The sequence below is a fragment of the Williamsia sp. genome (assembly GCF_016462415.1).
Classification (GTDB): Bacteria; Actinomycetota; Actinomycetes; order Mycobacteriales; family Mycobacteriaceae; genus Williamsia_A.
Map to the genome: position 1 here is coordinate 29,428 of NZ_JAEMTF010000007.1, position 56,279 is coordinate 85,706.

Annotated in this window: 57 protein-coding genes (1 of these 57 running past the window's edge); 31 read left to right on the plus strand and 26 right to left on the minus strand. The window is 68.3% G+C overall.

All coding sequences use genetic code 11. From position 1 onward, the window contains the following. The first annotated feature begins 162 nt into the window (after positions 1–162). Positions 163–339 (plus strand): DUF5302 domain-containing protein, encoded by a 177-nt coding sequence (locus tag JHC79_RS02985; protein ID WP_296388382.1) that lies wholly within the window; start codon positions 163–165, stop codon positions 337–339. 7 nt (positions 340–346) lie between these two features. On the opposite strand, the gene JHC79_RS02990 is transcribed toward JHC79_RS02985, so the two are convergent. After that, positions 347–2,029: an AMP-binding protein gene (locus tag JHC79_RS02990; RefSeq protein WP_296388383.1), complete on the minus strand. Its 1,683-nt coding sequence runs from the start codon at positions 2,027–2,029 to the stop codon at positions 347–349. A 97-nt stretch (positions 2,030–2,126) separates the two neighbouring features. Between JHC79_RS02990 and JHC79_RS02995 the strand changes: the two genes are divergently transcribed. Genes JHC79_RS02995 through mmsB form a run of 3 tightly spaced genes read left to right on the plus strand, consistent with a single transcriptional unit; the run spans position 2,127 to position 5,687 of the window. Continuing rightward, on the plus strand, positions 2,127–3,647 hold the full coding sequence (locus tag JHC79_RS02995) for a CoA-acylating methylmalonate-semialdehyde dehydrogenase (RefSeq protein ID WP_296388384.1): 1,521 nt from the start codon (positions 2,127–2,129) through the stop codon (positions 3,645–3,647). Positions 3,648–3,657: 10 nt separating this feature from the next. Continuing rightward, entirely contained in the window at positions 3,658–4,821 is a 1,164-nt protein-coding gene (locus JHC79_RS03000; RefSeq protein WP_296388385.1) for an acyl-CoA dehydrogenase family protein, read from the plus strand. Beyond that, positions 4,818–5,687, plus strand: a complete 870-nt coding sequence (gene mmsB, locus JHC79_RS03005; RefSeq protein WP_296388386.1) for a 3-hydroxyisobutyrate dehydrogenase — start codon at positions 4,818–4,820, stop codon at positions 5,685–5,687. Before JHC79_RS03000 ends, mmsB begins: the two co-directional genes overlap by 4 nt. A gap of 15 nt (positions 5,688–5,702) precedes the next feature. Here the strand turns inward: mmsB and JHC79_RS03010 are convergent, their stop codons facing one another. Both JHC79_RS03010 and JHC79_RS03015 read right to left on the minus strand, forming a co-directional pair. Beyond that, positions 5,703–6,206 (minus strand): MarR family transcriptional regulator, encoded by a 504-nt coding sequence (locus tag JHC79_RS03010; RefSeq protein ID WP_296388387.1) that lies wholly within the window; start codon positions 6,204–6,206, stop codon positions 5,703–5,705. A gap of 34 nt (positions 6,207–6,240) precedes the next feature. Then, positions 6,241–6,963: a uracil-DNA glycosylase gene (locus tag JHC79_RS03015; RefSeq protein WP_296388388.1), complete on the minus strand. Its 723-nt coding sequence runs from the start codon at positions 6,961–6,963 to the stop codon at positions 6,241–6,243. 22 nt (positions 6,964–6,985) lie between these two features. Between JHC79_RS03015 and JHC79_RS03020 the strand changes: the two genes are divergently transcribed. Continuing rightward, positions 6,986–7,711, plus strand: coding sequence for an AAC(3) family N-acetyltransferase (locus JHC79_RS03020; RefSeq protein WP_296388389.1), 726 nt, complete (start codon positions 6,986–6,988; stop codon positions 7,709–7,711). On the opposite strand, the gene JHC79_RS03025 is transcribed toward JHC79_RS03020, so the two are convergent. The 3 genes from JHC79_RS03025 to JHC79_RS03035 form a co-directional block, all read right to left on the minus strand. Then, complete coding sequence (locus tag JHC79_RS03025; protein WP_296388442.1) at positions 7,693–9,156, minus strand: HNH endonuclease signature motif containing protein; 1,464 nt, start codon at positions 9,154–9,156, stop codon at positions 7,693–7,695. The two genes, JHC79_RS03020 and JHC79_RS03025, sit on opposite strands and share 19 nt — an antisense overlap. Before the next feature lie 84 nt (positions 9,157–9,240). Continuing rightward, positions 9,241–11,412, minus strand: a complete 2,172-nt coding sequence (gene helR / locus JHC79_RS03030; RefSeq protein ID WP_296388390.1) for an RNA polymerase recycling motor ATPase HelR — start codon at positions 11,410–11,412, stop codon at positions 9,241–9,243. 122 nt (positions 11,413–11,534) lie between these two features. Continuing rightward, positions 11,535–12,680, minus strand: coding sequence for a citrate/2-methylcitrate synthase (locus JHC79_RS03035; RefSeq protein WP_296388391.1), 1,146 nt, complete (start codon positions 12,678–12,680; stop codon positions 11,535–11,537). A 67-nt stretch (positions 12,681–12,747) separates the two neighbouring features. Between JHC79_RS03035 and JHC79_RS03040 the strand changes: the two genes are divergently transcribed. The 3 genes from JHC79_RS03040 to JHC79_RS03050 are packed head-to-tail and all read left to right on the plus strand — an operon-like array spanning position 12,748 to position 15,968. Next, the gene (locus JHC79_RS03040; protein WP_296388392.1) at positions 12,748–13,989 is read left to right on the plus strand and encodes a citrate synthase; all 1,242 of its coding nucleotides are present in this window, start codon (positions 12,748–12,750) and stop codon (positions 13,987–13,989) included. 30 nt (positions 13,990–14,019) lie between these two features. Further along, positions 14,020–15,414 (plus strand): amino acid permease, encoded by a 1,395-nt coding sequence (locus JHC79_RS03045; RefSeq protein WP_296388393.1) that lies wholly within the window; start codon positions 14,020–14,022, stop codon positions 15,412–15,414. Next, the gene (locus tag JHC79_RS03050) at positions 15,411–15,968 is read left to right on the plus strand and encodes a hypothetical protein (RefSeq protein WP_296388394.1); all 558 of its coding nucleotides are present in this window, start codon (positions 15,411–15,413) and stop codon (positions 15,966–15,968) included. The genes JHC79_RS03045 and JHC79_RS03050 overlap by 4 nt, the downstream gene beginning before the upstream one ends. Positions 15,969–16,026: 58 nt before the next feature. Here the strand turns inward: JHC79_RS03050 and JHC79_RS03055 are convergent, their stop codons facing one another. The 5 genes from JHC79_RS03055 to JHC79_RS03075 form a co-directional block, all read right to left on the minus strand. Beyond that, positions 16,027–17,226 carry an endonuclease/exonuclease/phosphatase family protein gene (locus JHC79_RS03055; RefSeq protein WP_296388395.1) on the minus strand — a complete coding sequence of 400 codons (1,200 nt, stop codon included), beginning with the start codon at positions 17,224–17,226 and terminating at the stop codon, positions 16,027–16,029. Positions 17,227–17,287: 61 nt separating this feature from the next. Beyond that, positions 17,288–18,613, minus strand: coding sequence for a D-arabinono-1,4-lactone oxidase (locus JHC79_RS03060; RefSeq protein ID WP_296388396.1), 1,326 nt, complete (start codon positions 18,611–18,613; stop codon positions 17,288–17,290). Further along, positions 18,610–19,812 (minus strand): alanine racemase, encoded by a 1,203-nt coding sequence (locus JHC79_RS03065; RefSeq protein WP_296388397.1) that lies wholly within the window; start codon positions 19,810–19,812, stop codon positions 18,610–18,612. Before JHC79_RS03065 ends, JHC79_RS03060 begins: the two co-directional genes overlap by 4 nt. Beyond that, the gene (locus JHC79_RS03070; protein ID WP_296388398.1) at positions 19,809–21,068 is read right to left on the minus strand and encodes an MFS transporter; all 1,260 of its coding nucleotides are present in this window, start codon (positions 21,066–21,068) and stop codon (positions 19,809–19,811) included. The genes JHC79_RS03065 and JHC79_RS03070 overlap by 4 nt, the downstream gene beginning before the upstream one ends. Then, entirely contained in the window at positions 21,065–21,643 is a 579-nt protein-coding gene (locus tag JHC79_RS03075; RefSeq protein WP_296388399.1) for a TetR/AcrR family transcriptional regulator, read from the minus strand. The genes JHC79_RS03070 and JHC79_RS03075 overlap by 4 nt, the downstream gene beginning before the upstream one ends. Before the next feature lie 157 nt (positions 21,644–21,800). Here JHC79_RS03075 and JHC79_RS03080 point away from each other — a divergent pair, with 157 nt between their 5' ends. Genes JHC79_RS03080 through JHC79_RS03090 form a run of 3 tightly spaced genes read left to right on the plus strand, consistent with a single transcriptional unit; the run spans position 21,801 to position 23,366 of the window. Next, on the plus strand, positions 21,801–22,193 hold the full coding sequence (locus JHC79_RS03080; RefSeq protein WP_296388400.1) for a S4 domain-containing protein: 393 nt from the start codon (positions 21,801–21,803) through the stop codon (positions 22,191–22,193). 28 nt (positions 22,194–22,221) lie between these two features. Continuing rightward, on the plus strand, positions 22,222–22,809 hold the full coding sequence (locus tag JHC79_RS03085) for a DUF3558 domain-containing protein (RefSeq protein WP_296388401.1): 588 nt from the start codon (positions 22,222–22,224) through the stop codon (positions 22,807–22,809). Further along, the gene (locus JHC79_RS03090; protein WP_296388402.1) at positions 22,806–23,366 is read left to right on the plus strand and encodes a DUF3558 domain-containing protein; all 561 of its coding nucleotides are present in this window, start codon (positions 22,806–22,808) and stop codon (positions 23,364–23,366) included. The genes JHC79_RS03085 and JHC79_RS03090 overlap by 4 nt, the downstream gene beginning before the upstream one ends. 6 nt (positions 23,367–23,372) lie before the next feature. Here the strand turns inward: JHC79_RS03090 and JHC79_RS03095 are convergent, their stop codons facing one another. Continuing rightward, entirely contained in the window at positions 23,373–24,134 is a 762-nt protein-coding gene (locus JHC79_RS03095; RefSeq protein ID WP_296388443.1) for an acyl-ACP thioesterase domain-containing protein, read from the minus strand. 185 nt (positions 24,135–24,319) lie between these two features. On the opposite strand from JHC79_RS03095, the gene JHC79_RS03100 reads away from it, so the two are divergent. The 5 genes from JHC79_RS03100 to JHC79_RS03120 all read left to right on the plus strand — a co-directional run bounded on the left by JHC79_RS03100 (position 24,320) and on the right by JHC79_RS03120 (position 30,075). Next, positions 24,320–26,005: an FAD-dependent oxidoreductase gene (locus JHC79_RS03100; RefSeq protein WP_296388403.1), complete on the plus strand. Its 1,686-nt coding sequence runs from the start codon at positions 24,320–24,322 to the stop codon at positions 26,003–26,005. An 81-nt stretch (positions 26,006–26,086) separates the two neighbouring features. Continuing rightward, entirely contained in the window at positions 26,087–27,376 is a 1,290-nt protein-coding gene (locus JHC79_RS03105; RefSeq protein ID WP_296388404.1) for a glycosyltransferase family 4 protein, read from the plus strand. Next, positions 27,363–28,076, plus strand: coding sequence for a class I SAM-dependent methyltransferase (locus JHC79_RS03110; RefSeq protein WP_296388405.1), 714 nt, complete (start codon positions 27,363–27,365; stop codon positions 28,074–28,076). Before JHC79_RS03105 ends, JHC79_RS03110 begins: the two co-directional genes overlap by 14 nt. A 5-nt stretch (positions 28,077–28,081) precedes the next feature. Beyond that, entirely contained in the window at positions 28,082–29,173 is a 1,092-nt protein-coding gene (locus tag JHC79_RS03115; RefSeq protein WP_296388406.1) for a prenyltransferase, read from the plus strand. 53 nt (positions 29,174–29,226) lie between these two features. Next, complete coding sequence (locus tag JHC79_RS03120) at positions 29,227–30,075, plus strand: LLM class F420-dependent oxidoreductase (protein WP_296388407.1); 849 nt, start codon at positions 29,227–29,229, stop codon at positions 30,073–30,075. Positions 30,076–30,085: 10 nt separating this feature from the next. Here JHC79_RS03120 and fadD5 read toward each other — a convergent pair whose 3' ends face one another. The 3 genes from fadD5 to JHC79_RS03135 form a co-directional block, all read right to left on the minus strand. After that, positions 30,086–31,660, minus strand: coding sequence for a fatty-acid--CoA ligase FadD5 (gene fadD5 / locus JHC79_RS03125; RefSeq protein ID WP_296388408.1), 1,575 nt, complete (start codon positions 31,658–31,660; stop codon positions 30,086–30,088). A gap of 97 nt (positions 31,661–31,757) precedes the next feature. Next, positions 31,758–32,558, minus strand: a complete 801-nt coding sequence (locus JHC79_RS03130) for a type IV toxin-antitoxin system AbiEi family antitoxin domain-containing protein (RefSeq protein ID WP_296388409.1) — start codon at positions 32,556–32,558, stop codon at positions 31,758–31,760. 114 nt (positions 32,559–32,672) lie between these two features. After that, positions 32,673–33,314 (minus strand): class I SAM-dependent methyltransferase, encoded by a 642-nt coding sequence (locus JHC79_RS03135; RefSeq protein ID WP_296388410.1) that lies wholly within the window; start codon positions 33,312–33,314, stop codon positions 32,673–32,675. Between the two features lie 61 nt (positions 33,315–33,375). Here JHC79_RS03135 and JHC79_RS03140 point away from each other — a divergent pair, with 61 nt between their 5' ends. Beyond that, positions 33,376–34,347: an NADPH:quinone oxidoreductase family protein gene (locus JHC79_RS03140; RefSeq protein WP_296388411.1), complete on the plus strand. Its 972-nt coding sequence runs from the start codon at positions 33,376–33,378 to the stop codon at positions 34,345–34,347. A 34-nt stretch (positions 34,348–34,381) separates the two neighbouring features. Beyond that, the gene (locus tag JHC79_RS03145; protein ID WP_296388412.1) at positions 34,382–34,654 is read left to right on the plus strand and encodes a DUF2277 domain-containing protein; all 273 of its coding nucleotides are present in this window, start codon (positions 34,382–34,384) and stop codon (positions 34,652–34,654) included. Positions 34,655–34,660: 6 nt separating this feature from the next. On the opposite strand, the gene JHC79_RS03150 is transcribed toward JHC79_RS03145, so the two are convergent. From JHC79_RS03150 to JHC79_RS03180, 7 genes are read right to left on the minus strand one after another with little or no spacing between them, the layout of a single operon-like run. Then, on the minus strand, positions 34,661–35,224 hold the full coding sequence (locus tag JHC79_RS03150) for a cysteine hydrolase family protein (protein WP_296388413.1): 564 nt from the start codon (positions 35,222–35,224) through the stop codon (positions 34,661–34,663). 10 nt (positions 35,225–35,234) lie between these two features. Then, positions 35,235–36,482 carry a cytochrome P450 gene (locus JHC79_RS03155; protein WP_296388414.1) on the minus strand — a complete coding sequence of 416 codons (1,248 nt, stop codon included), beginning with the start codon at positions 36,480–36,482 and terminating at the stop codon, positions 35,235–35,237. Next, the gene (locus JHC79_RS03160; protein WP_296388415.1) at positions 36,479–37,117 is read right to left on the minus strand and encodes a PaaI family thioesterase; all 639 of its coding nucleotides are present in this window, start codon (positions 37,115–37,117) and stop codon (positions 36,479–36,481) included. Before JHC79_RS03160 ends, JHC79_RS03155 begins: the two co-directional genes overlap by 4 nt. After that, on the minus strand, positions 37,114–37,497 hold the full coding sequence (locus JHC79_RS03165; RefSeq protein ID WP_296388416.1) for a carboxymuconolactone decarboxylase family protein: 384 nt from the start codon (positions 37,495–37,497) through the stop codon (positions 37,114–37,116). Before JHC79_RS03165 ends, JHC79_RS03160 begins: the two co-directional genes overlap by 4 nt. Next, positions 37,494–38,480: an NAD(P)-dependent oxidoreductase gene (locus tag JHC79_RS03170; protein WP_366782189.1), complete on the minus strand. Its 987-nt coding sequence runs from the start codon at positions 38,478–38,480 to the stop codon at positions 37,494–37,496. The genes JHC79_RS03165 and JHC79_RS03170 overlap by 4 nt, the downstream gene beginning before the upstream one ends. Then, positions 38,396–39,124 (minus strand): SDR family oxidoreductase, encoded by a 729-nt coding sequence (locus JHC79_RS03175; protein WP_296388418.1) that lies wholly within the window; start codon positions 39,122–39,124, stop codon positions 38,396–38,398. Before JHC79_RS03175 ends, JHC79_RS03170 begins: the two co-directional genes overlap by 85 nt. 42 nt (positions 39,125–39,166) lie before the next feature. Further along, complete coding sequence (locus JHC79_RS03180) at positions 39,167–40,657, minus strand: aldehyde dehydrogenase (protein ID WP_296388419.1); 1,491 nt, start codon at positions 40,655–40,657, stop codon at positions 39,167–39,169. A gap of 64 nt (positions 40,658–40,721) precedes the next feature. Between JHC79_RS03180 and JHC79_RS03185 the strand changes: the two genes are divergently transcribed. The 9 genes from JHC79_RS03185 to JHC79_RS03225 are packed head-to-tail and all read left to right on the plus strand — an operon-like array spanning position 40,722 to position 49,245. Then, entirely contained in the window at positions 40,722–41,330 is a 609-nt protein-coding gene (locus JHC79_RS03185) for a TetR/AcrR family transcriptional regulator (protein WP_296388420.1), read from the plus strand. A gap of 23 nt (positions 41,331–41,353) precedes the next feature. Further along, on the plus strand, positions 41,354–42,565 hold the full coding sequence (locus JHC79_RS03190) for a cytochrome P450 (protein ID WP_296388444.1): 1,212 nt from the start codon (positions 41,354–41,356) through the stop codon (positions 42,563–42,565). Beyond that, entirely contained in the window at positions 42,566–43,366 is an 801-nt protein-coding gene (locus tag JHC79_RS03195) for an SDR family oxidoreductase (RefSeq protein ID WP_296388421.1), read from the plus strand. Then, positions 43,363–44,709 carry a cytochrome P450 gene (locus JHC79_RS03200; RefSeq protein WP_296388422.1) on the plus strand — a complete coding sequence of 449 codons (1,347 nt, stop codon included), beginning with the start codon at positions 43,363–43,365 and terminating at the stop codon, positions 44,707–44,709. Before JHC79_RS03195 ends, JHC79_RS03200 begins: the two co-directional genes overlap by 4 nt. Continuing rightward, positions 44,706–44,897: a ferredoxin gene (locus tag JHC79_RS03205; RefSeq protein ID WP_296388423.1), complete on the plus strand. Its 192-nt coding sequence runs from the start codon at positions 44,706–44,708 to the stop codon at positions 44,895–44,897. The genes JHC79_RS03200 and JHC79_RS03205 overlap by 4 nt, the downstream gene beginning before the upstream one ends. A 15-nt stretch (positions 44,898–44,912) precedes the next feature. Continuing rightward, positions 44,913–45,464: a nuclear transport factor 2 family protein gene (locus tag JHC79_RS03210; RefSeq protein ID WP_296388424.1), complete on the plus strand. Its 552-nt coding sequence runs from the start codon at positions 44,913–44,915 to the stop codon at positions 45,462–45,464. Positions 45,465–45,476: 12 nt separating this feature from the next. Next, positions 45,477–46,736: a hypothetical protein gene (locus JHC79_RS03215; RefSeq protein WP_296388425.1), complete on the plus strand. Its 1,260-nt coding sequence runs from the start codon at positions 45,477–45,479 to the stop codon at positions 46,734–46,736. A 17-nt stretch (positions 46,737–46,753) separates the two neighbouring features. Then, positions 46,754–48,367 carry an AMP-binding protein gene (locus JHC79_RS03220; RefSeq protein ID WP_296388426.1) on the plus strand — a complete coding sequence of 538 codons (1,614 nt, stop codon included), beginning with the start codon at positions 46,754–46,756 and terminating at the stop codon, positions 48,365–48,367. Then, entirely contained in the window at positions 48,364–49,245 is an 882-nt protein-coding gene (locus tag JHC79_RS03225) for an SDR family NAD(P)-dependent oxidoreductase (protein ID WP_296388427.1), read from the plus strand. The genes JHC79_RS03220 and JHC79_RS03225 overlap by 4 nt, the downstream gene beginning before the upstream one ends. 17 nt (positions 49,246–49,262) lie before the next feature. Here the strand turns inward: JHC79_RS03225 and JHC79_RS03230 are convergent, their stop codons facing one another. The 4 genes from JHC79_RS03230 to JHC79_RS03245 form a co-directional block, all read right to left on the minus strand. Further along, positions 49,263–50,135, minus strand: coding sequence for a DUF559 domain-containing protein (locus JHC79_RS03230; RefSeq protein WP_296388428.1), 873 nt, complete (start codon positions 50,133–50,135; stop codon positions 49,263–49,265). Positions 50,136–50,232: 97 nt separating this feature from the next. Next, entirely contained in the window at positions 50,233–51,399 is a 1,167-nt protein-coding gene (locus JHC79_RS03235) for a DUF6297 family protein (RefSeq protein WP_296388429.1), read from the minus strand. Then, entirely contained in the window at positions 51,396–52,007 is a 612-nt protein-coding gene (locus JHC79_RS03240; protein WP_296388430.1) for an ABC transporter ATP-binding protein, read from the minus strand. Before JHC79_RS03240 ends, JHC79_RS03235 begins: the two co-directional genes overlap by 4 nt. 65 nt (positions 52,008–52,072) lie before the next feature. After that, positions 52,073–52,444: a hypothetical protein gene (locus JHC79_RS03245; RefSeq protein ID WP_296388431.1), complete on the minus strand. Its 372-nt coding sequence runs from the start codon at positions 52,442–52,444 to the stop codon at positions 52,073–52,075. Between the two features lie 52 nt (positions 52,445–52,496). On the opposite strand from JHC79_RS03245, the gene JHC79_RS03250 reads away from it, so the two are divergent. The 4 genes from JHC79_RS03250 to JHC79_RS03265 form a co-directional block, all read left to right on the plus strand. Continuing rightward, positions 52,497–53,429, plus strand: coding sequence for a PaaI family thioesterase (locus tag JHC79_RS03250; RefSeq protein ID WP_296388432.1), 933 nt, complete (start codon positions 52,497–52,499; stop codon positions 53,427–53,429). 91 nt (positions 53,430–53,520) lie between these two features. Further along, positions 53,521–54,324, plus strand: a complete 804-nt coding sequence (locus tag JHC79_RS03255) for a TIGR03084 family metal-binding protein (protein ID WP_296388433.1) — start codon at positions 53,521–53,523, stop codon at positions 54,322–54,324. Continuing rightward, the gene (locus tag JHC79_RS03260; RefSeq protein WP_296388434.1) at positions 54,321–56,042 is read left to right on the plus strand and encodes an acyclic terpene utilization AtuA family protein; all 1,722 of its coding nucleotides are present in this window, start codon (positions 54,321–54,323) and stop codon (positions 56,040–56,042) included. Before JHC79_RS03255 ends, JHC79_RS03260 begins: the two co-directional genes overlap by 4 nt. Then, positions 56,043–56,279 carry the 5' end (the start) of an acyl-CoA dehydrogenase family protein gene (locus JHC79_RS03265; RefSeq protein WP_296388435.1) on the plus strand. It continues 924 nt past the right edge of the window, so the window shows 237 of its 1,161 coding nt (coding positions 1–237); its start codon is at positions 56,043–56,045; its stop codon lies beyond the right edge, outside the window.

The window sequence follows — 56,279 nt, forward strand, 5'->3', positions numbered from 1 at the left end:
CCCGCGATGATGTCCGGGTCGGTGACGACGGTGTCGGCGGGCAGGGCCGCGATCAGTCCGTCGAGGGTGAGGGTGTCGGCCATCACACCAGAGTAACCGCGGGTGCGATGTGCGCCAGGAAAAATGGGATGACACGGTCACGAGAAGGCCTACGATGAGCGCATGTCTCCCGAACCCGACGCCACCGAGTCCGATCAACGCAAGGCGTTCCGAGAGGCCCTGGAGCGCAAGAAGAAAGCGAATCATCTGAGCGAGGAGCACCTCGACGCCGGTTCGAAGGCCGCCGGGTCCCGCGGCAACAAGTCGCACCAGCAGCAGTTCCGACGCAAGAGCGTCTAGACACGTCTCACGCGCGCTGCGTCAGATCCTCCTCGCGGAACTCGACATCGTCGGCCGGCGCGTTGCGCAGTTCCACCCGCCGGATCTTGCCGCTGATGGTCTTCGGTAATTCCGCGAACGCGATCCGGCGCACGCGCTTGTATCCGGCGAGGTGTGTGCGGCTGTGGTCGAAGATCGCGCGTGCGGTCTCCGGTGACGCCTCCCAGCCGGGCGCCAGCACGATGTAGGCCTTCGGGACCGACAGGCGCAGCGCGTCCGGGGCCGGGACCACCGCGGCCTCGACCACCGCATCGTGTTCCAGCAGAACCGATTCCAGCTCGAACGGGCTGATCCGGTAGTCGCTGGACTTGAACACGTCGTCGGTACGGCCGACGTAGGTGATGTATCCCTCCTCGTCGCGGCTGCCCACGTCGCCGGAGTGGTAGTAGCCGCCCGCCATCGCCGCGGCGGTCTTCTCGGCGTCCCCGTGATAGCCGGTCATCAGGCCCAGGGGGCGGTGCGCGAGGTCGATGCAGATCTCACCCTCGGCGACGCCCGCCTCGCCGGTGGCCGGGTCGACCAGTTCGATGACATAGCCCGGACACGGTCGTCCCATCGAGCCGGATTTCAGTGGCTGGCCGGGTGAGTTCGCGATCTGCACGGTGGTCTCGGTCTGGCCGAAGCCGTCCCGGATGGTCACACCCCACTGCGCCCGCACGCGTTCGATCACCTCGGGGTTCAACGGTTCGCCTGCGCCGACCGCCACCCGCGGCGGGGTGGTCAGCGACCCCAGATCGCTCTGGATGAGCATGCGCCACACGGTCGGCGGGGCGCAGAAGCTCGTCACGCCGCACCGCTGCATCTGCGCCATCAGCGCCGCGGCGTCGAACCGGGTGTAGTTGTAGATGAACACGCACGCCTGCGCATTCCACGGAGCGAACACGTTCGACCACGCGTGCTTGGCCCACCCCGGCGACGAGACGTTGAGGTGGATGTCGCCGGGGCGCAGGCCGATCCAGTACATGGTCGACAGATGGCCCACCGGGTACGACGCGTGTGTGTGTTCGACCAGCTTCGGCTTCGAGGTGGTGCCGGAGGTGAAGTACAGCAGCAGGGTGTCGTCGGCGCGTGTGGTGTGTGAGGCGACGAAATCGGCATCAGCCCGGAGGGAATCGGCGTAGTCGATCCACCCCGACACCGGCCCGCCGACGGCGATCCGGGTGTGCGAGGCACCGACCGCGTCGAACGAGGCGGCCAACTCGCTGCGCGCGATCACGTGGGAGACGCCGCCACGCTCGATGCGATCGGCGATGTCGGCCTCGGCCAGCAGGGTGGTCGCCGGGATGACCACCGCCCCCAGCTTCATCGCCGCGAGCATCACCTCCCACAGCTCCACCTGGTTGGCCAGCATCAGCAGGATGCGATCTCCGGGCGCGATGCCGGTGTCCCGCAACCACCCGGCGACCTGATCGGACCGCGCACTCATCTCGGCGTAGCTGACCTGCGTCTCGCCGCCGTCCTCCTCGACGATCCACAGCGCCGGGCTGTTGTTGTCGGCCGCCACCACGTCGAACCAGTCCCGAGCCCAGTTCCACTCGTCGAGATCGGGCCACGTGAACTGCGCGACGGCGGCGTCGTAGTCGTCGGAATGGGTCAGCAACAGGTCCCGTGCGGCTCGGAACTGTGCGGTCGCCGTGTCTTCGCCGGTCATCGGATCCTCTTCGTGGTGGTCATCGGTGTGTGCAGAAGCTAGGATATGCAACTATAGCGTGACGGCCACCACTAATCGTCGAGTTTGGGGTACAGCAATGACCACAGAGATTCCGCACTTCGTCGACGGCGTGCGCCGTCCCGGGACGTCCGGCCGCAGCGCCGACGTGATGAACCCGAGCACCGGTGAGGTGCAGGCCACGGTGCCGTTGGCGTCGGTGGACGAGGTGAACGAGGTGGTCGCGTCGTCGGTCGCGGCGCAGCAGATCTGGGGCGCGTGGAACCCGCAGCGACGTGCGCGGGTGATGATGCGTTTCGTCGATCTGGTGAACCAGAACGCCGACGAGCTGGCCGAGCTGCTCTCGATCGAGCACGGCAAGACCGTCGCCGACGCGCGTGGCGACATCCAGCGTGGTGTCGAGGTCATCGAGTTCGCCATCGGGATCCCGCACCTGTTGAAGGGCGAGTTCACCGAGGGCGCGGGCACCGGTATCGACGTGCACTCGGTGCGCCAGCCGCTGGGCGTGGTCGCCGGCATCACCCCGTTCAACTTCCCGGCGATGATCCCGCTGTGGAAGGCGGGACCGGCGCTCGCGTGTGGCAACGCCTTCATCCTCAAGCCCAGTGAGCGCGATCCGTCGGTTCCGCTGCGACTGGCCGAGCTGTTCCTCGAAGCCGGGCTGCCCGCCGGGGTGTTCCAGGTGGTCCAGGGCGACAAGGTCGCCGTCGACGCGCTCCTCGAGCACCCGGACGTGCAGGCGCTGGGCTTCGTCGGATCGTCGGACATCGCGCAGTACATCTACGCCACCGCCGCCGCGCACGGCAAGCGTTCGCAGTGCTTCGGCGGCGCGAAGAACCACATGATCATCCTTCCCGACGCCGATCTCGACCAGGCCGTCGACGCGTTGATCGGCGCCGGTTACGGCAGCGCGGGTGAGCGCTGCATGGCCATCAGCGTCGCGGTCCCGGTGGGGGAGCAGACCGCTGCCCGACTGCGCGACCGGCTGATCGACCGGGTCAACGCCCTGCGGGTCGGGCACAGTCTCGACCCGAAGGCCGATTACGGCCCGCTGGTGAGTGCGGCGGCGCTGGAACGGGTGCGCGACTACATCGATCAGGGCGTCGAGTCCGGTGCCGAACTGGTCATCGACGGTCGCGACCGCGCGAGTGACGACCTCACCTTCGGCGATGCCACGCTCGAGGGTGGCTATTTCATCGGGCCCACACTGTTCGATCACGTCACCCGGGACATGTCGATCTACACCGACGAGATCTTCGGGCCCGTGCTGTGCATGGTCCGCGCCGCCGACTACGAGGAGGCGCTCGCGTTGGCATCGGATCACCAGTACGGCAACGGTGTCGCGATCTTCACCCAGGACGGTGACGCGGCCCGCGACTTCTGCGCCCGCGTCCAGGTGGGCATGGTCGGGGTCAACGTCCCGATCCCGGTTCCGGTGGCGTACCACACCTTCGGCGGCTGGAAGCGGTCCGGATTCGGCGACCTCAACCAGCACGGGCCCGCGGCGATCCAGTTCTACACCAAGGTCAAGACGATCACGACGCGCTGGCCGTCGGGGATCAAGGACGGCGCCGAGTTCTCCATCCCCACCATGCAGTGACGGGCGACGAATGACGATTCTCGATGAGCGGTTGACCGACGACGAGCGCGTCATCGTGGACACCGCGGCTGCGTTCGCGGCCAAACGGATAGCGCCGTTCGCCCTGGAATGGGATGAGAGCAAGCACTTCCCGGTCGACGAGCTGCGAGAGGCGGCCGAGCTCGGCATGGGGGCCATCTACTGCGATGAGCAGTTCGGTGGCAGCGGACTCAGTCGGGTCGACGGTGTACGGATCTTCACCGCCCTGGCCGCGGCCGATCCGACGACGGCGGCGTTCCTGTCGATCCACAACATGGCGACCTGGATGGTCGACTGCTACGGCACCGATGAGCAACGTGCGCAGTGGGTTCCGCGGATGGCATCGATGGAACTGATCGCCAGTTACTGCCTGACCGAGCCGGCGGCCGGATCGGATGCGGCGGCGCTGAGCACCAAGGCGGTCGCCGACGGCGACGACTACGTTCTCACCGGGGTGAAACAGTTCATCTCCGGCGCGGGCACATCGGACGTGTACATCGTCATGGCGCGGACGGGTTCCGATGGTGCCGGCGGTATCTCGACCTTCATCGTCGAGAACGGGACACCAGGGCTGTCGTTCGGTGCGCAGGAGAAGAAGATGGGTTGGCACGCGCAGCCCACCGCCCAGGTGATCTTCGACGGCGTACGTGTGCCCGCCGCGAACCTCGTGGGCGGACCCGATGCGGTGGGCACCGGGTTCCGGATCGCGATGAACGGACTCAACGGTGGTCGCCTGAACATCGCGGCGTGTTCGCTGGGTGGTGCGCAGGAAGCGCTCGATCGTTCGCTGAAGTATCTCGACGAGCGGGAGGCGTTCGGCGGCAAGCTGATCGACGAGCCCACCATCCGGTTCGCGCTCGCCGACATGGCGACCGACCTGGAGGCTTCTCGCGGTCTGCTGTTGCGGGCCGCTGCCGCCCTCGACGCCGACGACCCGGACAAGGTGACATTGTGTGCGATGGCGAAACGGTTCGTCACCGACCACTGCCACTCGATCGCCGACCAGGCCCTTCAGCTGCACGGTGGGTACGGCTACCTCCACGACTACGGGCTGGAGAAGATCGTGCGCGACCTGCGGGTGAACCGGATCCTGGAGGGCACCAACGAGATCATGCGTGTGGTCGTGGGCCGCGCGCTGGCGAAAGGCGTGAGATGACAACCATCGGGTTCCTCGGACTGGGCAACATGGGCGGCCCCATGGCGGCCAACCTGGTCGCCGCCGGCCACACCGTCGCCGGATACGACCCGGTCCCCGCCGCCGCAGACGCTGCCGCTGCGACCGGAGTGCTCGTCGCCGAGACGGCGATCCAGGCCGTCGAGCGCGCCGAGGTCGTGATCACCATGCTGCCCAGCGGGGCGCTGGTCCGCTCGGCCTACGCGGAGATCCTCCCGGTCGCCCAGGACGGGGCGGTGTTCATCGACAGCTCCACCATCTCGGTCGACGACGCGCGGGACATGAACGCCCTGGCCGCGAAGTTCGGGTTCGCGCAGGTCGACGCGCCCGTATCCGGCGGCGTCAAGGGTGCGACCGCGGGAACCCTGGCGTTCATGGTCGGCGGTGTCGACGCCGCGTTCGCCGCGGTGCAGCCCGCGCTGGAACCCATGGCGGGCAAGGTCATCCACTGCGGTGGGCCGGGGAGTGGGCAGGCGGCGAAGGTCTGCAACAACATGGTGCTCGCCGTGCAGCAGATCGCGATCGGCGAGGCGTTCGTCCTCGCCGAGAAGCTGGGTCTGTCGGCGCAGTCGCTGTTCGACGTCATCACCGGTGCGACCGGGAACTGCTGGGCGGTCAGTACCAACTGCCCGGTCCCCGGACCGCTCCCGACCTCGCCCGCGAACAACGACTTCACCCCGGGTTTCGCCACCGCGCTGATGAACAAGGACCTCGGGCTGGCCATGGCCGCGGTCGAATCCACCGGCGCCACCGCGCCTCTGGGCTCGCATGCGGCCGAGCTGTATCGGGCCTTCGCCGCCGACAACGGGGCCAAGGACTTCAGCGCGATCATCGAGACGCTGCGCTAGGAGCGGCGGCAGCGGTCAGAAGTCGCCCGCGCTGCGGCGCAGTGTCTCGATCGTCTCGACGAGGGACCGGGCCTGTTCTGGTGGCACGCCGATGTCGGCGAACACAGCCCGGTTGAGGGTGACGGTCGCCTCTTGGACGGTGGAGCGGCCGATCGAGGTGATCTCGACGAGCGTGGTCCGGCCGTCGGTCGGGTGGGGGACCCGCGTGACGAGGCCGGCCGACTCCAGGCGTCGGATCGCGTGGGTGACGCTCGTGACGTGGACCTGCAGGCGAACGCTGGCCTTGGTGATCGGCAGCGATCCGGTGCGGCTGAAGGCCAGCAGTCGGAGGAGCTCGAAGCGGGAGAAGCTCAGGTCGAACGGGCGCAACGCCGACTCGACACGGGCGAGCAGGATCTGGTGGGCGCGCATCACAGAGGTGACGGCGACCATCCCGTCGGCCACGTCGCCCCAGCCGGCGGCCTCCCAGTTGTCGCGCGCCTTGGCGATCGGGTCGAACCCGGGGCTGTCGGACGGCATCTGTCTATTGTTACCGAAACAAGTTTGTGGACTGTCACAACCCGGCGAAGTCGGACGCTTCGGTCAGTACCGCTTCCAGCATCGCGGGGGTCAATCGGCCGGTGAAGGTGTTCTGCTGGCTCACGTGATAGCAGCCGAAGAGCCGGATCGGCGGTGCGTCGATGTCGCTGTGGTCGCTCATGGGGAGGTCGACGTGCACGCCGTGACCGAACTTCGGTCGCGGCCGGGGGATCTCGCGACCGTGCGTCTCCAGGGCGTTCAGTGCGGCCTGCCACCCGAACCCGCCGAGCGACATGACCGCCTTGACCGTGGGCGTCAGCAGGGTGAGTTCGCGTTGTAGCCAGTGCGAGCACTCGTCGCGTTCGGCTGGGGTCGGCTTGTTGGCCGGGGGAGCGCAGTGCACGGGCGCGGTGATGCGCGTGCCGCGCAGCTCGAGCCCGTCGTCGGCGGATACCGACGTGGGCTGATTGGCGAGTCCGACCGCGTGCATCGCCGCGAACAGGACGTCCCCGCTGCGGTCGCCGGTGAACATCCGCCCGGTGCGGTTGGCGCCGTGCGCAGCCGGTGCCAGGCCGATGATGAGCAGTGACGCATCGGCGGGACCGATGCCTGGAACGGGACGCCCCCAGTAGGTCTCGTCGGCGAAAGCCCGGCGCTTCTCCCGCGCCACCCGCTCGCGCCACTCGACCAGCCGGGGACATGCCCGGCATTCGCAGATCGCGGCGTCGAGGGTGTCGAGGTCGGGCACGGGCGTCACGAGTCGACGCTACGCTGCGATCGTGATCGCGAGTCTGACGCGCACCGACATCGTGCGGGCGCTCTCGTTGCTCGGATTGAGTGCCGGCGACATCGTGCTGTGCCACTCCTCGCTGTCGAGCATCGGACGGGTCGTCGGCGGCGCCGCAGCCGTGGTCGGCGCAATAGCGGATGTGGTGGATACGACGGGGACCTTTGTGGTGCCGACGTTCAGCGGTGAGATCGACACCCCTTTCACGCCGGACACTCCGACGCGTATGGGCGCCATCCCGAGTGCGGTTCTGGCATGGCCCGGCCGGAAACGTAGTTCGCACCCGCAGGCGTCGGTTGCGGCCGTCGGTGCTGAGGCCGCCGCCATCTGTGCGCGACAACCGTTGGCGTACGCGCTGGGCGCGGACTCGCCATTCGATGAGATCGTCCGTCGCAACGGCAAGATCTTGCTGCTCGGAGTCGGACACAACAGGAGTTCGATGCTGCACCACTCCGAATCGTTCGTCAGGAACCATCGACGGAAGATTCGACGGTTTCCCGTGGTCGAGAACGGCGACGTCGTGTGGATCGAGACACCAGATGTAGGGAACGACAATGACACCTACTTTCCAGCCGTCGGAGCCGAGTTCGAGCAGGCCGACGACTCCGTTCGTGTCGGGTGGGTTGGTGCTGCGGAGTCAAGGCTGTTCGACGCGAGGCGGTATGACAGGTTCGCGCAACACCGTCTGACCGAACTGCGTCAGAAGGGTGGCGGCTGATCTGTCCACGCCCGGTATGCCTCGCGCTCGGCGAGGATGCGTCTGGTTCGACGCTCGTCTGCAGCAGTGGGTGGGCGTGCGGTTCGCGGTGGTGGTCGTAGTGACGGGAACAGGTCTGCGCCGTTGAACGCGTTGCCGAGGAAGCAGTGCCCGGTCGGCGACTCGAACACGATCTCGCCGAGCTCGCCCTGGAAGTCGCGCCACCTGGTGAAGGTCTTGAGCCGATGGTGGAACCGACACAGGGGTTTGAGGTTCTCGCCGACGGTCGCGCCACCGGCTCTGGGGTGGCGCCGGTCGAAACGGTTGGTGTGGTCGAGGTCGCCCCGCCACGCCGGCGTGGTGCACCCCGGGAAATCGCAGCACAGGCTGCGGGCGCGGCAGAGGGTGTCGAGCGACGACCCCGGTCGGTAGCGATGCTCGCCGACCGTGGGATCGGCAGGGTTGAGCATGCTGATCTTCGCCGCGGCCAGCAGCCGACGGATGGCGTCGGCGTCGAGCACGCCGTGCCCGTCGAGGTAGCCCGGTTGCTGGTCGAGACCCACAAGCGTCGACAGGTTCACCACGACGTGCACATTCACCGGCGACGCCGGCGCCTCGCGCGCAGCGGGTGTGGCGGCTGCTTCCGGCTCCTCGACGAGCTCGACGCACCGGGGACAGCGGCACGGGAGGGTGGCGTCCGGGCCCAATCCGGTTGCCGCGAGAACAACCTGAGCGTCGGCGCGTCGCTGGCTCATGGTCCGTGGGTCGGCGCTGCACACCGACCGTGCCATGTCGGTCAGTCGGGCGTTGACGACCGCGGCGTCGGCGGCGGCCAGCGAACCGGACACCCGCGACATCCCGGGATTGAACCGATCCGGCGTGATGTCCATCGACCGGTCCTGCTCGGCACGCTCGCGGCGCCGGCGCAATGCCTCCGGGTCGATCTGGCTGATCAGAAAATCCACGAGAGCCCGCAGCCGCGCTCGCGACATCGGGGGTCGTGCCGACAGCTCGGCGGCCAGGCGACGGTCGAGCTGGTCGCACTGCGCGTCGTCGAACAGTCCTGCGGTGCGATCGAGGATGAGGCGCAGGTCGCTCACGCTGATCCGACCGGTCCCCAGCACCTGACCGGTGAGCGGCATCCTGGAATGCATCCGCAACGCCGTCTGCACCGTCGCGCGCGCCGTCCCGACCGGCACATTCGTGACCGCGCCGACCTCGGCGATCGTCTGCTCGGTGCCGTTGGGCGTCAACTGCGTTGCGGGATCGTCGGCGAACCGCTCGGCCATGTCCTCGACCCAGTCGTCGGTGCGCAGGTCGTGGAGCCGATTGATCAGGTGCATCATCCGGTACTGCGCAGCGGCAACGGTGGCCGCGCAGTGGGCGATGAGCTCGATGACCTCGTCCGCCGGGCGCGTGACATCGTCGGCGATCGCCGCATCCAGATCGAGCAACCCCGCGCCCATACTCACCCCCGCTGTTCGCCCTGATGTGGTTCGAACATAAGACGCACCCCTGACAGGTTCGGTTCCCCTGTATCTCAGACTTTTTCAGGGTGTGCGGTGCGTGAGCACGACGAGTCTCTGGGTCGCGCGCGTCATGGCGACGTAGCGATCCACCGCGCCCTCGATGCCCGAACCGAACGACTCCGGGTCGACCAGCACCACCAGATCGAACTCCAGTCCCTTCGACAGCTCAGGGGACAACGACCGGACTCGTGGTGACGCAGGGAACGTCGGATTGCCGATGACGCAGGCGATTCCGTCACCGTTGGCGGCGAGCCATTCGTCGATGACCGACTGCAGTTCCGATGGGTCTCGGTACTCGACGGGAATCCCGCTGCGGCGTATCGATGTCGGTACGTTGGCGTCGGGCAACACCGACCGGATGACCGGTTCGGCCTCGGCCATCACCTCCTCGGGTGTGCGGTAGTTGATGCCCAGCGTGGCCACGTCGACGGTGCCGACGCCGATCCGGTGCAGACGCTCGACCCAGCTCTCGGTGAACCCGTGTCGGGCCTGGGCGCGGTCGCCGACGATCGTGAAACTCCGAGAAGGACAGCGGCTGAGCACCATCTGCCACTCGGCGTCGGTCAGCTCCTGGGCTTCGTCGATGACGACGTGTGCGAAGGGGCCGGCCAACTGGTCCGGCGCGGTCGTGGGTCGGGCAGCCTCGTCGACCAGGACGTCGTGCAGATGGCCACCGCGCAGCATCGTCACCAGGCCGGTGCTCTCGCCGTCGCCGTCGTTGTTGCCGTCGTCGGCGGCGATGAGGTCGTCGATCACGGTGGACCGGCGTGCGCGCTCAGTGGCGACTGCCCGGAGTCGCATGCTCGCCCGTCGGGATGTCTCCGGGTCGCCGAGCCGGCGGCGCGCGGCGTCGAGCAGGGGGAGATCGGACACCGTCCACGCGTGTGCGTCGGATCGCTGCAGTGCCGTGATGTCCGCGGGACGCAACGAGGGTGCGCACCGGCGGAGGTAGGCCGGCACCGAGAAGAGATCGCCCACCACATCCGTCGCCTCGAGCAACGGCCACGCGCGATTGAGTACACCCGCCAGATCTCGGTTCTGTCGCAACGAGTCCCGGAACTCGCCGACCGGAACCCCGTCCACCCCGTCGAGGAGGATCTCGACGAGTTCGTCCCAGATCATCTCGCGTGCCTCGTTGTGCGGCGTGCCGGCGTCGGGTGCGTCGAACGCGGCGGCCCAGTCGGCGGCACTCAGCCAGACGTCGGCCCAGTCGGTCTCCACGGTCATGCCCTTCGCGGGTGGCTCCTCGTAGAACGCGACGGCGGCCTCGATGGCGTCGACCATGACGATCGTCGACTTCAGTCGGGCCACCGCGGGATCGGTCTCGATCGACGCGCCTGAGCCCTCGGCGACCAGACGCCGCAGCGTCGTGGTCTGCACACTGTCCTCACCGAGACTGGGGAGAACGTCGCCGACGTAGGCCAGATAGGGCTCGTGGGGTCCCACGAACAGCACGCCGCCCCGGTGGTGACCGAGGCGCGGATCGGAGTAGAGCAGATACGCGGTCCGGTGCAGGGCGACGACGGTCTTGCCGGTACCCGGTCCGCCGTCGACGACGAGCGCTCCGCGCGACCCCGCTCGTATGATCGCGTCCTGATCGGCGGCGATGGTGCCGAGGACGTCGCGCATCTGCGGCGTCCGGTTGCTGCTGAGGCTCGCGATGAACGCGGACTGGTCGTCGAGAGCCGCGGCGCTCTCCCGCCCATCATGCGCGAAGACCTCGTCCCAGAAGTCGCTGATCCGGCCGAGGGTCCAGCGGTAGCGGCGCCGTCGTTCCAACCCCATCGGGTTGCCGTGGGTGGCACCGAAGAACGGCTCCGCCGCGGGCGAGCGCCAATCGAGCAGGAGCGGACGGCCGTCGCGGTCGGACAGGCCGAGCCGGCCGATGTACACCGGATCGGGGCTGTCGACGGCGACCATGTGACCGAGGCACAGATCGATCCCGTAGCGGCGCAGCGTTCGCAGCCGGGTGGTGAGCCGGTGGATCTCCATGTCGCGGTCCATCGCCGCCTGTCCGAGACCGCCCGGCGACCTGCGCTCGGCGTCGAGACGGTCGGACAGCTCGGCGATCGCCTCGTCGAGGCTCGCCGAGATCGCCGCGAAGTGGCGTTGGTCGGCGGCGATCAACGACGGGTCGGCCTTGGCGGTGAGCCGCTCGGGCAGGTCGAATGCATCGAAGGTGTGCGGGGGCACGTCAGCAGCTCTCGTCTCTCTCGGATTCTGGCTCGGGCCAGCGAGTATGCAACGAGATACGGGTCTTGCGGCAAGCCCCTGTGTGCGCTATATCTTGAAAGTGGAAAGAGGCACTTCCTCTCTCAACTCACCAGCTCTGCGACCTCCGGTCCCACGTATGTCGCCCGCGGCCGGATGATCCGCCGACTCTGCGCCTGTTCCAGGACGTTGCTGCACCATCCGACGACGCGGCTCACGGTGAACGTCGGGGTGAACATGGTTCTCGGAATCCCGCATCGATCCATCACCACACCGGCGTAGAACTCGACGTTCGCATACAGCGGCCGATCGGGGTGGGCCTGCTGGAGGACGCCCACGACCTCGCGTTCGACGTCGACGGCGAGATCCACCAGACCGCCACCGAGTTCGATCGCGATCTCTCGCAACAACTCCGAGCGCGGATCGACCGTCCGATAGACCGCATGCCCGAATCCCATGATGCGTCGGCCCGAGGACAGTTGCTCGCGCGCCCACTCGCCGGCTGCCCCGGTACCGCCCGCGGCGACGATCTCGTCGAGTGCATCCAGCGCCCGATCCGGCGCGCCGCCGTGCAACGGGCCCGAGAACGCGCCGATCGCACCGCAGATCGTCGACACCAGATCGGCGCCGCTCGACGCGATCACCCGGGCGGTGAAGGTCGACGCGTTGAATCCGTGATCGATTGTCGCGATCAGATATTGCTCGACCGCCCGAGCGTGCGCGGGCGCGGGCACCTCACCGGTGATCGAGTACAGCCAGTGCGCCGCCGTGTCGAGGTCATCGCGCGCGGGCATGGGCTCGGCGCCGGTCGAGAGTCGATGCAGCGCAGCGAGAATCGTGGGGGTGACCGCGCTGACGCGCAGCGCATGCCGTGACCGTGTCGACTCGTCGCTGTCCCACAACGGCGCCATGCCCTCGAGTTGGCCGAGGGATGACAGGACGGTCCGCAGGTCGATGAGCGATCGATGATCTCTGCCGGTCGTCGCCACCACCCGGATCATCGTCATCAGCTCGTCGTCGACGGCTCGTAGCGACCGGATTAGAGCGGTGAACTCCGCCAGCTCGACCGCGTCGGGGAGTCGGCCGTGTACGAAGAGGAACCACACCTCCTCGAATGTGCGATGACGCGCGAGATCGGTCGCCGAGTACTGCCGGTACTGGTAGAAGCCCTCGTCGCCGCGAACGTCGCCGATCTCGGTGTGTGCCACCGACACATTCGACAATCCTGGGTCGGCCTCGATGACGGACATCGCTTCCTCGATTCTCTGTCATGCGTTGACTTTCGGCCTACATTCGACGGTGACGTGAGAGGAGTCAATGTTGATCGGATCAACATCGCCGAACCCGCATCGGTGGCCGAAGGCCCTGCGGCACGACGGACGGGACTTCCTGACCACCGCACAGGTGGCACGGGTTCTGGGAGTCAAGACGCAATCGGTGTACGCCTACGTGAGTCGGGGACAGCTCGACAGTGTTCGCATTGCCGGCGTCCGCGGCAGCCTGTTCGCCGTCGGTGAGGTCGAGGCGTTTCGGGCGCGTACCGCGCGTCGCCCGCCTGCCGGGATCGTCGAGCGTATCCAGACCGAGATCACGCTGATCGAGAACGACCGCCTCTACTACCGCGGACGCGACGCGACCGAACTGGCATGGAACTCGGACTTCATCGATGTCGTCGAGATGCTTTGGGGGACAACGGCAGGGACCGATCACCGCGGGTCCATGCGTGGGGTCCTCCCGCCGCTGCCGCCCATTGCCGGTCGTCGCGTCGACGCCATCCGCGTGATGATCGATCTCCTCGGCGCCGCGGACACCCACCGCGGAGACGTCGCCAGCGATGCCGTCGCAGAGAAGGCGATGTGCGTCATCGACGCCATCGTCGAAGCCCTGCCGGTGATCGGTCATCCCCCGCGCGGCCACGACCTCGCGGACCGTTTGTGGTCTCGTCTGTCCCCGATGGCGCCGACGCCACAGCGGGTGAGACTCCTCAACGCCGCACTGGTGCTCCTGGCCGACCACGACCTGGCTGCAGGGACCATCGCCGCGCGGGTCGCGGCGAGCGCGCGGGGCAGTGTCTACGCGGTCATCTCGGCCGGACTGGGTGCGTTCGACGGCCCCCTGCACGGCGGCGCCACCACCGTCGCCCAGGAGTTCCTCACCGCGGTGCTCGCCGACCCGGAGGGTCCCGACCACGCGGTGGCGGCACACCTACTGGACGAGCAGAGGCTCCCCGGGTGCGGTCACGTCATCTATCGGCACCGCGACCCGCGGGCCGAGGCGCTGATCGACGGGTTGATCGCCGACGGTGGACGACGCGGCATCCTCACCGCTCTCGACGCCGCGCGAGCAGGTGTGAACGGGCTCGACCGTGGTTTCGTCAACTCCGACCTCGCGTTGGCCGCGTTCGCCCTGCGCTACCGCATGGTCGACGATGCGGCCGAGACGATCTTCGCGGTCGCGCGCATCGCCGGGTGGGTCGCGCACGCGATCGAGGAGTACCGCGAGCCGCGTCTGCGGTTCCGACCGGAGGGTGTTTACACCGGCATACGACCCGCGGGGTGACCCGAGTCACCACGGCGTTAGTCTCGCGCAATGACTTCTGAGACCACCGACGTTGTCGAGGACGGATACCAACGCGGGTTGTCCGCCCGCACCGTGCAGATGATCGCCATCGGCGGTGCGATCGGCACCGGACTGTTCTACGGCGCGGGCGGCGCGATCGAGCAGGCCGGCCCGGCGCTGATCCTGGCGTATCTGGTCGCCGGTCTCGCGATCTTCGTCGTGATGCGCGCGCTGGGTGAGCTGTTGATCTACCGACCCGTCGCGGGGTCGATCTCGGAGTACGCCGATGAGTTCCTCGGCAAGTACCTCGGGTTCACCAACGGATGGACCTACTGGGCGGTGTGGACGACCACCTGCATGGCCGAGATCACCGTTGCGGGCAAGTACATCAACTACTGGTTCCCGTCGATCCCGGTCTGGGTCACCGCGCTGGTGGTGCTGCTGGTGCTGTTCACCGCGAACCTGATCTCGGTCAAGGTGTTCGGTGAGGCGGAGTTCTGGTTCTCCATGATCAAGGTGGTCGCCATCATCGGCATGATCCTGATCGGCACCCTGGTGCTGTTGCCCATCGCCGGCATCGGACCCGACGCCGGACCGTCGCTGACCAACCTCTACGGCGACGGTGGCTTCTTCGCGACCGGCTTCAACTCGGCGTTGCTCAGCCTGCAGATCGTGGTGTTCGCCTACGTCGGTGTCGAACTGGTGGGCGTGACCGCCGGCGAGGCCGCCGATCCCAAGGTCACCCTGCGCAAGGCCATCAACACCCTGCCGTTCCGTATCGGCCTGTTCTACGTCGGCGCGCTGATCGTCATCCTGTCGGTGCGCGGATGGCGCAACTACTCCGAGGGCAACAGCCCGTTCGTCGAGGTGTTCGCCTACATCGGCATCCCGGGCGCCGCCGGCATCGTCAACTTCATCCTGTTGACCGCGGCCCTGTCGTCGTGCAACTCCGGCATCTACTCCACCGGGCGGATGCTGCGCAGCCTCTCCCAACGCGGTGATGCCCCGAAGAAACTGACGACGCTGTCGTCGCGCCACGTGCCGGTTGCCGGGATCGTGCTGTCGGCAGGCGTCATGGTGCTCGGCGTGATCGTCAACATCATCGACCCGGCGCACGCGTTCGCCTACATCACCTCGGTGTCCACCGTCGGCATCATCTTCGTGTGGAGTTCGATCCTGGTCAGCCACTTCATCTATCGCAGGCGTGTGGCCGCAGGCGCGTTGCCTGCGTCGGACTACCGCCTCCCGGGGGCGCCGATCACCACCGCGATCGCCCTGGCCTTCTTCGCGATGGTGATCGTGTTGCTGTTCTTCAGCGAGTCCGGTCGGATCGCTCTCGTGGTCGGCGCGGTGTGGTTCGCCGGCGTGACCATCGGGTACTTCGTGCTCACCGGTCGGCGACGCGCGGTGCACGCCGGCAGGTGAGGTACCTCGCGGTCGAGGGACGGGTGTGGAGTTCCCTCGCTCGATGGCGTCGGAGCCCGAGGCCTGACGGCGTCCACCGATTCGGCTACGGGGCGCAGCTCCGCGTGCTGTTGATCGCAGTGCTCGCGATCGCTGTGGTCGAGGGTGTCGTGATTGATTTCCTGCTCGGCCTGCTGACGGATTCGACCCTCTGGCCGATCCTCGCGGCCGCAGTCCACGTGTACGCGCTGTGCTGGGTTCTCGGCATCCTCGCGTCGTTCCGAACGATGCCACACGAGATCCGTGGTGACAAGGTGCTGTTGCGTAACAGTGTCTTCGGGGGAATCACGCTACCGATCGAGTGCGTCGAGTCGGTGAGACCGTCCCGCACCGCCAGGACTGGTTTGTCGGGACTGAAGGTCGATGCGGACGGACGGTCGGCAGTGCTCGGGCATGGTGACACGACGGTCCGACTCCATCTCGTCGATGTCGAGGTACGCGGCACCCCGGTGGACGTCATCGACATCACTGTGGATGAGCCCCGTGCGTTCATCGCGGCATTCGTCGATCGGTGACGTAGGCCCAACAGCGGCGCACAACGGCCCAACACGAGGAACGACGGACCGACACACGTCAGGGGCGAAGGTCCACCCAGACCAGTCGGTGATCGCTGCTGACGGACGGCGGCATCAGTTCTCGTCCGGGCTCGCCCGGCCCCGGCCAGAAGACCTGCGCGCGCGACACCGGTAGATCGCGTGACGGCAACACGTAATCGACTCGGAGGTTTCCCGGTTCGGGGTCGGAGAAATCGGCCGTGCGCAGGGCGGGTGGCGTAGTGTGACCGGTCTCGCCCGCGCTGTCGGCCACCGCCCCGCGCGACGTCGGTCGCGTGTCGTGCACCCGTGCCAGTCGCAGCACCTGGTTGATCGCACCCACACCGGGGCCGGGCGGGCCTCCGTCGTTCGGGTCGCTGTTCTGGTCACCGACCATCACGAACGACGACCCCGGCGCGAGTCCGCCGCGGTGCCCGGAGTCGTCGTAGATGTAGTCGGCACGCGGTCCGCCCGCGATGTAATCGGCCGACATCCGGATCTCGTCGTGGTTGCGCCGACCGTTCCGGTCCTCCGGGCCGTCGAAACTCGGCGGCGTCGGGTGCGACGCGAGCAGGTGCACGGTGCGACGCCCGATGGTGATCGGCAGGTCCCAGTGCGACTTGCTCGACAAGCGCAGGATGTCGGCGGCTCCGCCGTAGTAGTCGCGAGGGATGAGGTTGCCGGGCTGATCCTTCCAGAGGAACTTCTGGAACGTCCGCGCGTGTGCGGTGTCGATGGGGTACTTCGACAGCACGAGCATCCCGTACTGACCGGGGAAGGCGCCGAACCCGTAGGCGTCGTCCGGCCCGTCGGACTTCCCGTCGCCGTTGAGGTCCCGCCCGGTCGGCACGCCGGTGTTGACCGGGGCGGTGAACATGTACGGGTAGTCGATCGGTGCGGCCCCACGCTGCGACCGCGCCAGGTAGTTCTGGGCGAACAGCGTCGCCGCAGCCAGGTCGGGGTAGTAGTCGAACTCGTTGAGCAGCAGTATGTCCGGACGATTGATCTGGACGATCTGCGCGATGGTCCGCGCCTGCGGGTCGACTCCCGAGCGGAGGTCGGTGAGCAGCGCCCCGGCACTCGGCCGGTTCAGGCTGGCGTTGAACGTCGCGACGCGGACAGTCGGGTTCACGCCCGACGAGCCGAACCCGGGTGCCGCGGACGCGGTGGGAACGGTCATCATCGACGACAGCACGCAGCCGAGCGCGACGAGCAGGACGGACAGGTGTCGCAGACGCATTCCCGGCACAGTAGGGGCCCTCGGCGAACAGGCGGCCACGGCGCGGTGAACTCCGCGGTGGTCACCGACCGAGCACGGTCGTGAGGTAGTCGTTCGCGAACACGCGGTCGGGATCGAGAACGTCACGCAGCGCGCGGAACTCGTCGAAACGCGGGTACACGTGACGGAGGTCGTCAGCGGTCCGGGTGTGCATCTTGGCCCAGTGCGGCCGGCCACCCCGCCGGAACAGGATCTCCTCGATGTCGGTGAAGTAGCTGTCGGGTCGGTCGCCGTGATAGCGGTGCACGGCGATGTAGCCGGTGGTCTGCCCCGACGCCGTCGAGAGCATCAGCTCGTCGGCCGCGGCGGCACGCACCTCGATGGGAAACGACACCCGATGCCCGCGGTCGGCGATCAGCCTGCGGATCTCGCCGATCGCCTCGGGGACCTCGGCGAGCGGTATCGCGTACTCCATCTCCCGGAACCGCACGCGCCGTGCGGAGACGAACGCCTCGTGCGACGCCTCGACCATCTGCCGTGACGACAACGCCGCGCCGGCGACACGCGCCAACGGTGCTGTGACCGACGGGAATCGGGCTCCCGCCGCGCACATCACACCGAAGATCCCGTTGCTGAGGATCTCGTCGTCGACCACCCGGCGCAGCCGCCCCGGGCCGGTGACCGGGGTGTCGGCGGGCAGCCTGCGGTTGGTCTTGCTCAGGGCGACGTCGGTGTGCGGGAACCAGTAGAACTCGTGGTGGTCGTGGGTCGCGACCGCGTCGAGGAACCCGGCGATCGCGTCGTCCACCGACATCGCGCGTTCGGTGGCCTCGATCGCGAACGCGGGGACGCACGCCAGAGTGATCTCGGTGAGGATGCCCAGCGCACCGAGCCCCAGGGCGGTGGCCTCCAGGGTCGCCCGGTCGGCATCGGTGACCGTGAGCATCTCGCCGGTCCCCGTCACCATCCGCAACCCGACGATCTGCGTCGCCAGACCGCCGAAATTCCGCCCGGTCCCGTGGGTTCCGGTGGAGGTGGCGCCGGAGATGCTCTGGCGGTCGATGTCGCCGAGATTGGGCATCGCGAGCCCCAGCGGCTCGAGGATCGCGGGCATCTCGTGTAACCGGGTGCCGGCGCGGACGGTCACCCGCCGGTTCGCCGGATCGGCGTGCACGAGACCGGTCATGGCGGTGGTGTCGATCTGGATGCCCGGCGCCACCGCGATGCCGGTGAAGCTGTGTCCCGATCCCACCGCCTTGACCGTGCCCGCCTCCGACCGCGCCCGCCGGACCGCGGCGACCACGTCGTCGGCGTCTGCGACCGCGACGACCTCCCGTGGGACGACGGACTGGGTCCGACCCCAGTTCTGCCACCGGCCGCTCCCACCGGTGCGGCGATCGCTGCTCACAGAAAACACTTTCCCTCACCTCGGTAGGTCGGTACGGAGTCGACGACGGTGCCGTCGTCGACGATGACGATCTCGGCTGCATGCTCGCTCGTCTCGCCGGATTTGGTGTGCCGGAACCAGACCCGGTCGCCGATGCCGAGATGATCCGCTGCCGCACCGCGAAGCGGTGTCTGGACCTCGCCGGCTGCCTCACGGGGTTCGTAGGCCAGGCCCTCGGGCCACACCGGCCGCGGCAGCCGGTCGGGCGCCGGCGGGCCCGATGCGATCCACCCGCCGCCGTGGCACGTCACCACGCCGGGGGTCGGTCGGCGGACCACCTGCAGGCCGAACGCCAGGGCCGGGGACGGATGGAACCTCGAGTAGTTGTCGAACAGGTGCCCACCGAAGAACCCGCTGCCCGCGGCGATGTCGGTGACCGAGTCGTCGGCGGCGGTGGCCTCGAGTGAGCCGGTGCCGCCGCCGTTGACGAACTCGAGGTCGGTGATCTGACGGATCGCGGCGACCGCGGCGCCGCGTCGGCGACGCAGCTCGGCCATCGACGCCGCCTGCATCGCGCGAATGAGCCTGTTGCGCAGCGGAGCACCGCTGCGCCAGCTGCCGCTGATCGCGTCACCGACCCCGGCCACCTGCGCCTCGTACGACATCACGCCGACGAGGTCGACTCCCGGCCGGTCCATGACCGCCCGGGCCAGGGTGGTCGCCTCGGAGGCGGTGTGGACGGGCGAGCGCAGCACCCCGATGTGACCGAGCACGGGTGCGCGCAACGACGCGTCGAGGTCGATGGCGACGCGCACGGGGTTGCGCCGTCCCGCCGGGGCGGCCGCGTCGATCAGGTCGAGGTGGTCGACGGAGTCGATGAGCAGGGTCACCCGTGCAGCGGCGACGTCGTCGGCGGCCAGCGCCGCGATCGAGGCGCGGCGGGCGGTGGGGTAGCCCATCAGCACATCGGTGACACCGGACTCGGTGGCGAGCCAGATCGCCTCGTCGATGTCGTAGGCCAACACGCCTGCGAACCCGTCGCGCCCGAGGATGTCGTCGATCACCGACCGCACCCGGATCGACTTGGACGCCACCCGGATCGGGACCCCCGCGGCGCGGCGGCGCATGTCGGCGATGTTGGCCTCGAGTGCATTCCGATCGAGCACGACGACCGGGCCGTCGAGGTCGGCGGTGGCGCGGTCGATCGACGCCCAGCTCATCGGACCGACCGCACGCGCAGCACCGACAGTCCACCGGCGATGCCGAGGACGGCGGAGACGGTGAACAGGGCGGTGAATCCGCCCGAGACGGCGACGGTGGCCGCGCCGAGCAGGGGTCCGAGGGCCTGCGGGACGGCCATGGCGATGTTCATGATGCCGAGATCCTTTCCGGTGTGTTCCGGGTCGGGGAGTACCTGGGTGGCGAGGGCCTGATCGACGCCGAGGAAGCTGCCGAAGCCGGCGCCGAGGAGCGCAGCGGCGACCATCGTGGTCGGCACGGACGCGGCCACCGCGATGACGAGCGCGGCCACGCCCTGCAGTGCGCCTGCGGCCAGCACGAACGGTTTGCGTCGACCGAGTCGATCGCTGGCCAGCCCCGATCCGATCGCCGCGGTGATCACGAAGACCATGTAGATCCCGGTGAGCAGCAGCAGATCTGCCTCCGCGTCCGCTACACGCAGCCCGAACTGGAGGTAGTAGAGGAGAAGTGAGGTGCCGAGTGCGTTGCCGAGGTTCACCAGCACCCGCCCACCGAGTGTCCACCCGAAGTCGGGATGCGCCCGCGGCGAGATCCACAGTTCGCCGACCACCGCGGCGACGGTGAGCTTTCTGTGTTCACGGGAGGTGTGCGGCGGGTCGTCGACGGACATCACGAACGGGACGACGCAGACGACGAGCAGCCCGGCGACCACGAGATAGCCGGATCCGGTGGACAAACCGAGGGCGGCGATCAGGCCGATGCCCAGGATCACCCCGATGGCCTGGGGGGCCGACACCCAACTCGACACCACACCGCGTTGTGCGACGGGCACCCGATCGCCGATCAGTGCGGTGAGCGCGGCCGACGCGGCGCTGAAGCCGGTGATCGCCACGCACCACCACACGGTGATGCCGACCAGCCCGGTCCGGGTGCCCAGCACGACCAGGGCGATCGCGAACACCACGACGCCGCCGAGAATCCAGGGCCGTCGCCGACCGAAGCGGCCGGTCGTCCGGTCCGACAACGACCCGGTGAGGGGGAACGCGACGAGCGCGAAGACGGCCGAGATCCCCGACACCACGCCGAATGTCGTGACGCTGTGCCGCCAGTTGGTGTCGCTGACGGTGTCGCCGATGCCGAGATGGTCGTTGATCTGGCTCGGCAGGCTCAGCTGGAACGGCGTCAGCTGTGCCATCCAGATGCCCAGCCAGGCGAGGGCGAACAGGGCGATCCACCGGGTGCTCACCCGCGACGCCACCGCCGGTGCCGCGGTCACGTCGGCTCGATGTGGGTGAGGAGCATCGCGACGCAGGCGTCGACGATCTGACGCGCGACCTCGAGGTCGCCGGTGGTGAGGTAGGCCAGGGTCAGCCCGTCGGTCGAGGCCACCACGAGTGGGGCCAGGGTCCGCGGCGGGGTCCGCCACCGGACGCCGGTCACCTCGGCCGCGGCAGTGAGCGCCTGCGCGGCGAGATCGTAGTAGCGCGTGTACATCTGCGCAGCGAACGAGTCGAGTCCGGGTGTGCGCCGCGCGTAGTGCGCGAGCGCCAGCAGAGCCTGTTCGCGCGCGGGGTCGGCCACCACGCTGTCGAGGTACCCGAGCAGACCGCCACGCAGCACGTCCTCGACGCCCCCGGCGTCGGCGCCGTCCGGCGTCGGGGCGCGCAACACCGCGTGGACCGCGGTGTCCTCGCTCGACAGTCCCGACACCACCAAGGCCTCGAGCAACGCATCCCGCGAGTCGAAGACGTAGTGGAAGCTCGCCAGCGAGACGCCCGCCGCGGCACAGATCTTGCGGGTCGTGGCCGCCTCCACCCCGCTCTGCGCGACGACGCGGAACGCAGCGGCCACCAGGCGGTTGCGTCGTTCGTCGACGGGTATACGCGTGATGGTCGGACTCCTCGCGTCGCAAAGTGGGTCAGATGACCCACTTGATGGCTCGACGGTAGACCACCGTCCCCGGTTGCGCGAGCGATCGGCGACATCGCCGGGAAACTATCCTGGTCGGATGTCGGAACCCAGCACCCGTGTCGACAGCTGGATCTGGGCGGTGCGCCTCACCAAGACCCGGTCGGCGGCCGCCTCCGCCTGCCGGGCCGGGCACGTCCGCGTCAACGGGACCCCGGCGAAACCCGCGCAGCACGTCGCGATCGGTGACGAGGTGCGTCTGCGCGTCGCCGGTCGGGAGCGGATAGTCGAGGTCGCACGCGTGCTGTCGAAGCGGGTCGGGCCGCCCGTTGCCGCGGAGGCGATGATCGACCGCAGTCCACCTCCACCCCCGCGGGAGGTCATCGCGTCGATCCCGGTCCGCGACCGTGGCGCCGGCCGACCCACCAAACGTGAACGGCGCGAGACCGACCGCCTGCACGGACGCGACATCCCCGGCGGACGGGACCTCTGACCCGTCACCGCGACCTACACTTGCGCCTGTGGACGGACTCGCACCGGGCAGACACGCATCGACTTCGACGCCGCGCTCCGCGGCGGGTGTCATCGCGCTGCTCGCGGTCCTCGGCCTGCTGCTCGCCGGATGCTCCGATTCCGGCGGCGACGGTGATGGCGGATCCGGTACCCCCACGACCGGCTCGGCGGCCGGATCGGGCCCCTTCTTCGGCGAGTGCGGTGGCGTCAGCACCGCGGAGGTCTCCCAGATCGTCGACACCCAGGGGCTGACCAACGTCACCAACAACTCGTCGGGCTGTGAGTGGGTGACCAGCGACGACCAGCTCGGACCGCAGTTCTCGTTCAACTGGTACCGCGGCAGCCCGATCGGCCGTGAGCGGGCCACCGAGCAACTGTCGCGGGAATCGACCACCGACCTCACCATCGACGGCCACAGCGGCTTCATCGCGTCCTCGCCCGGGATCTGCGAGATCGGGATCGCGTTCGGCGCCGACTTCTTCGAGTGGTCGGTGAGCTATGGGGTCACCGCTTCCGGTGAGTTCGACCGGACCACCGAGCAGGTCTGTGACGCCACGAAGAAGTTGTCCACCACGACGATCGAGCGGGCGAAGTGACCCGCCGGGTGTGGGTCGCGCTCACGGTTCTCGTAGCCGTGGTCGCGCTCCTGCTCGCCGGTTGCTCCCGAGCCGTCGACGGTGAGGCCGTGTCCGTCAACGCAGGCGGCGCGGGCGGATCGAGCCGGGGCAACGTCGACACCGACCAGTTCGACAAGTTGCTGCTCGAGTGCACCCTGCTGACGACCGACCAGATCGCGAAGGCCGTCGGGGGAGAGGCCGCGCAGTCCAGCTTCAACGGCGCGATCTGCCGGTGGGTGGTTTCCGGCGCCGTGACCACGGGCGTGACCTTCAACTGGTTCGAGACCGGGAACCAACGCGCGGAGAAGGACGTCGCCCGCAAGCTCGGCTACACGACCGAGAACGTCCGCATCTCCAGCACCGCTGCGTTCACCCAGCGCGACCCGCGTCGCCCGGCGGCGTGCGGTGTCACCGCGAACTCACCCGCGCGGGGCGTCTACACCTGGTGGGTCGAGCCCCGGGCGACCGGCGCGTCCGGCGACCCGTGCGCGGCTCCGACCAAGCTCATGGAACTGGTCCTCAGCGGCGGGCAGTGATCGCTCTCAGGCGGCGGTGATGCTGATCGTCGCGGCGGTCTGACCGTCGACGATCATCCACATCGACAACCGGTCCCCGTCGCGGCGGCGGCGGATGGTCATCTGCGCGCCCGGGGTGATCGGTCGCAGGTACTCGATGATCGCCCGGTGCGGACGCGCCGTCAGATCGGGGTGCTCGAGGAGCTCGTCCTCGACCGCCTCCCAGTACGCGGCGTTGTTCAGATGCTTGAACGGATCGAAGTCGGTGCTGCGCAGCACGTGGACGCGATCGGTCTCACCGGGCTCCGGCGCCGGTTCCGGGTTCATCGTCTTCCACCGCAGCCGGTGCTCGTCGGTCATCGCCGCGAGCATCCCGAAGGCCTCGTCGGTGATCCGGGACGGCATGCCCTTGTCGTTGACGTTGATCCAGAAGGCCTCGGTCTCGATCAGACCCGGCGGCCGCATCTGCGGGTTGAACCGGTTCGTCTCGTGCTCGGCCGTCACCCGGACCCGCATGTTCGTCCACCGCGTCGAGAGCGCCCCGCACCAGCGCTGCAGCGTCACCGTCGCAGGCCAGCTGATCGGCTCGATGACATCGATGACCGTGCGACGGACGATCCAGAAGGGATCGGAGTCGTGGAAATCGGTCGCCTCGATGTTGTCGTTGGCGATGTCCTGCAGGTACCGCGCGGTGCCGTCGAGGCGCACCCGCATCTCCTGGTCGACGTCGTCGGTGCGCACCCGATAGCTCGTCTCGAAGAACTGCGCCTTCGACAACCGCGGTTGCATCGGGGGATCGAACGGGTAGGGGTCCTCGGGCAAGTGAATCCTTTCGACCCCGGCAGCATAGGCTCCACCATGACGCTCACGGGACTTGGGAACTTCTCCCGGGCGTGGTTAGAGTGAAGAAAACGCACATAATTAGAACACGTTCCACCCTGTGGATCGTTCGAGTCCTCCGAGGTAACTGCCTTATGGCGCACGTGATCACCCAGCCGTGCTGTAACGACGCGAGTTGCATCAGCGTCTGCCCGGTGAACTGCATTCACCCCACGCCCGACGAGCCCGAGTTCCGCACCGCGGAGATGCTCTACATCGATCCCGACACCTGCATCGACTGTGGCGCGTGCATCGACGAGTGCCCGGTCGAGGCGATCTTCCCCGACGACCAGCTCGACGACAAGGGTGAGCGTTACCTCCAGATCAACGCCGACTACTACAACGACCACGACGTCTCCGGCGGTCTGGTGCCGCCGCGCAAGCAGCCGCCGCTGCCGCAGGGCAAGACGCTGCACGTCGCGATCGTCGGCGCCGGGCCGGCCGCGTTCTACGCCGCCGAGGAGCTCGTGCGCCACTCCGCGGTCCGCGTCGACATGTTCGACCGCCTGCCCACCCCGTACGGACTCGTCCGCGCGGGCGTCGCGCCGGATCACCCGTCGACCAAGGGTGTGGAGAAGCAGTTCGCGGCCACGGCCAACAAGAAGACCTTCGAGTACTTCCTCAACGTCGAGGTCGGCACCCACGTCACCCACGACGAGCTGCGCGAGCACTACTCGGCCGTCGTCTACGCCGTCGGCGCGTCGACCGACAAGCGCCTGGGCATCCCCGGCGAGGACCTGCCCGGTTCGATCCCGGCGACGGAGTTCGTCGCCTGGTACAACGGCCATCCCGACTACGCCGACCTCGACTTCGACCTGTCGTCGTCGCGGGCGGTGATCGTCGGCAACGGCAACGTCGCCCTCGACTGCGCGCGGATCCTGCTGACCGACCCCGACACCCTCGCCCGCACCGACATCGCCGATCACGCGATCGAGCGTCTGCGGTCGAGTCAGGTCACCGAGGTCGTGTTGCTGGGTCGCCGCGGCATCGCCCAGGCCGCGTACACCAACGCCGAGTTTCTCGCGATGGGCGATCTGCCCGACGTCGACGTCATCATCGACGACGCCGAGCTCACCCTCGACGCGGCCAGCGAGGAGGGTCTGGGCGACGGTTCGCTGGACTCGACCATCGCGACCAAGGTCCGCATCGCCCGTGAGTTCGCCGAGCGCGGGGACACCGGCGCCCCCAAGCGCGTGGTGTTCCGCTTCCTGGTGTCACCGCTGGAGCTCAGCACCGACGGGTCCGAGGGTGCCGACGGCGCCGTGTCGACCCTGCGCTGCGTGCGCAACGAACTGGTGGACGGTGAGCGCGTCGCCGTCGCACCCACCGACGAGACCTTCGAGATCGAGACCTCGATCGTCATGCGCGCCATCGGCTATCGCGGTGTGCCCGTCACCGACCTGCCGTTCGACGAGAGTCACGGCGTGGTGCCCAACGCCGACGGCCGGGTCCTGACCGCGCCGGACGGGGATCCGATCACCGGGGTGTACGTGACCGGGTGGATCAAGCGCGGGGCCACCGGCGGGATCGGCATGAACCGTCTCGACGGTCAGGAGACCGCCCACGCGGTGCTCGCCGACTTCATCGCCGGGGGCCTGGCCGAGCCGACCTCCTCGCGGGAGAAGGTCGCCGACCTGATCGCCGGGCGCGGGGCCAACCGCATCGACGCCTCGGGCTGGAAGAGCATCGACGCCACCGAGAAGTCCGCGGGCAAGGAAGCCGGGCGGCGGCGGGTCAAGCTCGTCCGCATCCACGAACTCGAGGGTGCCGCAGCCGGCTGAGACTGGCGGCGGTAGCGCGGGGTCCATCGACGTCATTCGTCTCCACTTCGAGGAGCCGACCAACCACAGAAGAGGTATCGGGTGCGGATCGCGCTGCTGTCGTACCGGAGCAAACCCCACTGCGGTGGGCAGGGCGTCTACGTACGCCATCTCGCGCGCGAACTCGCGCTGCTTGGCCACGACGTCGAGGTGTTCTCCGGGCAGCCGTACCCGGACCTCGACCAGGAGTCCCTGGACGCCGGTGTGCGTCTGACGAAGGTGCCCAGCCTGGACCTGTACGGCGAGCCGAACCCGTTCCGTACCCCGCGCCCGCGCGAGATCCGGGACTGGATCGACGTGCTCGAGGTGCTGACGATGTGGACCGCGGGTTTCCCGGAGCCGCTGACGTTCAGTCTGCGGATGGCGCGCATCCTCAAGGAGCGCGCCGGCGACTTCGACGTCGTCCACGACAACCAGAGCCTGGGCTACGGTCTGCTGGCGATCCAGCGTCGCGGCATGCCGGTGATCACGACGATCCACCACCCGATCACCCGTGACCGCACGCTCGCGGTGAAGGCGGCGAAGGGCTGGCGCAAGCTGACCGCGATCCGCTGGCACGGGTTCTCCCGTATGCAGGGCAAGGTCGCCCGACGGATCCCGGAGATCCTCACCGTCTCGCGCAGCAGCGAGGTCGACATCCGCAAGGCGTTCGACATCCCCGCCGGCCGCATCGAGACCATCCCACTCGGCGTCGACACCGAGGTGTTCCGGCCGCCCGCCGAGCGGGTGTCCGGTCGCGTGGTGTGTGTGGCCAGCGCCGACGCCCCGCTCAAGGGGGTGTCCTACCTGCTCGAGGCGATCGCCAAGCTCAGCGCCGAGCGGCCCGTGCACCTCGTCCTCGTGTCGAAGCTCAACCCCGAGGGCCCCAGCGCGAAACTCATCGACGAACTCGCGATCGCCGACCGGGTCGAGGTCGTCTCCGGCCTGTCTGACGACGAGCTCGGCGAGCTGATCGCGTCGGCCGAGGTGTCCTGCGTGCCGTCGCTGTACGAGGGTTTCTCACTGCCCGTCATCGAGGCGATGAGCTGCGGGAACGCGCTCGTCGCGACCACCGCCGGCGCGATCCCCGAGGTCGCCGGACCCGACGGCGAGGCCGCGCTGCTGGTGCCGCCGATGGACTCCGACGCCCTCGCCGCCGCCATCGGCCGCGTGCTCGACGATCCCGATCTGCGGGCCCGGCTGGGCGCCGGTGGGCGGGCTCGTGTCGAGTCGCGCTTCAGCTGGTCGGCGGTCGCGGTGAAGACGGCAGCCCACTACGAACACGTGTTGAATGAGCAGAGCTCGATTCCCCAGAGCTCGAACCACGAAGGAGATATCCGTGCTGACCGTTGATTTCGACCGTCTCGGGGTGAACGCCGGGACCAAGGCGATAGACATCGGCGCGGGGCAGGGACGGCATTCCTACGAGATGTTCCGTCGCGGAGCCGATGTCATCGCCTTCGACCAGTCCGATTCGGACATGGCCGAGGTGTCGGAGATGTTCGACGCCATGATCGCCGAGGAGCAGGTGCCCGCATCGGCCAAGGCGCGCACCGAGGTCGGGGACGCACTGCATCTCCCTTACGCGGACAACGCATTCGACGTCGTGCTGATGTCGGAGATCCTCGAGCACATCCCGTCCGACACCGACGCCATCGCCGAGATGGCCCGTGTGCTCGCGCCCGGCGGACACGCCGCGGTCACCGTGCCGCGGTACTGGCCGGAGAAGGTCTGCTGGGCGTTCTCCGATCAGTACCACGCGAACGAGGGTGGGCACGTGCGGATCTACAAGGCCAGCGAGCTCGCGGCCAAGGTCTCCGCGGCGGGTCTCGAGGTGGTCGGGACCGACCATCGGCACGCACTGCACGCCCCGTACTGGTGGATCAAATGTGCTGTGGGCGTGGAGAACAACGACAACCCGCTGGTCAAGGCGTACCACAAGCTGCTGGTGTGGGACATGATGAGCGCCCCCGCCGCCACACGGCTCACCGAGCGGGCGCTGAACCCGTTGGTGGGCAAGTCCGTGGTGCTCTACCTGCGCAAGCCCGCCTGAGACGCGTGAGGCGGGTGCCGCATGTCCCGGGCGTGCTGACCGAGGACCAGTGCGACAAGACCGGTGCCGCGATCGCGGCGATGCAGGAGCCCACGGGTGCGATGCCGTGGTTCCCCGGCGGCCAGACCGATCCGTGGGATCACGTCGAGTCGGCGATGGCGCTGTCGGTCACCGGGCGCCACCCCGAGGCGGAGGCGGCCTACGAATGGTCCCGTCGCACACAGCGTCCCGACGGTTCGTGGGCGATCCGCACCGTTGTCGGGACCGTCGCCGACGCCAACACCGACGCGAATTTCTGTGCCTATCTAGCGGTGGGCGTGTGGCACCACTACCTGATCACCGGTGACACCCGCTTTCTCGAACGCATGTGGCCGACCGTGTGGTCGGCCATCGAACTGGTGCTGCGCTTCCAGGCTCCGGGCGGTCAGATCCGCTGGGGTGGAAAGCATCCCCTGCCCGCCGCGGGTGGCATGTTCTCCGACGCCATGCTCACCGGGAGCGCGAGCATCCACCAGGCGCTGGGATGCGCGGTCGCGATCGCCGACGAGATGAAACAGCCGTCCCCGTCGTGGCGGTACGCCCAACTCCGACTCGGTCATGCGCTGCGCGCCCACACAGATCGGTTCGCCCCGCCGTCGGACCACTCGATGGACTGGTACTACCCGGTGCTGGGGGGAGCGGTCCGCGGCCGCGCGGGCCAGGAGCTGATCGCCGACCGATGGGACGAGTTCGTCGTCGCCGACCTCGGCATCCGCTGCGTCGATCACCGCCCCTGGGTCACCGGTGCCGAGACCTGTGAGCTGGTGCTGGCCATGAACTGCCTGGGTGACGACACCGATGCCACGACGTTGTTCGCCGACATGCAGCACCTACGCGATCCGGACGGGTCGTACTGGACCGGGCTGGTGTTCTCCGACGGCAAGCGGTGGCCCGTGGAGAAGAGTTGCTGGACCTCGGCTGCGGTCGTCTTGGCCGCGGATGCGCTGAGCCGGACCAGCGCCGCGAACGGAATCTTCCGCGACGCCGACCCACTGGTCGACGTCACTGTCCCCGCGGCGGAGGTACCGGGTCTTTCCTGCGACTGCACAAATGCCTAGACTGGTGTCCAGTCAGGCGTCTTGCCTGGTGTGGCAGCGGAGGTCGGCAGGCGATGGAATACGGAATCGTGCAGTTCACGAGCGATCGGGGGCTGCGTCCCGCGGTGTTGGCGCCGTTGGTGGAGGAAGCGGGATTCGCCGCGTACTTCGTTCCCGAGCACAGCCACATCCCCACCCGCCGCGACGCGGCGCACCCGCAGACCGGCGACTCCTCCCTGCCGGATGACCGCTACATGCGCACCCTCGACCCGTGGGTGTCGCTGAGCGCCGCCGCCGCGGTCACCACGCGCATCCGGCTCGGCACCGCGGTGGCGTTGCCGGTGCAGTCCGATCCGTTGACGCTGGCGAAGCAGATCGCCACGCTCGATCATCTCTCCGATGGTCGGGTGACCCTCGGCGTCGGGTTCGGGTGGAACCTCGACGAGCTCGGTGACCACAAGGTCCCGCCGAAGCGGCGTCGGACCATGCTGCGTGAGTACCTGGAGTCGATGCGGGCCCTGTGGTCGGAGGAGGAGGCCTCCTACGACGGCGAGTTCGTGAACTTCGGTCCGTCGTGGGCGTGGCCCAAGACCACCCAGCAGCCCGGGGTCCCGGTGATCGTCGGTGCGGGCGCCACCGAGAAGAACTTCACCTGGATCGCCAAGAACGCCGACGGCTGGCTCACCACCCCCGCCGACACCGAGATCGACGACTCGATCCGCCTGCTGCACAAGATCTGGGCCGACCACGGTCGACAGGGGGCGCCGCAGATCGTCGCACTCGACGGCAGGCCCGATCCCGAGAAGTTGGCGCGCTGGGAGGGCCTCGGCGTCACCCTGGTGCTCTACGGCGTCCCGGACGACGACATCGACAAGGCGCGCGGCTATCTCGCGAAGCGGGCGGGTCAGCTCGGACTCGCGTAGTCCTGATCGGTCACGGGGTCGCCGTCGCCTGCCGCACCTGGGGTTTGGACACCTTGCCGGCTGCGTTGCGGGGCAGCTCATCGACGACGACGATCTCGGTGGGGTGTTTGTAGCGGGCGAGCCGCCCGTCGAGGAACTCGCGGATCTGAGCGACGGTGATCTTCTCGGTGTCCGGGGTCGTGGCCACGACGGCGACGACCACCTCGCCCCACTTCTCGTCCGGGCGGCCGATGACCGCCACCTCGCGCACCGATGGGTGCGCGGCCACGGCGTTCTCCACCTCGACGCAGTAGATGTTCTCCCCGCCGGAGATGATCATGTCCTTCGCGCGGTCGACGACGTAGATGAAACCCTCGTCATCGGCGCGGACGAGGTCGCCGGAATGAAACCACCCGCCCGCGAACGCATCCGCGGTCGCCTCCGGACGGTTCCAGTAGCCGCTCATGAGATTGGGTCCGCGGTAGACGATCTCGCCGACCTCACCGGGCGCGACGTCGTTCATGTCCGGGTCGACGATCCTGGCCGCCATGGTGCGGATGACCCGACCGACCGAACCGATCTTGCGGTGGGTGTCCTCGCCGGTGAGCGTGCAGGTCACCGGTGACATCTCGGTCTGACCGAACACGGCACAGATGGTCGTCTCCGGGAAGGTGTCGGCCATGGCCGCGAGCAGCGTCTGTGACGCGGGCGCGGCACCCCACCACAGGAATCGCAGTGCGAGATCGCGCGGACGGGAACGCTGTTCGGCGATCACGAGCTGCCACTGCGCAGGCACCATGAACATCGTGGTGATCCGCTCGCGCTCGATGACGTCGAGCGTCGCCGCCGGGTCGAACTGACCTATCGGCAGGATGATCGTGCACACACCGTCGAGCAGGCATGACGAGATGACGCCGAGCGCGGCGATGTGGAAGACGGGGACCGCGACCGCTGCGACGGCCTCGTGATCGACGACGCCCGGTGCGACGAGGTTGTGATAGGCCTGCGCCTGGAGGTTGATGTGGGTGAGGACCGCACCCTTGGGCGCACCGGTGGTCCCCGAGGTGTACATGATCACCGCGGGCGACGTCTCCGGAACGTCGACCGGTGGGAGATCGCGGTCCTCGGCCACGAGCGCGTCGTAGTCGAGCGCGTCCCCGTCGGCGCCGCCGATGCGGACACGCAGCTCGGTCGCCCCGCCCGGCAACTCGCCGACCGCGGCGACGATGGGATCGAAGACCGACTCGTGGACGATCGCGCGGGCGCCGGTGTCGATGACGAGGTGGACCACCTCGGGCGGGGCCATGCGGAAGTTCACCGGTACCGCGATGGCGCCGAGCGCGTTGAGCGCAAGGACCGTCTCGAAGAACTCCGGACGGTTCAGGGTCAGCACGAGGACGCGGTCGCCCGTGGTCACCCCGCGTGCGTCCAACGCCGCGGCGAGGCGGCTCATCCGTCCGTCGAGGTCACGCCAGGTCGTGTCGGCACCCAGGAAGCGCAGCGCGGGTTCGTCGGGACGCATGATCGCGTGCATCCGTACCTGGTTGACCCAGGTGTGTCGTTGGGAGACCAGGGGTTCGAGGTGTCGGGGGAACGGATCATCCATGCCGCCGACGCTACTGCGGAACCGGTGTGTCGATGCCTGCTTCGACGAAGATCTGCCGTTCACGAGGTCACCTCCGGCACTGTGCCGGAGGTGTCGCTCACCACGGACGATTCCCGTCGCGAATGCGGTGCCGTTCGGGCAGGGTTACGCCCCGGATCGCTTCCAGTGACTCCTGCCATCCGTAGACCACGTCGTCGTAGGTGAGTCGGATCTTCAGCCATCCCCGCACCAGGGCGGCGCGGTCACGGTGCCGGTCGTTCTGGTAGTTCTCCAGGCTCGTGTGGTGTGCCTTGCTGTCGCACTCGATGAGCAGCTTCCCGACGCGCAGATCCACCTTTCCGACCCCGGCGATGCGTGGCTGCACCACGACGGCGAAGTTCAGCGCACGAAGTCGTACTCGCACCAGCGATTCCGTTCCCGACTGAGACCTGCCGTCGCACTTCGACAGCAACGTCTTCCCGCGAGGGCCGAGGCAGGATGCGATGTCGGCGTGGTGCGCGAGGCCGGACTCCAGCACCGAATCGCAGGCGGCGATCCAGTGTTCGCCTGTCATGCAGCGCAGTGCGCACCCGAGTGCGACCTCGACCGGGTCGACCGCTGTGCGGGTGGGCGGCGGCGGTCCGTCACCGCGGCAGCTGTGCGCCATCGACGTGCGCAAAGTCCTGCTGCCCCGCACATGGACGCCGCCGTGACCCGGGGCGATCCAGGCACCGTGGGCACGCAGCGCCGAGACGCATCCGAGCACGCCGCCGGCACGAACGGCCGTGACCACGGTCGGGTCCGCATCGGACCGGGCGTACCAACCCGGGCGGAGTCTGACCAGGTCCCCGACACGCACGGCCCGGCGGATCTGCGACTCCGTGGCCCCGAGTCGGAGGAGGTGGGCGGTGGTGAACACTCCGTGGTCCATCGTCGTTGGACGCTGCGCGGCACCGGAAGGATCCACGGAGATCTGCCGCTGACGAGGCCACCTCCGGCACTGTGCCGGAGGTCGCGCTCAGCTCGGACGATGTCAGTCGGTGGAGCGGACGCGTTCCAGGACCCGGAGCGACCCGTGTGCGGCCACCTCGACGAAATCGCCGGACGCGAGGGCCTTCTGATAGATCTCGAACGGCGGACGGCCGCCGTCGGCGGGGTCGGGGAACACGTCGTGGATCAGCAGCGCCCCACCGACACGCACCCAGGGAGCCCAGCCGGCCAGGTCGTTGTCGGCCGCCTCGCTGCTGTGTCCACCGTCGATGAACACGAAGTCGGCCGGCCGACCCCACACCTTGGCCGCATCCGTCGAGCGGGCCAGCATGCCGATGACCGTGTCCTCGAGCCCGGCGTCGTAGATGGTCCGACGGAACCGGGCGGAGGTGTCGAGGGTGCCGGTGTGCGGGTCGACGAGAGCGGTGTCGTGGTACTCCCAGCCCGGCTGGTGTTCCTCGGACCCGCGGTGGTGGTCGATGGTGACCACGGTGGCGCCGAGTGGTTGGGCGGCGGCACCGAGGTAGACGGTGGACTTTCCGCAGTACGTACCGATCTCGACGCCGATCCCGACCGAGTCGGACTTCGACAGATACTGCCCGGCAACCTGATTCAGCGCCAGCGCCTCGTCTTCGGGCATGAATCCGGGGGCGTCGTGGGCCGCGCTGAGCTGGGTCTGGTCCATCGGACGATCCTATAAGGCGGGTCGCCTGACCTCGACGAGGACTGCCGTTAGTGTGGCGGTCATGAAGGCGCAGATTCTCACCGAAGAGACCGGGCCCAGTGGGCTGACCCTGACCGATGTCGACGACCCCACGCCCGCGCAGGGGCAGGTCGCCGTGGACGTGAAGTCCTGCGGGGTGTGTTTCCCCGACCTGCTGATGAGTCAGGGCAAGTACCAACTGCGGTTGCCGACGCCGTTCACCCCCGGCACCGAGGTCGCCGGCGTCGTCACGTCGGCACCGGACGGATCGGGCTACTCCGCCGGTGACCGGGTGCTGGTCATGTCGGTCGTCGGAGGTTTCGCCGAGAAGGTCGTCGCCGCACCCGAGCAGCTGCTGCCCATCCCCGACGGACTGAGCTTCGACGAGGGCGCCGCGATGGGCATCAACTTCCAGACCGCGATCTTCGCGTTGAAGCTCCGCGCGAACCTGCGTGCGGGGGAGACGGTCGGTGTCCTCGGCAGTGCGGGCGGCGTCGGTGTCGCGACCATCGCGGTCGCGAAGGCGTTGGGGGCGCGGGTCATCGCGATCGTGCACCGCACCGGTGCCGACGACATGCTGCGGGAGGTCGGGGCCGACGAGGTCGTCGCCCTCACCGACGGCTGGGGCGACCGGATCAAGGAGCTCACCGACGGCCTCGGTGTCGACGTGCTGATCGACCCGGTCGGTGGCGAGGTGTTCGACGAGGCGCTGCGTCAGGTGGCGCCCGACGGTCGGTTCGTCGTCATCGGATTCGCCGCGGGCGGCATCCCGACGGTGAAGCTCAATCGCGTACTGTTCCGCAACATCTCCGTGGTGGGGGCGGCCTGGGGTGAGTACATTCGGACGCATCCGGCGGTTCCCGGTGAGCTGCACACCGAGCTGACGGCGATGATCTCCGCGGGGATGCGTCCGCCGGTCAACGTCACCTATCCGCTCGCTGATCTGCCCCAGGCGCTGTCGGATCTGGAGAACGGCAAGATCCTGGGCAAGGCGGTCATCCACATCGCCGACTGACCACCGGTTCGGCGAACCACTGCGAGGAGACAACATGTGCCGCAACATCACCGAGCTGCGGGGCCTCGAGCCGCCGGCCACGTCGGTCGAGATCGAGGCCGCGTCGCGTCAGTACGTGCGCAAGGTCAGCGGTGTTGCGAAGACGTCGCCGGCCAACGTCGAGGCGTTCGAGGCCGCGGTCGCAGCCGTGACCGCGGCGACCACGACGTTGCTCGAGGCGCTGCCGCCGCGACGGCAGCCGCCGCGCACCGTCCCGCCCCTGCGCCGACCCGAGGTGCAGGCGCGGATCGCGGCGCGGGCGCGCTGACGAGCCTCAGCCGACGAGATCGGCCGTTGCGACCACCGTCGCGAACTCGCCGTGCAGATTCGTCGCGGTGATCCGTGCGAGCAGGTCTGCGTCGACCCGCTCCCCGTCGGGTGCATCGCGATCGAAGGTGTGCGTTGCATCGAGCGCGAAAGCCACGTCGTAGCCAAGGTTTCCACCGACCCGGGCGGTTGTCTCGCAGCAGTGATTGGTCGTGATCCCGCAGATGACGATCTGCTCGATGCCCTCGCCGGTGAGCCAGGCGTTCAGGTCGGGTGACCCGTGAAAGCTCGAGTTCACCGACTTGCGCACCAGCAGATCCGGGGAACCGGCGACCACGTCCTTGAACGTGTTCCCCGGGTTCGACGGATGCAGCCCAGACGCCTTGTTGTCGGAGTCGTGTCGCACGAACACCAGCGGACGCCCACGTCGGCGCCACTCCTCGATCAACACCCGCACGTTGGCCTCGCAGTCGGGGTTGTTGCGCCGTCCCCACCAGGCCTCGTCGTCGAACGCCTCCTGGACGTCGATCACGATCAGCGCGGCGCGGTCACCGAGTATCCATCGATTCACCGCGCCGATGCTATCGGCCGTAGCTGACCTGCAGTCCTTTGACGCCGTTGATCCAGCCGGACCGCAGGCGTGTCGGATCAGCCAGCTTGGTGATGTCCGGCGCGAGGTCGGCGATGGCGTTGAACATGATGTCGACCTCCATGCGGGCCAGGTTCGCACCGACGCAGTAGTGCGCGCCACTACCGCCGAACGCCAGGTGCGGGTTGGGGTTCCGGGTGATGTCGAAGGTCCTCGGGTTCTCGAACACCTCGTCGTCGAAATTGGCGGAGCTGTAGAACATCCCGACCCGTTCACCCGCGCGGATGGTGACGTCACCGAGCGCCACGTCGTTGATCGCGGTGCGCTGGAAACAGTGCACGGGAGTGGCCCAGCGGATGACCTCGTCTGCGGCGGTCGAGGGCCGCATCCGTTTGAACAGCTCCCACTGATCGGGGTGGTCGAGAAATGCGTTCATACCGTGGGTGATCGCGTTGCGTGTGGTCTCGTTGCCGGCCACGGCGATGAGGATGACGAAGAAGCCGAACTCGGCCTCGTCGAGGGCCTCGCCGTCGACATCGGCGTTCACCAGGGTGGTGATGATGTCCTCGGCCGGGTTGTTCCGACGATCCTCGGCCATCGAGTACGCGTACCCGAGCAGCGCGGCATTGGCCTCCGCGGCGTCGATGTCGCCGTAGTCGGGGTCGTCGGTGTTCATCACCGCATTGGTCCACGTGAACAACTTCTCCCGGTCCGCGGCGGGCACCCCGATGAGGTCTGCGATCGCGGAGAGGGGCAGATCCACCGCGACATCGTCGACGAAGTTGCCGGGCCCCTTGGTTGTTGCGGCGGTGACGATCTCGCGGGCGCGGGCGTCGAGGACCTCGTGCAGGGCGTTGACCGCCCTCGGGGTGAACAGCCGCGACACCACCTTGCGCATGCGGGTGTGTTCCGGCGGATCGTGGTTGATCAGCATGGCCTTGGTGTACTCGAGCAGTTCCGGGGTCATCATGTCGGGCAGACGCATCACCGCACCCTGGGTGTTGCTCGACCAATCCGTCGAGTTCTTCGAGATGGCCCGGATGTCCTCGTGTCGGGTGGCCACCCAGTAACCGTTGTCGCGGAACGGGCCGACCTCGGGATCCTGGTCGATCCAGAAGATGCGCTTGGTCTCGCGCATCTGGGTGAACTCGTGGTGCGGCATGCCGTTCTCGAGCAGCGCGGGATCGGTTAGATCCCAGCCGGCACCGAACGGACAGCGCGTGGGCAGTTCGGTTGTCATCGGGTTCCTTCCCGGTCGTCTGGTCGCTCGTCCACGATCTTTCGGGGCACGATGAAGATGCCTTCCGCGGTCACGGTGATGCCGTCGGCGTCCGACAGCGACCCCCGCACAGTCAGCTTCCTACCTGCGGTCGCGACCACCTCGGCCTCGAGGTGCACCGTTCCGAGCGGTGTGGCGCGTTGGTAACGGAGCGTGAGCGTTCCGGTCATGGCGCTCGCGGCCTCGCCCAGGATGTGGTCGAGCAGCAGCGCGCAGATGCCGCCGTGGACGAGTCCGGGTGGACCCTCGTAGGCCGCACCCAGGACGACGTCGGCGACGCGTCGTCCATCCCCGTCGCGCGTCACCACCATCGGGGGAGCGATGGCGTTGCGGATCCCGATGGCCGGGTTGCCCCAGGGCATCCCGGTGCCGTCGGCCGTGTAGCGCACGCCGTGCGGGCCGTCGCTCTGCGCCGATCGCAGCATCGCGGTCGCGCCCTCGATCAGCTCGCCGGCCGCGCGGATGGTGTCGGGATCGACCTCGGTGCGGATGGTGGCGTCGAGAAGACCGCGCACCGAGTTGGTCAGCGGAGTGTAGACACCCGTGCGCCGGGCGACCTCCTCGGACGTGATGTCCTCGAAGACGAACTGCCTCAACGATTCTTCTCGACGTTGCCGATGACCTTGCCGAAGGTGAAGTTGAGCTTCGTTCCGAGCGGCCACCCGATGTAGTAGCAGAGGAACAACGCGATCTCGCGGAGCTGATCGGGTGTCAGCTCGCCGTTGCCCAGCGCGGCGCCGGCCTGGATCTCGGCGACGTCGTCGAGGCCGGAGGCGGCGAGCGCACCGAGCAACAGCAGGCGCCGGTCGCGCACGGTGAGTCCCTCCCGGGTCCACACCTCGCCGAACAGGTGGTCGGCGGTGTGGGCGAAATAGTCCCCGGGCCCGTCGGACAGGTCAAAGCCGTACACCTCGGCCATCTTGGCCAGGCCCTTACGGCGTTGTTCGGACTGGGGCTGTTCGTTCGACGCGGTCATCGGGTGACTCCGTTCTGGTGGTGGGACGCGATCTCGCCCGGGCCGACGCCGAGTCCGTCACCGAGTCGTTCGAGCGCGATGCGCCCCAGGGGGAGGTCGACATCGAGTTCGTCGGCGAGATCCAGTGCCAGTGCGACGTCCTTCTCGCCCAGCCCGCGCACGTGGGTGAACACCGAGTGCCAGAAGTCGTTGGGAGCGATCGGTGCGGTGGTGTCGCGCAGCATGATCGCGCCGGCACCGCCGGTGATCGCGTCGGTGTGGCGCACCACCTTGCCGAGCTTGACGATGTCGATGCCCGCGGCCTCGGCCAGGCGGGCGGCCTCGGTGGTCGCGGTGAACGAGATGAAGTGGAGAAGGTTGCGCGCCAGCTTCATCCGGGTGCCCGCGCCGACCTCACCGGCGTGGATCGTCATGTCCGACGCGAGTGCGAACACCGGCTTGACCGTCTCATAGGCGGCACGGGGACCACCGACCATGATGGCCAGTCGGCCCTGTTCGGCGCCGGGGGCGCCACCGGAGACGGGGGCGTCGACGAGGTCGACACCGTGCACGGCGCAGACCTCTGCGAGGTCGATCGCCGTGGCCGGCGCGATCGTGGAGTGCACGGCGATCACGGTGCCGGCCGTGGCGGTCTCGAGGATTCCGCCGGGCCCGGTGATCACCGACCGCACCTGCTCGTCGTTGAGGACGGTGATCGAGATGACGCGTGCGGTCGCTGCGACCTCGGCGGCCGTCGCCACGGCGGTCGCGCCCGCGGCGACCACCTTCTCGGTCGCCTCGGGGCGGGCATCGCACACCACGAGACCGCCCGGCCAGGCGACGAATCGCTGGGCGATGGGCGCACCCATGTTGCCCAGGCCGATGAACCCGATGGGGAAGGTGTCGGTGCTCTCAGTGGTCATGACCGGATGATCTGTCCGCCATCGACGTTGAAGATCTGCCCGGTGATCCAGGAGGCCTCGTCGGAGAGCAGGAACAGGCACGTGCCCTCGAGATCCTTCGGGGTGCCCATCCGCGAGAGCGGGAGCTTCTTGACGATGTCGGCGACCATCTTGCCCGGCGTGGTGGAGCGGGTGGCCTCGGTGTCGATGGGGCCGGGCGCGATGGCGTTGACGCGGATGCCGGAACCGCCGAGCTCGGTCGCGAGCTGCTGGGTGAGACCGTTGATCCCCACCTTCGCCAGTCCGTAGAAGCCGCTGTAGAGCCATGCCGCGGTGGAGGACTGGTTGACGATGGCACTGCCCGGCTTCATGTGGCCGTAGACCGCGCGGGTCACGTTGAGTGCCCCGTCGAGGTTCACGCTCATGAACTTCTTGTAGTAGTCCCACGGCACGGTGATGAGGAAGTCGAGTTGCATGCCGCCGTAGATGGCGGCGTTGTTGATCAGGAAATCGATCTGGCCGTACTCGTCGAGGGTGGCCTGCGCCAGTGCCTTCGCCGATGCCTCGTCGGCGACGTCGGTGTGGACGTAGAGCCCACCGATGTCGGCGGCGACCTTCTCGCCCGCCTCGTCGGAGAGATCGGCGATGACGACGTTGGCGCCCTCGGCGGCCAATGCGCGTGCGTAGCCCTCACCGATGCCGCCCGCGGCTCCGGTGACGATGGCGGTCTTTCCTTCGAACCTCATGAATTGCTCTTCTCTGCAGGGGTGTTCGTGGGAGTGGGAGGGTCAGGCCGGCGTGGCGACGGCCTTGGTCTCGAGGTATTCCTCGAAGCCGAGCGCGCCCATCTCACGTCCGATACCGGACTGCTTGTAACCGCCGAAGGGGACGTCTGCCCCGTACCAGATACCGCCGTTGACGCTCATGGTCCCGGTGCGGACGCCGTCCACGACGTGGGCAATCCGGTCGGGGTCGGTGCCCCACACCGCACCGGACAAGCCGTAGGGGGAGTCGTTGGCGATGCGGATCGCGTCGTCGTCGCCGTCGTGCGGGATGATCACGAGCACGGGTCCGAAGATCTCCTCCTGCGCCGCGCGCGCGGAGTTGTCGAGACCGGAGATGAGGGTGGGTTCGACGAAGAAGCCCTTCGGATGCTTCGCCGGTCGGCCACCACCGATCTCGATGGTCCCGCCCTCCTCCTCGGCGAGCGCGATGTAGGACTCCACCCGATCGCGCTGCACCGCTGAGATGACCGGGCCGCAGATGGTGCCCGGGTCGGTCGGGTCGCCGGCCTCGAGGCCGGCCATGGACTTCCGGGTGTAGCGGATGGCGTCGTCGTACCGCTCGCGGGGGACCAACAGCCGGGTGGTGATGGCGCAGCCCTGACCGGCGTGGGTGACGACACTGAACCCGGCCATCGAGCAGGCTGCCTTCAGGTCGGCGTCGTCGAGGACGATGAACGCCGACTTGCCTCCGAGCTCGAGGAAGACCTTCTTGAGACTGTCCGCGGCGGCGGTCATCACGGCCTTGCCGGTGGCAGTGGAACCGGTGAACGAGACGATGTCGACGCGGGGATCGGTCGACAGCTGGGCGCCGACGGAGTGGTCGCTGGAGGTGACGATGTTGATCACCCCGGCGGGGATGTCGGTCTCGGTGGCGATGACCGTGCCGACCAGGGCCGCACACCAGGGGGTGTCGGGGGCGGGCTTGAGCACGACGGTGCAGCCGGCCGCCAGCGCGGGTCCGATCTTCGCGAAGTTGATCTGGTGCGGGAAGTTCCACGGGGTGATCGCGCCGACGACCCCGACGGCCTCGCGTTTGATGATCCGCTGGTTGGGGATGCCCATGGGTTCGGCGCGACCGAGGTCGGTCACCCACGCGAAGCTCTCGGCGAGATCGGCGCAGTACCCGAGGTCGGCGATCGGGCCCTCCAGTTGCGGCCCCGTGGTGAGGAAGGCGGGCGCCCCGACCTCGGCGATGGTGATCTCGCGCAGCTCCTCGATGTGGCCCTGCAACGCATCTCGGAGCTGACGCAGGCACCGAGCGCGGAACGCGTGGTCGCGTGACCACGAGGTGGTGTCGAAAGCCGTTCGCGCGGCGGCGATGGCAGCGTCCATGTCGGCGGCCGTGCCGTCGGCGGCGAGGCCGATGACCTCCTCGGTCGCCGGGTTGACGATCTCGAAGGTGCCACCGGATCCGGGCCGCAGCTCCCCGTCGATCAGGAGGTCCGAACTCACCGCCGGATGGAGCTTCCGTACCTCGACCTCGGGCTGGACCATGAATCGAACTCCTATCTGGACACGTGTCTGGACTCGCGTTCAAAGCTAATGTAACGTGACCGTCATGTCCACCCCCGCATTCGGTGAATCCGGCCCCACGTTCCACGAGTCCACGCGTCGGCGGCTGACGAATCAGCAGGCCGAGACCGTCGCCAAGCTCACCGAGGCGGCGCGGGAGGTGTTGGGCGAGGACGGTTTCGAGGGGATGACGATCCGCTCGGTCGCCAAACGTGCCGGCGTGGCGCCTGCGACCGCGTACACCTACTTCAGCTCGAAGAACCACATCGTGGCCGAGCTGTTCTGGCGCATGCTGGTCAACTCGGTGCCCGAGCCGGACCCGTCGTCGCCACCCGCGGCGCGTGCCGCCGACGTGCTGCGCCACGTCGCGCTCGTGGTCGCCGGAGAGGACCAGCTCGCCGGCGCGGTGACGGTTGCCCTGCTCGGCACCGACCCCGACGTCGAGCACCTGCGCCTGCGGGTCGGCGGCTTCATCCGGGAGCGACTGGCGACCGCGCTCGGCGTGCCGATGGACTCCGATGACCGTCGCATCGAGATGCTCGAGATGCTGTACTCCGGCGCGTTGGTGCGCGCGGGTATGGGCTACGGCTCCTACTCCGACATGGCCGACCGGCTGGGTGACGCCGCCAAGCTCCTGCTGGAGGATCTCTCGTGACCACCGGCACCGAGACCGCCGGTATGGAGAGCCGGGTCCCGTTCGACCCGTACGACTACGCCTTCCACGAGGATCCCTATCCCACCTACGCCCGTCTTCGCGACGAGGCGCCGGTGTACTACAACGCGGAGAAGGACTTCTGGGCGTTCTCCAAGCACGCCGACGTCCGGGCCGCGTTCCGTGACACCCCGCGGTTGTCGAACAGCTGGGGCGTCTCGATGGATCCCGCCGCCTATGGCCCGGACGCACACCTGTCGATGTCCTTTCTCGCGCTGGACGATCCGAAGCACATGCGCATCCGCAAGCTGGTGTCGAAGGGCTTCACGCCGAACCGGGTCAACCAGCTCACCGAACGCATCACCGCACTGACCCATCAGCACTGGGATCAGTGTCTGGAGAAGGGGGAGTTCGACTACGTCTCGGACTTCGCAGGTCTGCTGCCGATGGACGTGGTGTCGGAGCTGTTGGTGGTACCCCAGGCCGACCGGGCTCGGCTGCGGCAGCTCTCGGACGACCTGATCCATCGTGACGAGGGGGTCTACGACGTCCCGCCGGCGGCGGTCGATGCGTACTTCGCACTGGCGCAGTACTACTCGGACCTGATCGAGGATCGACGGAAGAACCCCGGAACGGACATGGTCTCGGTCCTCATCGACGCCGAGATCACCGACGAGGCCACCGGCGAACCGACGCGGTTGACCTCCGACGAGATCATCGGATTCCTGATCCTGATGATCGTCGCCGGCAACGAGACCACCACGAAGCTCCTCGCGAACGCGGTCTACTGGGGGTACGTCAACCCGGACGAGTTCGCGAAGGTGTTCGCCGATCCCGAGGCGACCCCGGCATGGACCGAGGAGACCCTGCGATACGACAACTCGACGCAGATCGTGCTCCGCCGTGTTCTCGAGGATGTGGAGTACGGCGGGTACACCATCCCGGCGGGGCAACGCGTTCTGCTGCTCCTGGGGTCGGCCAACCGCGATGACGATGTGTTCGACGACCCGGACTCGTATCAGATCGGTCGTGACAGCTCGCAGGCTCTGACGAGTTTCGGTCTGGGAACGCACTTCTGCCTCGGCGCCCACCTCGCACGGTTGGAGGCCAACGTGGCGCTGGCCGAGATCGTGCGGTCGGCCTCGGCGATCGAGCTGGACCTCGATCGCGCGGTGCGCGTGCACTCGGTCAACGTCCGTGGGTTCGCGAACCTCCCGATGACCGTGACGGCGCGTTAGATGCCGCGCTATCCCGGGCACCCCGATCGACGGCCGGTTCTCATCGCGGGAGGATCGTCGGGTATCGGTGCGGCCACCGGTGTGATGCTCGCCGCCGCAGGACATCCCGTCGCGCTCGGCGCCCGCCGCGTCGAGAAGTCGCAGGAGTTCGTCGAGGAGATCATCGCCGCAGGCGGGGAAGCGATCGCGGTGCCGCTCGACATCACCGACGCCACCTCGATCGACGAGTGCATCACCAAGGCCGAGGCCGAATTGGGAGCGCTCGAGGTCGTCGTGTCCGGCGCGGGCGATCTCTGGCCGGGCCGAACCTTCGAGATGTCCGACGAGGAGTTCGCGAACCAGGTCACCATCCACCTGCTCGGTGCGCAGCGACTGTATCGCCGGATCGTCCCGGAGATGATCGACCGTCGCCGTGGCGATTTCGTCTTCATCAGTTCCGACGTCGCCGCCGACCCGCGACCGCACATGGGTGCCTACGCCGCGGCCAAGGCAGGCGTCGAGGCATTGGCCCTGGTGGCCCGCCAGGAACTGGAGGGCACCGGCGTGCGCGCGAGCCTCGTGCGACCCGGGCAGACCATGACGGGGATGGGCACGAACTTCGATGCCGAGACCGCCGCCGCGATGCTCAACGACTGGGTGACCTTCGGGTTCGCCCGCCACGGGTTCTTCCTCAAGCCGGTCCACCTCGCAACCGCCATCACCACCATCGTGACGATGCCGCGCGGCTCGCACATGCGCCTGGTCGAAGTCGAGGCCGAGGCGCCGATCGTTGCCAAGCCCCGACAAGGAGACACCGAATGACCCTGACCAAACCCGCACGCGTATCCGGCGGCGAGGGCGAACACGGCCATCTCGACGAGCTGGCGTCCGATCCCATCGGTCTGTTCTGGCGGATCCGCGAGGAGTGCGGCGACGTCGGGACCTTCCAGCTCGCCGACCGCGAGGTGGTCCTGGTCACCGGGGCCACCGCGAACGAGGAGTTCTTCCGGGCGCCGGAGGAGGACCTCGACCAGGCCGCCGCCTACCCGTTCATGACGCCGATCTTCGGTGAGGGTGTCGTGTTCGACGCGAGTCCCGAGGAGCGGTCGCAGGCCATCCACAACTCGGCGCTCAAGGCGCAGCACATGAAGCAGCACGCCATCACGATCCCCAACGAGGTCGAGCGCATCATCGCCGACTGGGGTGACGCGGGCGAGATCGACCTGCTCGAGTTCTTCGCCGAGCTCACCCTCTACACCTCGTCGGCCTGCCTGATCGGCCGAAAGTTCCGCGAGCAGTTGAACGGCCACATCGCCCACCTCTTCCACGACCTGGAGAAGGGCACCGACCCGATCGCCTATGTCGACTACAACGCCGACATCGAGAGCTTCCGCAAACGCGACGAGTCGCGTAAGGAACTCCAGGAGTTCATCCAGGGGGTCATGAACGACCGGATCGCGAATCCTCCGGAGAGCAAGGAGGATCGCGATCTGATGGACGTGTTGGTGTCGGTGGGCTTCGACTCCAACACCATCACCGGCATGTTCATCTCGATGATGTTCGCAGGGCACCACACCACCTCGGGCACCGCCGCGTGGACACTCATCGAGCTTCTCCGTCATCCCGACTACATGGGTCAGGTGGTCTCCGAGCTCGACGAGATCTACGGCGACACCCCCGCCGGCGAGCGACCGGAGTACACGTTCGCCCACACCCGGCAGATGCCGAAGGTCGAGGCCGCGCTGAAAGAGGCGCTGCGCCTGCATCCGCCGCTGATCATCCTCATGCGGGTGGTGCAGAACGACATCCACATCGAGGATGTCGAGATCGCCGCCGGACAGTCGATCGCCGTCTCGCCCGCCATCTCCAACCGTCTACCCGAGGACTTCCCGAACCCCGACGAGTTCGACCCGGATCGGTATCAGAAGCCACGTCAGGAGGACATCGCCAACCGCTGGACGTGGATTCCGTTCGGTGCCGGCCGACATCGTTGTGTCGGTGCGCAATTCGCGATCATGCAGCTCAAGGCCATCTTCTCGGTGCTGCTGCAGAACTACGAGTTCGAGATGGCGCAGCCGTCGGAGTCCTATCGCAACGACCACTCGAAGATGGTGGTGCAGCTCCAGCAGCCGTGCCGGGTCACGTATCGGAGGCGCACACGGTGAGGATCGAGATCGACCTGGACCTCTGTCAGGGCCACGGGGTCTGCGAGATGGAGGCGCCCGAGGTGTTCGAGGCGTTCCGCGATCATGTCGAGCTGCGGCAGGCGCGTCCCGCCGACAGCGACCGCGACGATGTCGAGCGCGCCGTCCAGTACTGCCCCACGCAGGCTCTGCGCATCATCGAAGACTAGAAAGGTCTGTTTCCCATGGCTTTTGATCGATCCGAACTCGACGAGATGGTCGAGCGTTGGCTCCAGGCCAACGTCGACGGTGAGAAGGCCGGCGACTGGCGCAACCTCGCCGAGTTCTACACGCCCGACGCCACCTACGGCTGGAACTACGGCCCCAAGGACGACTTCATGGCCGTCGGTCGGGACGAGATCCGGGACTTCGCCATCGGCTACGAGATGGACGGTCTCGACGGGTGGACGTATCCGTACCAGTCGTGGGTGATCGACGAGAAGACCGGTGACATGCTCGGCCTGTGGAAGCAGGTCTTCGACGCGACCCGCGCCGACGGCACCCGCTACGCACTCGAGGGTATCCAGGGCAGCTGGTTCAAGTACGGCGGCGACTTCCAGTTCACGTGGCAGCGCGACTTCTTCGACTACGGCAACGTCGTCGCCCTGTTCATGGAGATGATCACCGACGGTGTCCTCACCGACGGCATGAGTGCACGCATGAACCGCGTCGCCAACGCGAAAGAGCGGCTACCGGGCTGGTACCCGCTCGGCAAGACCCCCGTACCGATGTGGTGAGGACTGCCTGACGTGTCGTATTCCGAACTGTCGCAGGAAGAGCTGGCCGTTCTCGTGCCCGAGTTGTTGTTGGCGGGTCAGCTGATCGATCGCAGCGCGATGGCGCACATCATCGGCGACTTCGGTCGCGATGTGATGGCCCAGGTGGCCATCGAGGAGTGGATGGCCGCGAGCCCCGTCTACACCGCGCGGATGCGCCGTGCGATGGGCGTCGACGGTGACGGTGTGGTGGACATGTTCAAGTGTCTGCAACTCGACATCGGTGCCCCACCGCAGTTCATGGACTTCCGCTACTCGGTGACCGACGAATACCACGGGAGTTTCGTGCTCGACCACTGCGGCGCACTGATGGACGTGGAGCCGATGGGTGAGGACTACGTGACCGCGATGTGTCATGACATCGAGGACCCGACGTTCGACGCGACCGCCATCGCGACCAACCGGCGTGCCCGGATCCGGCCGGTCCACCGTCCGCCCCGTCGCCCGGAGAACCGCACCCCGCACTGTGAATGGCTCGTGACCATCGAGCCCGATCGCGATGAACTGGAACTGCCCGAGTACACCCACGCGATGTTCGCCACGCGTGCCGCCGACATCGCGTTGTCGCCGATCGACCACTCCGAGAAGGGGTGGAACGACTATTCCGGCGACCTGCTCGACGACCTGCAGTTCCGCGACTGGGCGCACAGCACACTGGTGCGCACCGCGGAAGAGGTGGCGGTGCAACACCAACTGCTGGTGATGGGCTTCATGGGCGCCGTGTCGCGTCGCACCTCCGACGACCACGCCCGCGAACTGGTGATCAAGGCGATGACCGGTATCGCCGGTCTCACCGCCGAGCGGATCACCGCTGCACTCGGGATCGCCGACGACGCAGCGGGTCTGGCGCGTGTGCTGTCGCTGCATCCCGCGCTCGGGCCGGAACAGTACGTCGGTCTCGGGGTGATCGCCGAGGGTGAGGGGACCGACGCGGTGGTCTCGGTACGGATCCCACAGGGCAGTGACGCGGTCGCCGACGACAGCTGGATCGTCCATGTCGACCCCGACCATCTCCTGCCGATCCAGGCGATCGCGACCGCGGTGAACCCGCACTGGGTGATCACCGCAGCCCGCGTCGACGACGGGTTCCTGACCGTCGACATCAGTTGGGGCGCCGAGCAACGAGAACGCAAGGAGGTCGCCATCGTCCGCTTCAGCGGCGGCTCGACGTTCTCCTTCGCCGACCGCGGAATCCCCAACTCGGTGATACCCCTGTCCATCTCACCCGTCTGACCTGAAGGAGCGTTGTCGTGGCGCAGAACCTGGCCGATCTGTTCGAGCACGCCGTCGATGCCGTGCCCGACCGGGTGGCGGTCATCGACGGTGGGTCCGGTTCCGAGTTCACCTATCGCGAGCTGGAGCAGCGGTCGAATCGGTTGGCGCACCTTCTGATCGACCACGGTGTCCGCGGCGGTTCGCATGTGGCCATCCACATGCACAACGCCGTCGACACGCTCGCGGGGTTCCTCGCGACGTTCAAGCTCCGGGCCGTGCCGGTCAACGTCAACTACCGATATGTCCGCGACGAGCTGGCCTACGTCTACGACGACGCCGATGTCGTCGCCGTGCTCACCCAACCCCGATACGCCGACGCCGCCCGCGCGGCGACCGGGCACCCGGTCATCGTCGTCGACGAGCGGTTCGATGAGACGCTGTCGGGTTGTTCGGCCGAGCGGGACTTCGCGACGCGCGCCGACGACGATCTGTTCCTGATGTACACCGGCGGCACGACCGGCGCGCCCAAGGGTGTGATGTGGCGGCAGGCCGACATGTGGCGTGTCCTCGGTGGTGGAATCGACTTCTACTCCGGCGAACTGATGGCCGACGAGTACGCACAATCGGCCCGCGCGGGTGAGAGTGCCGACCCCATGCGCTTTCTCATGCTGCCGCCGTTGATCCACGTCTCGGGACTCATGCCGACCCTGGGTGCACTCTTCTCCGGCAACACCGTCCTCTTCGAACCGCGGTTCGACGCCGCCCGTGTGTGGGAGGTCGTCGAGACCTGCCGCCCCGCGATCATGGTGATCACCGGGGATGCGATGGGACGTCCGCTGATCGACGAACTCGAGGAACGCGTCGCGGCCGGTCGGGCGGTCGACGTCTCCAGCCTGCTGGCCGTGAGTTCCGGCGCGGCGTTGTTCTCCCCGGCGCTCAAGGCACGTCTGCTGGGTCTGGCCCCCACCGTGGCCATCAGCGACTCGATCGGGTCGTCGGAGACGGGCTTCGGCGGGATCCGGGTGTACTCGGCCGCCGACACCGCCTTCGCGACCGCCGATCACGCCGGCGGCCCCCGGGTACCGGCCGGTCGTGGGGCGACGGTGATCGACGACGACGGTGCGCCGCTGACCGAGCCGGGGGAGGGGTGGTTCGCCAAGACCGGCTACCTTCCCATCGGCTACTACAAGGACGAGGCCAAGTCGGCAACGATCTTCCGTGAGCACGACGGCGTCCGGATGGTCGTGAGCGGCGACCGTGCCCGGTTGGAGGCCGACGGTGCGATCACCCTGCTCGGCAGGGGCTCGCAGGTGGTGAACACCGGTGGCGAGAAGGTCTTCGTCGAGGAGGTCGAAGGTGAGCTCAAGTCGCATCCCGCAGTCGTCGACGCCATCGTGATCGCGGTCGCCGACGAACGGTTCGGCCAGGGTGTCGCGGCGGTGGTCGCGGTGGCCGGCTCGCCGGACTTCGAGGCCATCGAGTCCCACCTTCGCACCCGTCTGGCCGGCTACAAGGTGCCGCGCACGTACTGGGTGGTCGACGCGGTGACGCGGACCCCCAGTGGCAAGCCGGACTACGGGTGGGCGAAGTCGATCGCTTCGTCCTCGGATCCGACCCACGTGCGGGACGCGGCGCGGTCGCACCGGTGAGCGGACTCCCGCTGTCGGGGAAGGTCGCGCTGATCGGCGGTTCGAGCCGCGGGATCGGTCTAGCGGTGGCGTACCGACTGGCTGCCGAGGGCGCCGCCGTCGTGCTGAACGGTCGGGACGCCGACGTGCTCGATGCCGCGGTCGCCGAGATCACCACCGCTGGAGGTCGGGCGTCCGGTGTGCTCGGCTCCCTGGCCACCCCCGGGATCGCCTACGCCATGGTCGACGCCGCACGTGAGGATTTCGGTCGGCTCGACGCCGCCATCAACTGTGCAGGCGTCGCCGAGCCCGGCGGATCGACCATCCTGACCATCGACTCCGAGGAGTTCGCCGAACAGATCGGCGCCCACCTGACGAGCGCGTTCGAGGTCGCCCGCGCCGCCGCGGAGGTGTTCGTCGCACAGGGCTCGGGGTCGATCGTCCTGACGGGATCGGCTGCGTCGCTGGGCATCTTCGGTGGAACCGGGTACCCCGCGGCCAAGGGTGGCGTCAATGCCCTCGCCCTGGCCGTCGCCGCCGAGCTACGGTCGAGCGGCGTCCGGGTGAACGTGGTGATGCCCGGCGCGAAGACCCGGCTGTCGACCGGCGACGAGTATCAGGCCCACATCGACGGTCTGCGTGATCGCGGTGTCCTCGACCCCGGGATGCACGCCGCCGCAGCAGATCCGGGCTCGGTCGACCACGTCGCCGCGATCTACGCCTATCTCGTCTCCGACCTCGCCGCCGACGTCACCGGGTCCGTGTTCAGCGCGGCAGGCAACTTCATCGGCCGCTACGCCGAGCCGGAGCTGTCCCTGATCGCCTACCGCGACCATGTCGACACCCCGCCGTACACCCTCGACGAGATTCACGACGCTGTCGCCGGTCACGGGAGATAGTCAGCAGAGTTTCCCGCTCACCGGGAAACTCTGCTGACGATCGCGCGAATCTGGGCCACCACGTGGTGCGGACGGTCGGTCAAGTCGGCCCAGGTGAAGCGGAGGATCGTCCACCCGTTGGCGACCAACACGTTCTGGCGCGTCCGATCGTGTTGGAACGCCTCGGCATCGGAGTGGAACGCCATCCCGTCGATCTCGACGATCACCTTCTGCTCGGCGAACATGACGTCGACCGGATAACCACACACCGTCTGGTTGGCGACCCAGCCGCTGATCCCGGATCCCCGCAGCAATCGGACGAGGATTCGCTCCGCTTCCGACCGTGCGCCACTCGCGGCGGCGTTCAACATCCGCTCCGAAGCCGTGGCCCCGCGGCGTCCCGGGTAGCGGCGGTGGGCCGCGATGAGCTGTTCGAGCGACACCTGGCCCCGAAGCAGCGCGGAGTCGAGCACCTTGCTGCCAGTGACCGCCGCCGCGTCGAGGACGGTGAGCGGTACGGACGTCACCCGGAGGTTCGCCCGCTCCACGACGTCCTCCGACCGCAGGTCGCGGAGCAGGATCTGCATGCCGGGCAGCTCCGTCGCATGGCGTGTCCGTGGGGTGGTGACGGTGATCGTCCGCGGAGGCCGCGGTTCGATCCGGTGCCACCACGCCGCCGACGCGCCGGACAGAACCGAACGGGTGCCGGCTCTAGCGCAGGCGATTCGCATTCGGGCGCGATGCGACATGTCGCGGTCGGTCGCGAAGTAGACGCCGTTGCCGACGCGAGTCCACGTACCGCTGTCCACGAGCCGCCCGATGGCGGAGCTGCTCAGTCCCACGTCGAGGGCCTGGCTGCGCGTGACCACGCCGTCGTGACCGGCCAGCAGGGTTCGGAGTTGCGCGTTCATCGTGCATCCGACGTGGCGACCACCCCATCGGTTCCGAGAGCTCCATAGTCAGCAGTCTTTCCCGCTGAGCGGGAAAGACTGCTGACTATCGGGGGGGTCACCCGATGAGAGATGCGATCAACCCGGTGAGCACCACGGCGGCCGGACCACGGGCCATCGCGAGCAGGAGGAGCGGTTGCGTCGCACCGCCCTGACCGGTGATGTACAACGGCGCATCGAACGGCAGGTCCGGACGAGTGGCGCGGCGTATGACCGCGATTGCCGCCCCGACCACGACGACAAGCATCGCGACCACGGACAGGTGCCAGGTGAGCGAGGCGACCACGCACCAGAGCAGCACTGCGCCGACGGGGACGACGCTGTGAACCGCGGTGACGACGAGACGGGATCCACCGAGCGCGCGACGCAGGGCCGGCTCCTCGGTGAGTCGGCGCAGCCCGCCGGACACCGCGCAGCCCGCGCGATACGCGAGTACGACAGCAACGGCGGGGGCGATCGACGTGAGGTACAGCGTCTGCGACACAGCGAGTCCGACGGCGACGACCACCACGAACACGATGAGATCCCCTGGGCGACGGCGCAGTCGGGCGAGATCGGCGGTCAGGCACGCGCGGGCACGCCCCAGGGGGAGGACGCGACTGTGCGACCGGGTGTTCCCGCGCTCCCACCGGACCACACGTGCCGTACTGAGCCATCCGAGATCCATCGTCACCACGGCCAGGCGTGCGGCGGCGACGAATCCGTCATCCGGGGCGACGACGTCGCGGTGCAGCCGTTCGACCGGCCACAGCGATCCGCTACCCGGATGCTCGAAAAGAGCTTCGGCGGCACGGTGTTGACGCCAACTGGTCACGACCATCAGGCCGACGGCGCACAGTCCGCCCGTACCCAGCAGAACCGGCGCACTCGCCCAGTCCAGGATCGATGCGACCACCGCCAGCACGAGGCAACCCATGAGGGCGGTCATCGACGCACGCACGCGCCGCGCACGCAGCACCGGGCCGCGATCGGCGGGGCCGGACAGCTGCCACATCGCCTCGGCACGCGAGACCCGTATCGGTCCCCACCACCACAGCGCGGTGCCGACGATCAGCACGCACAGCGCAACGGTCCACCCGACGAGAACCGGGGTCGGCGAACCCAGACCCGATACGACGCCCACGACGCCGGCCACGCGTTCGGGTTGCAGGAAGTACCACCCCAGTCCGCCGACCACGGCAACCGTCATGACCACTCCGGGCAGGTCGTCGGTGTCGAATTTCATCGCCCCACCGTCACCGTCTGATCGGCGCACTGCGTCACGAGTTCGGGGCTGTGGGTCGCGATCACGACCGACGCGCCGGCCGTGGTCGCTCGGCCGATCCGATCCGCGACCCACCCGCGGCCGTCGGTGTCGAGACCGGACTCCGGTTCGTCGATGACGATCAGTTCGCCGGGGCGAATGAATACCGCGCACAGCGTGAATCGCTGCCGCTGACCGGTCGACAACGTGTGCGGGAATCGGTCGGCCAGATCGCCGATCCCGGAATCGGCGAGTATCTCGCGGGCGCGCTCGGCGTCGATCTCGTGTGCAGCGGTGATCAGGCGCAGATGTTCGAGGACGGTCAATTCGGCGAAGGTGGCGTCGTCACCGAGTTCGACCGACACGGCTGCGCGGAACGCAGGGTCGCTGTCATCGGCGACGAGTTCGCCGACGCGGACATCGCCCGAGTCGGGCCTGCGGAGTCCGGCGATGGTCCGGAGCAGGGTGGATTTACCCGAGCCGTTCGGGCCGACGACGGCAAGGCACTCGCCGGGAGGGAGCTGCAGCGTCAGATCGGTGATGAGGTCGGTGTCGTCGGTGGACAGGCAGAGCTGATGTATCGAGAGCATGGCGCGACTTTCGGTGTGTGGCGGGCGGGGTCACGAAGAACCGCCCGACGCAGCGAAAGCCGAGGTCAGGCGGTGGTCGGATCCCCACCCGGTGCACGCGGGAGCGACATGCGCAGGAGTGCGACGTCGTAGGTCCGTGGTCCGGACACCGAACGGGCGACGACGCGCCATCTATGGGCTACGTCGAACGGAAGCCCTTGCCGCACAGAAGACATGCGGCGCAGAACCCAGTGGGTGAAGGCGGACCGGATGTGCGGGTGCGCGGCCACGGAGACAACGGCGATGCCGAGGGCGACCGAGATCGCAAGCGCGCCGGCATGGGGCGTCGCCGGTTCGGTGAGACCGATCATCGTCAGCCACCACGCCGCCGTCAGCACGAGCGTCGCGAATGTGGAGGTCGCAGGCAGATACGCGGCCGAGTGTGTTCTCGCCCTCATTCGCCACCTCCCGAATCGCTGCTGACCGGCTCGTTGCGATAGGAGTTTAGCCATGACATCGACCAGCCGGGTGATCGACGGCAACGCTCTGACCGCCTTCGGGGTCGGCGGACCCGCAGCGAGTGAGCCGACCGCGACGCTGCAGCAGCGGATGGGGCCCGCGGTCACCGATCACCGCGGCCGCATCGAACTCAGCGCCTACGCGGTCCTGGTCGACACCGTCGGCGGCGGCCCGTTCGTCGTCCGCACCGGCCCCGACTTCGGCGTCGTCCAGGCGCGCCTGGCCTTTGCGACCACCGGCGACCGCGTGCCCGCCCACGGACTGCTCACCGCGACGGCCACCCTGCGCGACCGCCACGACATGTTCGGACTGACCACCGTCGACGTCACCGGCGCGGCCGACGAGCTGTACGCGTCGGTGCTGGTCCGCAACGCCCGGACCGCGCGCACGTTCGACCCGGAGCTGCTCGCCCGCGGCCGGGACGCCTCTGACACCGGAGCCGGCGAGCGCGCGACCGTCCCGGACACCATGGGCACCGACACCGATCTGCCGCCCCGCATCGACCCCGCCCTGACCGGGCGTCAGATCGTGGACGCGATCGTGCAGGGGCGACTGTCAGGCGGGCCGATCGCGGATCTGCTGTCGTTGACGACGCACGGCGGGGACGACGGTCCGACGGTCGTGTGCTCGCCGCAGTCGTGGATGGCGAACCCGCTGGGGACCATGCACGGTGGGGTGATCGCGGCGATCACCGCGCACGCATGCTCGCTCGCCGGGCAGCAGCACACCGCCGCGGGGCAGAACCACACCATGATCGACTTCGCCGTGAACTTCTTCCGGTCGCCGCCGGTGGACGCGGGGGAGCTCATCGTCACCACCCGTCCCGAACGGATCGGTCGGCGGCTCGGGTCGGTCTCGGCCGTGCTGACACAGGCCGACGGCACACTGCTGGCCCGCGCCACCGCAGACCTCGCCTTCGGCTGATCCGAGCCGGACCACGGCGATCCTGTGGGTCCGCTGTCAAAACAAGCATGCGTGCTTGCTTTTTATTGGAGCACCTGTGACGCTGTGTGCCATGACCGCTGTGCAGTCCCTGGTTGCCGACATGGTCGCCGAGGGGGAGTCGCTCGACGCCCTGGTCGCCGACCTCGACGAGGACACCTGGCGCACACTCACGCCCGCGGTCGGCTGGACCATCGCCCATCAGATCGGGCATCTGTCCTGGACCGACCGGGTCGCCACACTCTCGGCCGCCGATCCCGACGCATTCGCCGACGTCCTCACCACCGGTGCCGCCGACCCCGCCGGCTTCGTCGACACCGCCGCCGAACTGGCCGCCGCGGACGCGCCGAGCGACATCCTCGCCACCTGGCGCACGAACCGAGCCGCGCTGGCCACCGCGCTCGTCGCCGTCCCGTCCGGGACCAAGCTGAGCTGGTTCGGTCCGCCGATGTCCGCGGCATCGATGGCCACCGCCCGCATCATGGAGCTCTGGGCCCACGGACTCGACGTCGCCGACACCCTGGGGGTCACCGTCGAGCCCACCTCGCGCATCCGCGCGGTCGCGCACATCGGCGTCCGCACCCGCGACTTCGCCTACATCGTCAACGGCCAGACCCCGCCGACCGCCGAGTTCCGCGTCGAACTGACCGCCCCCGACGGATCGTTGTGGACCTGGGGACCCGAGGACGCCACCGACCGCGTGAGCGGACCGGCCATCGACTTCTGCCGGCTGGTGACGCAACGTCGCGCACCCGCCGACCTCGACCTGACCGTGCGCGGCGACGACGCCGAGCAGTGGATCCGCATCGCCCAGTGTTTCGCCGGTCCTCCCGGACCGGGACGCGCGCCCCGATCGACCGAGATGAGCACCGCATGACCACCGCAGTTCCCGCCACCGCTCCCTGCGTCCGCGTCGGCAACGCGTCCGGCTTCTACGGCGACCGCTTCTCCGCCATGCGCGAGATGCTCGAGGGAGGCGACCTCGACTACCTCACCGGCGACTACCTCGCCGAGCTGACGATGCTCATCCTGGGCCGCGACCGACTCCGCGACCCCGCCCGGGGATACGCGTCGACCTTCGTCCGCCAGATGCGCGAGTGCCTGACCATCGCCGTCGAGCGCAAGGTCCGCATCGTCACCAACGCCGGCGGTCTGAACCCGAAGGGGTTGGCGGACAAACTCACCGAGCTGGCCGCCGAGCTAGGCGTCGACGTCTCCATCGCCTACGTCGACGGTGACGACCTCATCTCCCGGGCCCCCGAGCTCGGTCTGGGCGAGCCGCTGACCGCCAACGCCTACCTCGGAGCCTTCGGCATCAAGGCCGCCCTCGACGCCGGCGCCGATGTCGTCGTCACCGGGCGGATCACCGACGCGTCGCTCGCGGTCGGGCCCGCCGCGCACCATTTCGGTTGGCAACCCGAGGATCTCGACCAGCTCGCCGGAGCCGTCGTCGCCGGCCACGTCATCGAGTGCGGCACCCAGGCCACCGGCGGCAACTACGCTTTCTTCACCGAGATCGGTGACCTGTCCCGGCCGGGCTTCCCCATCGCAGAGATCGCCGCCGACGGCAGCTCGGTCATCACCAAGCACCGCGCGACCGGTGGCGCGGTGACCGTGGGTACGGTCACCGCGCAACTGCTGTACGAGATCACCGGTCCGCGTTACCTCGGACCCGACGTCACCACCCGCCTCGACACCGTCGCGTTGGCGCAGCAGGGGACCGACCGCGTGCAGATCAGTGGCGTGCGCGGCGAGATCCCGCCGGAGTCGGTCAAGGTCTCGCTCAACACCCTCGCGGGGTTCCGCAACGAGGTGACCATGATCCTCACCGGCCTCGACGTCGAGGAGAAGGCCCGCCTCGTCACCGAACAGTTCGAGTCGTCGCTGGCGACCAAACCCGAGCAACTCACCTGGGAGCTCTCGCGCACCGACCGCGCCGACGGCGTCACCGAGGCCCAGTCATCGGCGCTGCTCCGCTGCGTCGGCAAGAGCCGTGACGCCGACACCGTCGGTCGCGAGTTCTCCTCGGCCGCCGTGGAGTTGGCGCTGGCCAGCTACCCCGGGTTCAGCATGACGGCTCCTCCCGGCAAGGGCAGCCCGTACGGGGTGTTCGAGCCGGGGTACGTCGCCGCCGACGCCGTCGAACACCGCGTGACGCTGCCCGACGGCACGGTCACCCTGATCCCGCCGAGCCCGGTCCGAGGACCGTTGGCCCCACTCGTCGACGAGCCGCCCCGCGCGCCGCGCGACTGGGGTCCGACCAGCCCGGCGCCGCTCGGCCTGATCGCCGGCGCGCGCAGTGGCGACAAGGGTGGTAGCGCCAACATCGGTGTGTGGGTGCGGGATCCGGAGCACTTCGAGTGGCTCGACGAGATCCTCACCGTCGACCTGCTCGCGCAACTGCTGCCCGAGACCGCTGATCTCACCGTCACGCGTCACCGCTTCCCCAACCTGCTGGCGGTCAATTTCGTGATCGAGGCCATCCTCGGTCGCGGCGTCGCCGACAACGTCCGCTTCGACCCGCAGGGCAAGGGTCTCGGCGAATGGCTGCGCGCCCGCGTGGTCGACATCCCCGATCGATTCGAGGTCATCTGAATGAGTCTTGCCACACCCGCGTGGAACACCCCGGAGCGACGCGAACTGCGCAGCACGGTCGGTGGATTCGTCGAGCGGCACATCCTGCCGCATCAGGCGGAGTGGGAGCGTGACGGACTCATCCCGCGTGAACTGCATCGTGAGGCGTCCAAGCTCGGTCTGCTCGGCCTCGGATTCCCCGAGTCGGTCGGAGGATCCGGCGGCGACCTGATCGACGCCACCATCGCAGGCGAGGTG

Excerpts from the sequence above, each read along its gene's own strand:
- JHC79_RS02985 (WP_296388382.1), top strand. The coding sequence starts at position 163 with ATGTCTCCCGAACCCGACGCCACCGAGTCCGATCAACGCAAGGCGTTC.
- JHC79_RS02990 (WP_296388383.1), bottom strand. The coding sequence starts at position 2,029 with ATGACCGGCGAAGACACGGCGACCGCACAGTTCCGAGCCGCACGGGAC.
- JHC79_RS02995 (WP_296388384.1), top strand. The coding sequence starts at position 2,127 with ATGACCACAGAGATTCCGCACTTCGTCGACGGCGTGCGCCGTCCCGGG.
- JHC79_RS03000 (WP_296388385.1), top strand. The coding sequence starts at position 3,658 with ATGACGATTCTCGATGAGCGGTTGACCGACGACGAGCGCGTCATCGTG.
- mmsB (WP_296388386.1), top strand. The coding sequence starts at position 4,818 with ATGACAACCATCGGGTTCCTCGGACTGGGCAACATGGGCGGCCCCATG.
- JHC79_RS03010 (WP_296388387.1), bottom strand. The coding sequence starts at position 6,206 with ATGCCGTCCGACAGCCCCGGGTTCGACCCGATCGCCAAGGCGCGCGAC.
- JHC79_RS03025 (WP_296388442.1), bottom strand. The coding sequence starts at position 9,156 with ATGGGCGCGGGGTTGCTCGATCTGGATGCGGCGATCGCCGACGATGTC.
- JHC79_RS03035 (WP_296388391.1), bottom strand. The coding sequence starts at position 12,680 with ATGTCCGTCATCGAGGCCGACCCAGGATTGTCGAATGTGTCGGTGGCA.
- JHC79_RS03040 (WP_296388392.1), top strand. The coding sequence starts at position 12,748 with ATGTTGATCGGATCAACATCGCCGAACCCGCATCGGTGGCCGAAGGCC.
- JHC79_RS03045 (WP_296388393.1), top strand. The coding sequence starts at position 14,020 with ATGACTTCTGAGACCACCGACGTTGTCGAGGACGGATACCAACGCGGG.
- JHC79_RS03055 (WP_296388395.1), bottom strand. The coding sequence starts at position 17,226 with ATGCGTCTGCGACACCTGTCCGTCCTGCTCGTCGCGCTCGGCTGCGTG.
- JHC79_RS03065 (WP_296388397.1), bottom strand. The coding sequence starts at position 19,812 with ATGAGCTGGGCGTCGATCGACCGCGCCACCGCCGACCTCGACGGCCCG.
- JHC79_RS03080 (WP_296388400.1), top strand. The coding sequence starts at position 21,801 with ATGTCGGAACCCAGCACCCGTGTCGACAGCTGGATCTGGGCGGTGCGC.
- JHC79_RS03095 (WP_296388443.1), bottom strand. The coding sequence starts at position 24,134 with ATGCAACCGCGGTTGTCGAAGGCGCAGTTCTTCGAGACGAGCTATCGG.
- JHC79_RS03100 (WP_296388403.1), top strand. The coding sequence starts at position 24,320 with ATGGCGCACGTGATCACCCAGCCGTGCTGTAACGACGCGAGTTGCATC.
- JHC79_RS03120 (WP_296388407.1), top strand. The coding sequence starts at position 29,227 with ATGGAATACGGAATCGTGCAGTTCACGAGCGATCGGGGGCTGCGTCCC.
- fadD5 (WP_296388408.1), bottom strand. The coding sequence starts at position 31,660 with ATGGATGATCCGTTCCCCCGACACCTCGAACCCCTGGTCTCCCAACGA.
- JHC79_RS03135 (WP_296388410.1), bottom strand. The coding sequence starts at position 33,314 with ATGGACCAGACCCAGCTCAGCGCGGCCCACGACGCCCCCGGATTCATG.
- JHC79_RS03140 (WP_296388411.1), top strand. The coding sequence starts at position 33,376 with ATGAAGGCGCAGATTCTCACCGAAGAGACCGGGCCCAGTGGGCTGACC.
- JHC79_RS03145 (WP_296388412.1), top strand. The coding sequence starts at position 34,382 with ATGTGCCGCAACATCACCGAGCTGCGGGGCCTCGAGCCGCCGGCCACG.
- JHC79_RS03155 (WP_296388414.1), bottom strand. The coding sequence starts at position 36,482 with ATGACAACCGAACTGCCCACGCGCTGTCCGTTCGGTGCCGGCTGGGAT.
- JHC79_RS03165 (WP_296388416.1), bottom strand. The coding sequence starts at position 37,497 with ATGACCGCGTCGAACGAACAGCCCCAGTCCGAACAACGCCGTAAGGGC.
- JHC79_RS03175 (WP_296388418.1), bottom strand. The coding sequence starts at position 39,124 with ATGAGGTTCGAAGGAAAGACCGCCATCGTCACCGGAGCCGCGGGCGGC.
- JHC79_RS03180 (WP_296388419.1), bottom strand. The coding sequence starts at position 40,657 with ATGGTCCAGCCCGAGGTCGAGGTACGGAAGCTCCATCCGGCGGTGAGT.
- JHC79_RS03185 (WP_296388420.1), top strand. The coding sequence starts at position 40,722 with ATGTCCACCCCCGCATTCGGTGAATCCGGCCCCACGTTCCACGAGTCC.
- JHC79_RS03190 (WP_296388444.1), top strand. The coding sequence starts at position 41,354 with ATGGAGAGCCGGGTCCCGTTCGACCCGTACGACTACGCCTTCCACGAG.
- JHC79_RS03195 (WP_296388421.1), top strand. The coding sequence starts at position 42,566 with ATGCCGCGCTATCCCGGGCACCCCGATCGACGGCCGGTTCTCATCGCG.
- JHC79_RS03200 (WP_296388422.1), top strand. The coding sequence starts at position 43,363 with ATGACCCTGACCAAACCCGCACGCGTATCCGGCGGCGAGGGCGAACAC.
- JHC79_RS03210 (WP_296388424.1), top strand. The coding sequence starts at position 44,913 with ATGGCTTTTGATCGATCCGAACTCGACGAGATGGTCGAGCGTTGGCTC.
- JHC79_RS03230 (WP_296388428.1), bottom strand. The coding sequence starts at position 50,135 with ATGAACGCGCAACTCCGAACCCTGCTGGCCGGTCACGACGGCGTGGTC.
- JHC79_RS03235 (WP_296388429.1), bottom strand. The coding sequence starts at position 51,399 with ATGAAATTCGACACCGACGACCTGCCCGGAGTGGTCATGACGGTTGCC.
- JHC79_RS03240 (WP_296388430.1), bottom strand. The coding sequence starts at position 52,007 with ATGCTCTCGATACATCAGCTCTGCCTGTCCACCGACGACACCGACCTC.
- JHC79_RS03245 (WP_296388431.1), bottom strand. The coding sequence starts at position 52,444 with ATGAGGGCGAGAACACACTCGGCCGCGTATCTGCCTGCGACCTCCACA.
- JHC79_RS03250 (WP_296388432.1), top strand. The coding sequence starts at position 52,497 with ATGACATCGACCAGCCGGGTGATCGACGGCAACGCTCTGACCGCCTTC.
- JHC79_RS03255 (WP_296388433.1), top strand. The coding sequence starts at position 53,521 with ATGACCGCTGTGCAGTCCCTGGTTGCCGACATGGTCGCCGAGGGGGAG.
- JHC79_RS03260 (WP_296388434.1), top strand. The coding sequence starts at position 54,321 with ATGACCACCGCAGTTCCCGCCACCGCTCCCTGCGTCCGCGTCGGCAAC.